The sequence below is a fragment of the Agrobacterium leguminum genome, from assembly GCF_005144435.2.
In the GTDB taxonomy this organism is placed as follows: domain Bacteria; phylum Pseudomonadota; class Alphaproteobacteria; order Rhizobiales; family Rhizobiaceae; genus Agrobacterium; species Agrobacterium leguminum.
Genome location: NZ_CP120211.1, coordinates 2,834,614 through 2,891,608, shown reverse-complemented (window position 1 = coordinate 2,891,608; position 56,995 = coordinate 2,834,614). Strand labels below are relative to the sequence as shown.

53 protein-coding genes and 1 tRNA gene (2 of these 54 running past the window's edge) are annotated in these 56,995 nt (G+C 59.8%); 24 read left to right on the top strand and 30 right to left on the bottom strand.

Features of this window, described 5'->3' with window-relative positions; translation table 11 throughout:
- The 5 genes from CFBP4996_RS13790 to CFBP4996_RS13770 all read left to right on the top strand — a co-directional run.
- Positions 1-468, top strand: partial view of a DUF1045 domain-containing protein gene (locus CFBP4996_RS13790; protein WP_170988555.1) — the 3' portion only. The gene continues 231 nt to the left of window position 1, outside the view; only the last 468 of its 699 coding nucleotides appear in the window; its start codon lies beyond the left edge, outside the window; it ends in the stop codon at positions 466-468.
- A complete protein-coding gene (locus CFBP4996_RS13785) occupies positions 465-1,601 on the top strand; it encodes an alpha-D-ribose 1-methylphosphonate 5-triphosphate diphosphatase (protein WP_020809169.1) in 1,137 nt (378 codons plus the stop codon). The genes CFBP4996_RS13790 and CFBP4996_RS13785 overlap by 4 nt, the downstream gene beginning before the upstream one ends.
- Entirely contained in the window at positions 1,598-2,197 is a 600-nt protein-coding gene (phnN, locus tag CFBP4996_RS13780; RefSeq protein ID WP_162935948.1) for a phosphonate metabolism protein/1,5-bisphosphokinase (PRPP-forming) PhnN, read from the top strand. Before CFBP4996_RS13785 ends, phnN begins: the two co-directional genes overlap by 4 nt.
- A gap of 87 nt (positions 2,198-2,284) precedes the next feature.
- Entirely contained in the window at positions 2,285-3,325 is a 1,041-nt protein-coding gene (locus tag CFBP4996_RS13775) for an AraC family transcriptional regulator (protein ID WP_080852850.1), read from the top strand.
- Between the two features lie 464 nt (positions 3,326-3,789).
- On the top strand, positions 3,790-4,035 hold the full coding sequence (locus CFBP4996_RS13770; RefSeq protein ID WP_059759034.1) for a helix-turn-helix domain-containing protein: 246 nt from the start codon (positions 3,790-3,792) through the stop codon (positions 4,033-4,035).
- A 219-nt stretch (positions 4,036-4,254) separates the two neighbouring features.
- Here the strand turns inward: CFBP4996_RS13770 and CFBP4996_RS13765 are convergent, their stop codons facing one another.
- From CFBP4996_RS13765 to CFBP4996_RS13730, 8 genes are all read right to left on the bottom strand, one after another.
- Positions 4,255-5,244 (bottom strand): Ldh family oxidoreductase, encoded by a 990-nt coding sequence (locus CFBP4996_RS13765; protein WP_080852851.1) that lies wholly within the window; start codon positions 5,242-5,244, stop codon positions 4,255-4,257.
- A 150-nt stretch (positions 5,245-5,394) separates the two neighbouring features.
- On the bottom strand, positions 5,395-6,318 hold the full coding sequence (locus tag CFBP4996_RS13760; RefSeq protein WP_080852852.1) for an energy transducer TonB family protein: 924 nt from the start codon (positions 6,316-6,318) through the stop codon (positions 5,395-5,397).
- Positions 6,315-6,791: a TonB system transport protein ExbD gene (gene exbD, locus CFBP4996_RS13755; protein WP_059759025.1), complete on the bottom strand. Its 477-nt coding sequence runs from the start codon at positions 6,789-6,791 to the stop codon at positions 6,315-6,317. Before exbD ends, CFBP4996_RS13760 begins: the two co-directional genes overlap by 4 nt.
- Positions 6,792-6,797: 6 nt before the next feature.
- The gene (exbB, locus tag CFBP4996_RS13750) at positions 6,798-8,003 is read right to left on the bottom strand and encodes a tonB-system energizer ExbB (RefSeq protein WP_162935949.1); all 1,206 of its coding nucleotides are present in this window, start codon (positions 8,001-8,003) and stop codon (positions 6,798-6,800) included.
- Between the two features lie 193 nt (positions 8,004-8,196).
- A complete protein-coding gene (gene hutC, locus CFBP4996_RS13745) occupies positions 8,197-8,934 on the bottom strand; it encodes a histidine utilization transcriptional repressor HutC (protein WP_080852853.1) in 738 nt (245 codons plus the stop codon).
- Between the two features lie 34 nt (positions 8,935-8,968).
- Positions 8,969-9,754: an ABC transporter ATP-binding protein gene (locus CFBP4996_RS13740; protein ID WP_080852854.1), complete on the bottom strand. Its 786-nt coding sequence runs from the start codon at positions 9,752-9,754 to the stop codon at positions 8,969-8,971.
- The gene (locus tag CFBP4996_RS13735; protein ID WP_020809179.1) at positions 9,754-10,527 is read right to left on the bottom strand and encodes an ABC transporter permease; all 774 of its coding nucleotides are present in this window, start codon (positions 10,525-10,527) and stop codon (positions 9,754-9,756) included. The genes CFBP4996_RS13740 and CFBP4996_RS13735 overlap by 1 nt, the downstream gene beginning before the upstream one ends.
- A gap of 138 nt (positions 10,528-10,665) precedes the next feature.
- On the bottom strand, positions 10,666-11,607 hold the full coding sequence (locus CFBP4996_RS13730; protein WP_080852855.1) for an ABC transporter substrate-binding protein: 942 nt from the start codon (positions 11,605-11,607) through the stop codon (positions 10,666-10,668).
- 206 nt (positions 11,608-11,813) lie between these two features.
- Between CFBP4996_RS13730 and CFBP4996_RS13725 the strand changes: the two genes are divergently transcribed.
- A complete protein-coding gene (locus CFBP4996_RS13725) occupies positions 11,814-12,524 on the top strand; it encodes a YoaK family protein (protein ID WP_080852856.1) in 711 nt (236 codons plus the stop codon).
- Between the two features lie 12 nt (positions 12,525-12,536).
- Here the strand turns inward: CFBP4996_RS13725 and CFBP4996_RS13720 are convergent, their stop codons facing one another.
- Positions 12,537-13,055 (bottom strand): hypothetical protein, encoded by a 519-nt coding sequence (locus CFBP4996_RS13720; protein ID WP_080852857.1) that lies wholly within the window; start codon positions 13,053-13,055, stop codon positions 12,537-12,539.
- A gap of 82 nt (positions 13,056-13,137) precedes the next feature.
- Here CFBP4996_RS13720 and CFBP4996_RS13715 point away from each other — a divergent pair, with 82 nt between their 5' ends.
- Positions 13,138-13,776: a trimeric intracellular cation channel family protein gene (locus CFBP4996_RS13715; RefSeq protein WP_080852858.1), complete on the top strand. Its 639-nt coding sequence runs from the start codon at positions 13,138-13,140 to the stop codon at positions 13,774-13,776.
- A gap of 75 nt (positions 13,777-13,851) precedes the next feature.
- On the opposite strand, the gene irrA is transcribed toward CFBP4996_RS13715, so the two are convergent.
- Positions 13,852-14,271 carry an iron response transcriptional regulator IrrA gene (irrA, locus tag CFBP4996_RS13710; RefSeq protein ID WP_003507276.1) on the bottom strand — a complete coding sequence of 140 codons (420 nt, stop codon included), beginning with the start codon at positions 14,269-14,271 and terminating at the stop codon, positions 13,852-13,854.
- A gap of 317 nt (positions 14,272-14,588) precedes the next feature.
- Between irrA and fabA the strand changes: the two genes are divergently transcribed.
- The 5 genes from fabA to CFBP4996_RS13685 all read left to right on the top strand — a co-directional run bounded on the left by fabA (position 14,589) and on the right by CFBP4996_RS13685 (position 18,593).
- The gene (gene fabA, locus CFBP4996_RS13705) at positions 14,589-15,104 is read left to right on the top strand and encodes a 3-hydroxyacyl-[acyl-carrier-protein] dehydratase FabA (protein WP_003507274.1); all 516 of its coding nucleotides are present in this window, start codon (positions 14,589-14,591) and stop codon (positions 15,102-15,104) included.
- Positions 15,105-15,179: 75 nt separating this feature from the next.
- Entirely contained in the window at positions 15,180-16,403 is a 1,224-nt protein-coding gene (gene fabB, locus CFBP4996_RS13700) for a beta-ketoacyl-ACP synthase I (protein WP_080852859.1), read from the top strand.
- Positions 16,404-16,409: 6 nt separating this feature from the next.
- Entirely contained in the window at positions 16,410-17,216 is an 807-nt protein-coding gene (gene fabI / locus CFBP4996_RS13695) for an enoyl-ACP reductase FabI (RefSeq protein ID WP_080852860.1), read from the top strand.
- A gap of 190 nt (positions 17,217-17,406) precedes the next feature.
- Positions 17,407-18,003, top strand: a complete 597-nt coding sequence (locus CFBP4996_RS13690) for a TadE/TadG family type IV pilus assembly protein (protein WP_003524373.1) — start codon at positions 17,407-17,409, stop codon at positions 18,001-18,003.
- Positions 18,000-18,593, top strand: coding sequence for a TadE/TadG family type IV pilus assembly protein (locus CFBP4996_RS13685; protein ID WP_121490284.1), 594 nt, complete (start codon positions 18,000-18,002; stop codon positions 18,591-18,593). Before CFBP4996_RS13690 ends, CFBP4996_RS13685 begins: the two co-directional genes overlap by 4 nt.
- A gap of 39 nt (positions 18,594-18,632) precedes the next feature.
- On the opposite strand, the gene CFBP4996_RS13680 is transcribed toward CFBP4996_RS13685, so the two are convergent.
- From CFBP4996_RS13680 to CFBP4996_RS13670, 3 genes are all read right to left on the bottom strand, one after another.
- The gene (locus CFBP4996_RS13680; protein WP_080852861.1) at positions 18,633-20,402 is read right to left on the bottom strand and encodes a sulfite reductase subunit alpha; all 1,770 of its coding nucleotides are present in this window, start codon (positions 20,400-20,402) and stop codon (positions 18,633-18,635) included.
- Complete coding sequence (locus CFBP4996_RS13675; RefSeq protein ID WP_080852862.1) at positions 20,399-25,900, bottom strand: glutamate synthase-related protein; 5,502 nt, start codon at positions 25,898-25,900, stop codon at positions 20,399-20,401. Before CFBP4996_RS13675 ends, CFBP4996_RS13680 begins: the two co-directional genes overlap by 4 nt.
- Before the next feature lie 406 nt (positions 25,901-26,306).
- Entirely contained in the window at positions 26,307-27,635 is a 1,329-nt protein-coding gene (locus CFBP4996_RS13670) for an MFS transporter (RefSeq protein WP_080852863.1), read from the bottom strand.
- Between the two features lie 249 nt (positions 27,636-27,884).
- Here CFBP4996_RS13670 and cyoA point away from each other — a divergent pair, with 249 nt between their 5' ends.
- The 9 genes from cyoA (at position 27,885) to CFBP4996_RS13625 (ending at position 36,853) form a co-directional block, all read left to right on the top strand.
- On the top strand, positions 27,885-29,015 hold the full coding sequence (gene cyoA, locus CFBP4996_RS13665) for a ubiquinol oxidase subunit II (RefSeq protein WP_080852864.1): 1,131 nt from the start codon (positions 27,885-27,887) through the stop codon (positions 29,013-29,015).
- A gap of 76 nt (positions 29,016-29,091) precedes the next feature.
- Positions 29,092-31,095 (top strand): cytochrome o ubiquinol oxidase subunit I, encoded by a 2,004-nt coding sequence (gene cyoB / locus CFBP4996_RS13660; protein ID WP_080852865.1) that lies wholly within the window; start codon positions 29,092-29,094, stop codon positions 31,093-31,095.
- A gap of 6 nt (positions 31,096-31,101) precedes the next feature.
- Positions 31,102-31,728, top strand: coding sequence for a cytochrome o ubiquinol oxidase subunit III (cyoC, locus tag CFBP4996_RS13655; RefSeq protein ID WP_003524364.1), 627 nt, complete (start codon positions 31,102-31,104; stop codon positions 31,726-31,728).
- Positions 31,728-32,123 (top strand): cytochrome o ubiquinol oxidase subunit IV, encoded by a 396-nt coding sequence (gene cyoD / locus CFBP4996_RS13650; RefSeq protein WP_003514416.1) that lies wholly within the window; start codon positions 31,728-31,730, stop codon positions 32,121-32,123. The genes cyoC and cyoD overlap by 1 nt, the downstream gene beginning before the upstream one ends.
- A gap of 278 nt (positions 32,124-32,401) precedes the next feature.
- Entirely contained in the window at positions 32,402-33,163 is a 762-nt protein-coding gene (locus CFBP4996_RS13645; protein WP_162935950.1) for an SURF1 family protein, read from the top strand.
- 113 nt (positions 33,164-33,276) lie between these two features.
- The gene (locus CFBP4996_RS13640; RefSeq protein WP_080852866.1) at positions 33,277-34,497 is read left to right on the top strand and encodes a phosphopentomutase; all 1,221 of its coding nucleotides are present in this window, start codon (positions 33,277-33,279) and stop codon (positions 34,495-34,497) included.
- Positions 34,494-35,471, top strand: coding sequence for an adenosine deaminase (locus CFBP4996_RS13635; protein ID WP_080852867.1), 978 nt, complete (start codon positions 34,494-34,496; stop codon positions 35,469-35,471). Before CFBP4996_RS13640 ends, CFBP4996_RS13635 begins: the two co-directional genes overlap by 4 nt.
- 96 nt (positions 35,472-35,567) lie before the next feature.
- Complete coding sequence (upp, locus tag CFBP4996_RS13630; protein WP_003524359.1) at positions 35,568-36,197, top strand: uracil phosphoribosyltransferase; 630 nt, start codon at positions 35,568-35,570, stop codon at positions 36,195-36,197.
- A 134-nt stretch (positions 36,198-36,331) separates the two neighbouring features.
- Complete coding sequence (locus tag CFBP4996_RS13625) at positions 36,332-36,853, top strand: TIGR02281 family clan AA aspartic protease (protein WP_080852868.1); 522 nt, start codon at positions 36,332-36,334, stop codon at positions 36,851-36,853.
- On the opposite strand, the gene deoA is transcribed toward CFBP4996_RS13625, so the two are convergent.
- The 10 genes from deoA to CFBP4996_RS13575 form a co-directional block, all read right to left on the bottom strand.
- A complete protein-coding gene (deoA, locus tag CFBP4996_RS13620) occupies positions 36,846-38,162 on the bottom strand; it encodes a thymidine phosphorylase (protein ID WP_080852869.1) in 1,317 nt (438 codons plus the stop codon). The genes CFBP4996_RS13625 and deoA overlap by 8 nt on opposite strands.
- Entirely contained in the window at positions 38,159-38,932 is a 774-nt protein-coding gene (deoC, locus tag CFBP4996_RS13615; protein ID WP_080852870.1) for a deoxyribose-phosphate aldolase, read from the bottom strand. The genes deoA and deoC overlap by 4 nt, the downstream gene beginning before the upstream one ends.
- A gap of 2 nt (positions 38,933-38,934) precedes the next feature.
- Positions 38,935-39,735, bottom strand: a complete 801-nt coding sequence (locus tag CFBP4996_RS13610) for a purine-nucleoside phosphorylase (RefSeq protein ID WP_080852871.1) — start codon at positions 39,733-39,735, stop codon at positions 38,935-38,937.
- Positions 39,735-40,124: a cytidine deaminase gene (locus CFBP4996_RS13605; RefSeq protein ID WP_162936001.1), complete on the bottom strand. Its 390-nt coding sequence runs from the start codon at positions 40,122-40,124 to the stop codon at positions 39,735-39,737. Before CFBP4996_RS13605 ends, CFBP4996_RS13610 begins: the two co-directional genes overlap by 1 nt.
- 19 nt (positions 40,125-40,143) lie before the next feature.
- On the bottom strand, positions 40,144-41,115 hold the full coding sequence (locus CFBP4996_RS13600) for an ABC transporter permease (protein WP_003493080.1): 972 nt from the start codon (positions 41,113-41,115) through the stop codon (positions 40,144-40,146).
- A gap of 6 nt (positions 41,116-41,121) precedes the next feature.
- Positions 41,122-42,225, bottom strand: coding sequence for an ABC transporter permease (locus tag CFBP4996_RS13595; RefSeq protein WP_080852873.1), 1,104 nt, complete (start codon positions 42,223-42,225; stop codon positions 41,122-41,124).
- Between the two features lie 7 nt (positions 42,226-42,232).
- Positions 42,233-43,738 (bottom strand): ABC transporter ATP-binding protein, encoded by a 1,506-nt coding sequence (locus CFBP4996_RS13590; protein ID WP_080818397.1) that lies wholly within the window; start codon positions 43,736-43,738, stop codon positions 42,233-42,235.
- 82 nt (positions 43,739-43,820) lie between these two features.
- Entirely contained in the window at positions 43,821-44,813 is a 993-nt protein-coding gene (locus CFBP4996_RS13585; RefSeq protein ID WP_003524348.1) for a BMP family lipoprotein, read from the bottom strand.
- 214 nt (positions 44,814-45,027) lie between these two features.
- A complete protein-coding gene (msrA, locus tag CFBP4996_RS13580; RefSeq protein WP_020812546.1) occupies positions 45,028-45,678 on the bottom strand; it encodes a peptide-methionine (S)-S-oxide reductase MsrA in 651 nt (216 codons plus the stop codon).
- 74 nt (positions 45,679-45,752) lie between these two features.
- Positions 45,753-46,070, bottom strand: a complete 318-nt coding sequence (locus CFBP4996_RS13575; RefSeq protein ID WP_059758969.1) for a hypothetical protein — start codon at positions 46,068-46,070, stop codon at positions 45,753-45,755.
- Between the two features lie 220 nt (positions 46,071-46,290).
- On the opposite strand from CFBP4996_RS13575, the gene CFBP4996_RS13570 reads away from it, so the two are divergent.
- The 3 genes from CFBP4996_RS13570 to dnaJ all read left to right on the top strand — a co-directional run bounded on the left by CFBP4996_RS13570 (position 46,291) and on the right by dnaJ (position 49,818).
- Positions 46,291-46,380 (top strand) — tRNA-Ser (locus CFBP4996_RS13570).
- 309 nt (positions 46,381-46,689) lie between these two features.
- Positions 46,690-48,591 (top strand): molecular chaperone DnaK, encoded by a 1,902-nt coding sequence (gene dnaK, locus CFBP4996_RS13565; protein WP_003524342.1) that lies wholly within the window; start codon positions 46,690-46,692, stop codon positions 48,589-48,591.
- Between the two features lie 90 nt (positions 48,592-48,681).
- Positions 48,682-49,818 (top strand): molecular chaperone DnaJ, encoded by a 1,137-nt coding sequence (dnaJ, locus tag CFBP4996_RS13560; RefSeq protein ID WP_004439156.1) that lies wholly within the window; start codon positions 48,682-48,684, stop codon positions 49,816-49,818.
- Positions 49,819-49,885: 67 nt separating this feature from the next.
- On the opposite strand, the gene CFBP4996_RS13555 is transcribed toward dnaJ, so the two are convergent.
- The 7 genes from CFBP4996_RS13555 to CFBP4996_RS13525 form a co-directional block, all read right to left on the bottom strand.
- On the bottom strand, positions 49,886-50,437 hold the full coding sequence (locus tag CFBP4996_RS13555; protein ID WP_080852874.1) for a DUF924 family protein: 552 nt from the start codon (positions 50,435-50,437) through the stop codon (positions 49,886-49,888).
- Between the two features lie 13 nt (positions 50,438-50,450).
- Positions 50,451-50,663 (bottom strand): SlyX family protein, encoded by a 213-nt coding sequence (locus tag CFBP4996_RS13550; RefSeq protein ID WP_080852875.1) that lies wholly within the window; start codon positions 50,661-50,663, stop codon positions 50,451-50,453.
- A 148-nt stretch (positions 50,664-50,811) separates the two neighbouring features.
- On the bottom strand, positions 50,812-52,317 hold the full coding sequence (locus tag CFBP4996_RS13545) for a tripartite tricarboxylate transporter permease (protein ID WP_003524335.1): 1,506 nt from the start codon (positions 52,315-52,317) through the stop codon (positions 50,812-50,814).
- Positions 52,318-52,326: 9 nt separating this feature from the next.
- Entirely contained in the window at positions 52,327-52,788 is a 462-nt protein-coding gene (locus CFBP4996_RS13540) for a tripartite tricarboxylate transporter TctB family protein (protein ID WP_035240376.1), read from the bottom strand.
- Positions 52,789-52,887: 99 nt separating this feature from the next.
- A complete protein-coding gene (locus CFBP4996_RS13535; RefSeq protein WP_003524332.1) occupies positions 52,888-53,871 on the bottom strand; it encodes a tripartite tricarboxylate transporter substrate-binding protein in 984 nt (327 codons plus the stop codon).
- Positions 53,872-54,069: 198 nt separating this feature from the next.
- Positions 54,070-55,416, bottom strand: coding sequence for a sigma-54-dependent transcriptional regulator (locus tag CFBP4996_RS13530; RefSeq protein ID WP_080852876.1), 1,347 nt, complete (start codon positions 55,414-55,416; stop codon positions 54,070-54,072).
- A protein-coding gene (locus CFBP4996_RS13525; protein WP_065654778.1) for a sensor histidine kinase crosses the window boundary here: on the bottom strand, positions 55,413-56,995 show its 3' portion. The gene runs 220 nt beyond the window's last position; only the last 1,583 of its 1,803 coding nucleotides appear in the window; its start codon lies beyond the right edge, outside the window — the gene reads right to left on this strand; the stop codon is at positions 55,413-55,415. Before CFBP4996_RS13525 ends, CFBP4996_RS13530 begins: the two co-directional genes overlap by 4 nt.

The following is a 56,995-nucleotide window of genomic DNA, read 5'->3' as shown; positions in this document are numbered from 1 at the left end:
GAAGATTTCGCGGCCAGCCAGTCCACCTTCGAAATTCCGCGCGTCGTCGTCGGTGCACTCGGGCCGTTTTTTGCACTGGTCCCGGACCGCACCTATCAACCGCTGCAGGATTTTGCCGCCGAGATCGTCGATCATTTCGACCGGTTTCGCGCGCCCCTGTCAGAGACCGATATTGCCCGTCGGCGGCCACAGATGCTGACGGAGAGCCAGCGGCAAAATCTGTCGCTCTGGGGTTACCCGCATGTCATGGATGATTTCCGTTTTCACATGACGCTGACCGGCCGCATCGACGAGAGCGAGCAGCCCGCCATGCACGAGGTGCTTTCGGTGCGGTTTTCCGAATTCACCGATCGGCCTCTCAGCATTTCCGGCCTCGCCTTGTTCATTGAAGAAACGCGCGGCGCGCCCTTTACCGTTCATAGCTGGCACCCCCTTGGCCAGCCACCAAAGAAAGATGCGAACCCATGACCGAGCACGCCCTTTCCAATGCCCGTATCGTTCTGGAAGACGATATTATTCTGGGCTCCGTCCTTATCCGTGACGGCAAGATCGCCGATATCAGCGAAGGTGCTTCCAAAACCGGCGAAGATCTCGAAGGTGATTATTTGATCCCGGGTCTGGTGGAACTGCATACCGACCATCTTGAGCAGCATTATTCGCCGCGCCCCGGCGTGATCTGGGACAAGATCGCCGCCATTCAGGCCCATGACGCCCAGGTGGCCGCCTCCGGCATCACCACCGTATTCGACTGCCTCCGGCTCGGTTCGGATGAAGACGGCGGCTTCAAGAAGGGTGAAATGCGCGAAATGGCTGACGCCATCGAGGCCGCGGCGGATCAGAACCGCCTTCGTTCGGATCACCTGCTGCATCTGCGCTGTGAAGTCGCCTCCTCGGATGTGCTGGAACATTTCGAAGACTTCGAAACCGATCCGCGCGTGCGGCTGATTTCCCTGATGGACCACTCCCCGGGGCAGCGCCAGTTCCAGTCGATGGATCAATATATCTTCTACTACCAGAAGAAGCGTGGGCTGAGCGACGAGGCTTTCGCCGAGTTCGTGCGGCGTCGGCAGGCGGCGTCGGCGGAATATTCCGCCAAGCACCGCGATTATCTGGCCGCCCGCTGCGCCGAGCGCGGCATTACGGTCGCAAGCCATGACGACGCCACCGAAGCGCATGTCGGCGAGGCTATCGGCCACGGCGTGAAGCTGGCGGAATTCCCCACCAGCGTCGAGGCCGCAAAAGCCTCGCACAGCGCCGGCATGAGCGTGCTGATGGGCGCGCCGAACATCGTTCGCGGCAAGTCCCATTCCGGCAACATCGCCGCCCGCGATCTTGCCGAGATCGGCGTGCTGGATGTTCTTTCTTCCGACTACGTGCCCTTCAGCCTGCTCTTCGCGCCATTCCTGCTCGCCGATCAGGTAGAAGCCATCAGCCTGCCGGAGGCGCTGCGCATGGTCACCGCCACGCCGGCGCGCACCGTCGGCCTTCTCGATCGCGGTCGTATCGCGACGGGATTGCGGGCCGACCTGGTCCGGGTTCACCGCGAGGATGGTGTGCCGGTCGCCCGTTCCGTCTGGCGTCAGGGCAAGCGCGTGGCATGACCGACGATGGGCAGGATAGCCGGCGCGCGGCATCGCCCGGCACGATGATCGTAATTGTCGGCCCGAGCGGGGCCGGCAAGGACACGCTGATGGACTATGCCGCAGCGCGACTGTGTGGGCGGCCGGGCTTTCACTTCACCCGCCGCGTCATTACCCGCAGCGGCGATGCGGGGGGTGAAAACCACGATGCCGTTTCGATGCACGAGTTCAACCGGCTGGAAGATGAGGGCGCCTTCGCGGTGTCCTGGCAGGCGCATGGGCTGAAATATGGCATCCCGGCCGCTGTCTATCATCATCTCAATGCGGGAGACGTGGTCATCGCCAACGGTTCGCGTTCCGCCCTGCCGCATTTCGGCACCGCCTTTTCCCGTCTTAAGGTCGTGAACATCGTTGCGCGGCCGGATGTGCTGGCAAGGCGGCTGGAGCAGCGCGGGCGGGAGAGCCGGGACGATATTCTCCGGCGGCTGGAACGCAGCTCGTTGACGGTCGCTGGAGATTTCGACGTTACGACCGTCGATAATAGCGGCGCTATCGAAGATGCCGGCCAAGCCATCATGCAGGTGCTGGAGCAAAGCGCAGACACCGACCGCACTTAAAATCCCGGAGCCGGGCTGCTCGACAAACGCTCTCTCAAGGCTTACCATCAGGCGACAATTTCCAAACATGGTACGCCAAGGCGAGGGATGCCCGAGAAAAGGGTCAGCGACGAGATAAGTGTGGTGGCCGGTCTGGCTGCCGGCGTCAGCAATTATGCCCGGTCCCGGGGCATCGATATCGCGCCGATCTGCAAGGCTCTGGACATTGATCCAGCCATATTCAGCAGCCTGACGGAACGTATCAGCCTCGATAGATTTTCCCGCCTGCTCGAAACCTGCGCACTGATTTCCGGCGACGACGCCTTCGGTCTACAATGCGCCTCCACCTTTCCAGCGGGTGCATCCGGCGCGTTCGGATATGGGCTGATCAGCGCACCGACGGTACGGGCGTTCCTGCGTTTTCTTCAGGACCATGTCTATTACGCGACCAACAACAGCAATTTCACCATGGTAACGGATGCCACGCAGGTAACCCTGTCATGGTCCTTCGCGCCGGTTATCGCCAAACGCGATCAGTATGTGGATTTGTCGCTCGCCGTCCTGGTACAACGTCTCCGTGATATTCTCGGAGATCGTATCAACCAGATCGAGATCGGTCTGGAGCGGCCGAAACCGAATAATATTCAGCTATTTAAAGAAAGAATGACCAGGCGCGTCAGTTTTTCCCAGCCGATCCATACCATGCGTCTTCCGGTATCGCTTCTCGATGTGGTCAATCCGAATGCGGATGAGCGGCTGTTCGAGCTGATGAACCTGCAATGCCGCATGTTGCGACCGGAAACATCGGCGGACGCGACCCATTTCATTGACCAGGTGAAGCGGTACATGCAGATGCGGCTCTCGGATGCCGAGCTTTCGCTCGGCGAGATCGCTCCCTATTTCAACCTGTCGGAACGGAGTTTTCAACGGCGGCTCGCAGAGCTCGGCACCAATCTCAACGAGATAAAGGATGCCATTCGCAAAAATGCCGGTTTCAAACTCCTCGTGGAAAGCGATCTTCCGGTATCCGACATCAGTTACAGGCTTGGCTATTCGACACCCGGTGCGTTTTCGCGTTCCGTCTCCCGCTGGTTCGGCGCAACACCGACCGATATTCGCAAGAAACACGCGCATCATTCCGCCGGATGATACATGTTGACGGCATCAATATTTCGAAATGACGCATTAAATTTGAGAAATATGTCAGCGCTCATCGCAATATGTGCCGAAACATAACAATAAAACGAAAAACTTGGCGCGAGATGTTATTCTATCGGTGAGGCACATCGCCTATTAGAGCGCCGCATATCCTTCGGGTGTGACGAAAACATTCCAGAGCCTTGAAGCTGCATTTCACGCCAGACCAATTGTGGTCTCTGGCGATATCGATGTCGCAGTTCCTTTCAATGCACAGAATAGAGCGTCCGCGCCGGGATCGGCTGGCTGCGAAAGCGGCCCTTTATTGCGTAATTACCGATGCCCGATGAAACCTATTGGCGAAATTAGCGTTTCTGTTCGCGTATAGACAGAGCGGTAAACGAGCTGGTTTCGGGGAATGAATCATTGACTGATCGTGCCCCGGGAAGGCCAATCTCTTTTAAGGCTGAAAGAAAATGTCTTCAAATACGCCGCATGAACATCGCCAGACGCGTGAAATCATCCTTTCGGAGCGTGAGCGGCATTATCTGGGGCTGGTCGCGCGGGGCAAGCATCCGTCCCACATCGCCTTGATAACCGGCGCGGACGAAGCGGACGTGAAGGACACTCTGGAAAGGGTGCGCCACAGACTGGGTGCGGCCAATCTGCTGAATGCCGTCAGCATCGCCCTGCTGCGCGGCCTGATCGAGCAGGACGCATAATCGCCAACCTGATCATCCAAGCTTACGCGAAACGTCCCCTCCCGTAAGCTGAAAACCGAATGAGCGGCTTTCTGCGTCAAAATCCTTCCATATCAATGGCAGGATGGCGGACCAAAGCGGGCTGGACATGATGTCCGGCCCTATTGACGCAAATGCAAAGCAGCCATTTACGGTTTGCCCGGCGGGTCATATTCGACCCGCCGGGTTTTTATTATCAGGTCAGAGCGATTGAATTTCGGCCAGAATATCGCTTTCAATCACGATGCCGCTTTCCAGCGCCTGTTTGCGAATCCCCTGGCTGCGGCGGCCGGGCAGACGCACATTTTCCTGCTTTTCTATCTCGCCGGCGATGAGCGCCAGCCGCTCGGTAAAGGCCGTACCGCCTGAGGATACCGGGTCTATGGCGATGATCGTATGGCCGAGAGAGGGTGGCGCTCCCTTGTCGTCGAGAAGGGAAGAAGCCTCGAATGCGAAGTTTCCGCCGGTAATCGCAGCGGCCATGATCTCCACCATCAACGCCAGCGCGGCACCCTTGGCCTCGCCTGCGGGCACCATGGTTCCCTCTATGGCCTCTTCGGGATCGGTCGTCGGCCGACCATTTCGGTCGAGCGCCCAGTCGCCGGGGATTGTTTCACCCTTCTGGCGGGCCGCCATGATCTTTCCGCGCGCGACCTTGGAGAGCGCGAGATCGATGACCAGCGGATCGGCGCCGCCGACGGGAGTGGCGAAAGCGATCGGATTGGTTCCATAGAGCGGTTTGCTGCCGCCCCAGGGCGCCATGGATGCCGGGGCGTTGGCGAACATGAGCGCGACAAAACCCATTTCGGCGAGGCGTTCGACGGTCAGGGCCATGACACCCGCATGATGAGAGCGGTGGATCGCGGCAAGCGCAATGCCCTGCTGCCGGACCATGTCCGGCAATTCCTCAAGGACGCAATCGATCGCCGGATAGGCATAGCCGTGATTGGCGTCGACCGAGAGCACGCCCGGCTTCACGCGGGTCGCCACCGGACGCGCCTTGCCATCGACCTTTCCAACCCGCGCCTGCCGGACATAAACGGGGATGCGGCGAAAACCGTGACCGCCTTGGCCGGCCGCCTCGGAGGCGACGAGCGCCTTTGCCACCGAACGGGCGTTTTGCGGCAGAACGCCATTGCGCTCAAAGATAGAGGATACGAGATCCTCTGCCTCTGCGATTGAGAATTTCATGATTTTCGTGATTCCTGTTGGCTTGCATGCGATGGGACGGATTGGTCCTACTTTGCGGTATACGGTCGCTGCAAATCAACATGGAAAATAAACCGGGCATCCCATCCTCTCCAGAGTCGGGATGCCCTTATGCGGTCGGGCTGTTTCACCCTACTTGAAAAGAATCGGCAGGGTAAAACTCGTATTTGCGCCTGGCGGCGGCGGCGAGACGGACGCTCTTTGTATGACGGCCAGAAGCTTCTGATCCATCGCCGAGTCACCGGTGGATGAAATAATCCTCGCACCGCCGACGGAACCACCGCTGTCTATCTTGAATGAAACCGTAATGGTCATCCCCGATTTTCCAGCCGAGCGGACCAGTCGCCGCTGCATCGCCGAGCGCACTTTCGCACCCCAATCGGCATTTGACATGGACGAGGACGAGAAGGAGCCGGCATTGCTGCGCGATGCCGCTGTCCGGTCGGACTGCTGGGCTTCAGCCTTCGCCGTTTCGCGCAATTCCGATGCCTGCTGCGGTTTGGGACGCTGGCGCTCGACCTTCTTTTTCTCTTCCGGCTCTTTCTTTTCCACCTTCTTTTCGACGGGCGGCGGCGGAGGACGCATGACGGGCAGAGGAACCTCGACATTTTCGAGTTCCGCCATCATCTGCTCCTGAACCGGATCGATCGGCTCCACGGGTTCGGGAATTTCCTGCGGTTCGACGATCTCCTCGACCGGCGGTTCGGGCGGCTGCACCGGCTCTGGCGGCGGCGTTTCCGCAACCGGCTCCGGTGGCGGCGGCTCTTCCGGGGCGGCTTCCTCCACCGGTTCGCTGCTGTCGCTCTTCACCTCTTCGGCGTCCTCGACATCCTGCGCAGGCGTCGTTTCTTCAGTCTTGACGGCCTCCGGTATCGCCGCCATTTCGATCATGATTGCAGCAGGCGGCGGCCCGCCGGCATCCAGTTCCTCGGGCTCCTGCATCAGATAATAGGCAAAACCGGCGTGAACGCCCAGCATGAGCAGCGCCGCGGCCGACCACAGCGTCACTTCCCCGATACGGGAATGCCGGGCCTGCGGGTAGCCGTTTTCAGTCATGGCGCGGTTCCCGGCGCTGCAGGTTGGCCAGCGGCAGCGGGCTGCGCTACGGCAGCCGCGTTTTCCAGCCCTACGAGGGCGATCTTCAGATAACCGGCATCTCTCAGCAGGTTCATGATTTCCATGAAGTGGCCGTAGTCGACGGCCTTGTCGGCGCGCAGGAAAATGCGCGTATCCTTCTTGCCGCCCGTCTGCCGGTCGATGGCGGCCGCCAGTGCTTCGCGGGCAACCGCATCATTACCGAGATTGAGCGAGAGGTCGTCCTTGACCGTCAGATAAAGCGGCTCCTCCGGGCGTTCCGCCGGCTTTGCGGTGGATGCGGGCAGATCGACATTCACATCGACGGTGGCGAGCGGTGCCGCCACCATGAAGATGATGAGCAGAACCAGCATCACGTCGATGAAGGGCGTGACATTGATCTCGTGGTTTTCGGAGAGGTCGTCTCCGCTATTTTCGCGAATACCGCCAGCCATGGCCGATCACCGTCCAACCAGCGATACTGCGGGCTTGCTGGTGCTGCCCGGGGGAATACGGCGGAAATCGAGATCGCGGCTGACGAGGCGTTCCACGCCGGCTGCGGCATCCGCCAGCAGATGGCGGTAACCGGTGATGGAGCGGGCGAAGACGTTGTAGATCACCACGGCCGGAATAGCGGCGACAAGGCCGATGGCGGTGGCGAGCAGCGCTTCGGCAATGCCCGGCGCGACGACGGCAAGATTGGTCGTCTGCGATTCCGAAATGCTGATGAAGGAGTTCATGATGCCCCAGACGGTGCCGAACAGGCCGACGAAGGGAGCGGTGGAACCGATGGTCGCCAGAACACCCGTTCCGCGCGACATGCGGCGACCGGCATGGGTTTCGATACGCGACAGCGCCGAAGAGACACGCTCCTTGATACCGCCGCCATCCGTGTGTTCGACCACCGCATCGGAAAGCTGCATTTCGTGGGTTGCCATGCGCAGCATCAGTGCTGCCGGCCCGCCCTTCTTTTCGACGGCCTCGGTGGCCTCCGTCAGGGTTTTTGCCCTGCGAATGACCTTGAGCGTCGAGCCGGCGCGCACCCGCGCACCTGCAAGCTCGATAGACTTCGCGACCCAGACCGTCCACGTGACCAGAGATGCGAAGGCAAGGCCGATCATGACACCCTTCACGACCCAGTCGGCCGCCATGAACATGCCCCAGGGAGAAAGGTTGTGCGGGATATCCGCACGATGTTCGGCGCTCGCGGGCTCGGAGCTGACAGGCTCTATCGGGGTCGCGGCTTCATTCGGCGCGGTCGTCTGGCCCGTCTGTGCGGGTTGCTCGGTCTGCGTCGGCTGCGGCGCCAGGCCTTCGGCTCCCGGTGCGGTATTCGTCGCGGGCTGAGCGGGTGCAGGCTGGGCCGGTGCGGGCTGAGTTGACTGAGGCTGCGAGGGTGCGGTGGCGGCCGGCTGTTCCGGTGCAGTCGCGGAAGGCTGGACGGGCGCGGCGGCCGGAGCGCTCGGCGTTGCAGGAGCCGCCGGCTGTGCTGGCTGAACCGCTTCCGTTTGCGGTGCGGGCTGTATCTGGGTTTCCGATGCCGTCTGAGCGAAAACCGCGCCGGCACTCAAGCCGGCCAGCAAGGTGACAGTCATGGCAAGGGAGAAATGCCTTGTCGTGTTTGCCTTGTTGAAGGATGCGGAAGAAGTTGAGGTCTCAGCTGACATAATTTTTATCCCGGATTTCCGTCGATGAACTCATCCGCAGATTGACCGGTTCCTGAAAACCGGGGTCATGAACGGATACCGTCGTGAAAGCTTGACGTTCCGATAATAAACCTGAGTTCTTTTGACAACTATTATATTGTCAAAAGACCACCCGTAAACTCTTCTTTACAAAAAATTGACCGTGGGAGCGCCTTCAGGCGTTTTGAGAGGGCGAAAATTGCGCCACGAGGGCGTGGCGGTCACCGGGATAGGTCACCCGGACGCTGGTGACGTAGTCCGCCCCATGCCAGGTGCGACGATGGATGACCAGACATGCCGCACCGGAGGTTATGCCGAGCGCTGCCGCATTTTTACGGTCGGCGGAAACGGCGCTGATGCGATGTTCGGCAGCGCTCCATGGAACCATCTTCAGCAGCCAGGTTCCCGGACCGATCTGCGAAAAATCGGCAGATTCCGCTTCCGGAACGGCGGTGACATTGATGATGCGCTCTTCAAGGCAAAAGGGAACGCCGCCGGCGAAGTGCGTGCAGGTGAGTTCCAGGACCGGGGCGTCGGCGGCAAGCGCCATGGCCGCGCCGTCTTCTTCCCCCGCAGGGCGCAGCCGTCGTTTGTCGAGACGGTAACCGTAGACCAGACCCAGCGCCTGCACCTCCCGCTCGATATCGTGGATTTCCAGAACGGCGGATTGCGCATGGGGCTGACGAACGAAGGTGCCGAGACGGCGGCGTCTTTCGATGAGTCCGCGCTGCACCAGCTCGCTGAGAGCCTTGTTCACCGTCATGCGCGAACAGGCATATTGCCGGGTCATCTCGTGTTCGAAGGGAATACGATAACCCGGCGGCCATTCGCCCGACATGATGTGGCGCTCGACATCATTGCGGATGCGCTCGTGCAGCGATTTTTCCTGAAGATCGGCGCCTGTGCTCCTCATCCCGATGCTTTTATCCTCCCCTTTGCCTGATCAACTATCCATGGGCAGCGGCGGCAATCGCCTCGCTGCGGATTTCCTCCGTAAGCTTGGCGCGCAGCTCAGAAAATTCCGGGCTGGCCTTGACGGTGTAGTGACGCGGATGCGGCAGGTCGACCGGCGTGATCGACTTGATGCGACCCGGCCTTGCAGACATGGTCACCACACGCGACGCCATGAAGACCGCCTCCTCGATATCGTGGGTCACAAAAATGACCGTCTTCTGCTCCCGCTCCCAAATGCCGAGCAGCAATTCCTGCATCAGCCCGCGCGTCTGGTTATCGAGAGCGCCGAAAGGCTCGTCTAGCAGCAGGATTTTCGGGCCGTTCGCCAGGGCACGGGCAATGGCCGTTCTCTGCTGCATACCGCCGGAGAGCTGTTTCGGCCAATGGTTCTCGAAGCCGCGCAGGCCAACCTTGTCGATATAGCTGTCGACGATCTCCCATTTTTCCTTCTCGGCAACGCCGCGTTCGCGCAGGCCGAAGGCGACGTTTTCGCGGATCGTCAGCCAGGGAAACAGGGTGTAGGACTGGAACACCATGCCGCGATCCGCCCCCGGGCCCGTCACCGCTTTGCCGGACAGCAGCACTTCGCCCGTCGTTGGGCGGTCGAGACCGGCGATGATGCGCAGCAAGGTCGATTTTCCGCATCCTGACGGGCCGAGGATGGTGACGAAATCATTGCGGGGAATTTCCAGATCGGTGGGCTGGAGGGCCAGCGTCGGCTGCCCGCCCTGCACACCCGGAAAAGTGCGGCTGACGCCCTTGATAACGAGTTCGTTCATCAGGCAAGCCTCCAGGCGAAAAGCTTCCGGTTCAGCGATTTGAACGCGAAGTCCGAAATAAGACCGATAATGCCGATGACGATGATGCCGAAGATGATCTGCCCGGTCGCCATCAGCGCCTGGCTGTTGATGATCATATAGCCGATGCCCGAGGAGGCACCGATCAGTTCCGCGACAATGACATAGGTCCAGGCCCAGCCGAGAACGAGACGGAGGATTTCCGCAATATCGGGCGCATTGGCAGGAATGAGAACACGGCGAACAACGCCCCGGTCCTTCGCACCAAGCGTGTAGGCGGCCTCCACCAGATCACGCCGCGTGCCGGCGACAGCCACGGCAACCATCAGGATGATCTGGAACACCGCGCCGATGAAGATCACCAGCAGCTTCTGCATCTCGCCGATGCCGGCCCAGAGAATAAGGAGCGGCACGAAGGCGGAAGCCGGCAGATAGCGCGCGAAGGAGACGAAGGGCTCCAGCAGCGCCTCGATGGGCTTATAGGCCCCCATGGCGATGCCGACCGGCACGGCAACGAGCGATGCCAGCACGAAACCGCCGACCACGCGCCAGATCGTCATGCCGATATCGCTGGCAAAACCCTGATCGGTCAGCAGATAGATGCCGTCCTTCAGCATGGTGATGGGGTCGGCCAGAAAGGTTGGCGATACGAAACCGCCCAGCGTGGCAAAGCCCCAGGCGGAAAAAAACAGCACGAAGAACAGGATGCCGAGAGCAATTCTCGTGCTGTTCCGTATGGGTTGAAGAGGTTGCATCTGTCGCCTGTCCGGAAAACCGGCGCGGCACCTTCGCCGCGCCATCAGAACGCCGTGCGCGTTTCGTGACGCACAATCGACGCACTCACCTGTCTTTGGCTGCAATATTCCCCGCAGGGAACGCGGCCGCCTTTTCTGTTACTTGATGAAAGACGTGTCCGCGAGGGTCGAAAGATCGGGTTTCGACTTTATCACACCGATTTCCAGCAGCAGGTCCGCCGATTTTTCCGAGAATGTCTTGAATTCACCCTCGAAAAACTTCTGGTTGGCGGCCTTGTCCTGCCATTCGAGGAACTTTGCCGAAGCGGCAAAGGCCTCGCCGGTCTGCTTCACATCCGCCCCCATCGTCGCATAGGACTTTTCGGGATCGGCCTTGATGAGTTCAAGGGCCTGGAAATAGCTGTCCGCCAAGGCTTTCGCCGCCTGCGGATTGGCCTTCAAGAAATCCGGGGTACAACCGAACGTATCCATGACGGCGGGATAATCCAGCGTCGTGGCGAGGATTTTGCCCTTGTCGGGGGCGGCGCGGACAGTGGACAGATAGGGCTCATAGGTCATGGCCGCATCATTTTGACCGGCAACGAATGCCTGCGCGGCCGGTCCCGGCTCGAGGTTGACGACCTTGACATCTTTAAGAGTGAGGCCGTTTTCCTTGAGTATCCAGGCAAGGAAGAAATAAGGGGAAGTGCCCGGCGCGGAAGCGGCAACCGCCTTGCCTTTCAGGTCTGCGACCTTGGCAACATCACTGCGCACCGCAATGCCATCGGCGCCATGCGACTTGTCCATCTGGAAAATCTGGGTGGATTTCACGCCATTGGCATTCCACGCGATCCATGTTTCCACCGTGGTGGCGGCGCACTGGATGTCACCGGAAGCAAGGGCCAGATGGCGGCTCGCCTGCGGGATTTTCTTGATATCGACTTTCAGGCCGTTCTTTTCGAAAATGCCGGCCTGTTTGGCGAGCGTCAGCGGCGCAAAACCGGTCCAGCCGGACATGCCAATCGTCACCGACGTCTCGGCATAGGCGGAAGCGGATGACAACAGCGCGGCGACTGTGGCGAGAACCCATGTTTTCTTCATGATCTGAACCCCTTTTGATTTATTTTTGTGCGATGTTGTTTATCGCTTTATTTGAGGCATGGTAGGCAGGGATTTTATATTTGTCTAGACAAAATAGAAGCTTCCGAAGGCCTCCAGAAAGATTGCAAATACACCATCCGGCATTCTAGACATAGGATAACACGGCCCCGCGCACAGGCCCGCCGTTTTTCCATATCGAGCTTTCCATGACCAGACAAAGACGTCGCAGTATCATCAGGGCAAGGCGAACAGGAACCGGAATTGCGCTGGTTGCCGCCATTTCCTTCATCGCGGGCATGACGGATGCGGTGGGCCTGCATATTTCAGGCGACTTCGTATCCTTCATGACCGGCAACACCACGCGCGCCGCAGTCTCGATGGAGGCTGGCCTCTATTCCCACGCCGCGAAACTGCTTTTCGCGATCGTTGCCTTCGTGGCGGGCAATGCAGGCGGCATCGTGGTGGCGCATAAGTTCGACCGGCGCATCTTCGCCGTTCTGATGGCGGTGGGATTGCTGGTAACAATTGCCGCGCTGCTCGGCGGCGAGACTTCCGCTCTTGCGCGATTTTATCTCGTCGTTTTCGCCATGGGCATGGTCAACGCCGCCGTTGAGCACATTGAGGGACTGCCAATCGGGCTTACCTATGTGACCGGCGCGCTTTCCCGCTTCGGCCGCGGCATCGGCCGTTTTCTTCTCGGCGAACGAAGCCTCGACTGGGGCATTCAGATCGTGCCATGGCTTGGCATGATATGCGGCGCGATCTGCGGCGCCGTTCTCGCCGCCACCTTGCAATCGAATGCCCTTTGGGTGGTTGCGGCCACGGTTTTCGCCGTCGCCATCGCCACCTTCATCATTCCGCGCTCGCTTCGCCAGCGCTACAATCAAAGGGTCAAAATCCGGCGGATTACGCCCTGAAAATCGTCGCCGTCACTTTCGCGAGATGGTGACGAATTTCGTGCCGCGCACCCGCACCGTCATCCGGCAGGGTTCCTTGTCGGTACGCTCGCAATAACGCGGATGCATCTTCAGCACGAAAACCATGTTGCCGAAGCGCTTGATGAAATCATAATCGTAAATCCGGGCCGTCGCGATCATCAGATAACCGCCCTCTTTCACCTGGACATAAAAATTATAGGGGCATCCCTCGTCGTCGCAGCTGCGGCCCTTTTCGCCATCACAATCGAGAACGCCGTGATTGACGACGGCGTCCATCAGCCCGTCATTGTTGATATCCAGCCGCGTGACGAAATCGTCGCCGAAGGCCGCCACCTTGCACTCGTTGCGGAAATGGTCCTTCTCGTAGATCTCGGGGTCGTTCACCAGCTGCTGCTGCGCCGAGAGCGCTACCGGAAACATCAAGAGAACCAGCGCCTGAAGAGCGGCAACGAGAGCGATTCGCACGGCATTTTCCTTTGCATCCGTTTCGGTTATGGATGTTGCGATCATCCGGGCGGCCAGCCTAGAGTTTAGTGCTTGCGCGACACTGACGTGTTCGCAGCCCGTGTTTCGGGGGGGGGGGAACCTTTTCATGACGCTTCTGGGTTTTCTCGACTATGCCGGCGTCGCCATCTTTGCCGCCACCGGCGCGCTCACCGCCTCGCGCAAGCAGCTCGACCTGATCGGCTTCCTGTTTTTCGCCGCCGCAACCGGCATCGGCGGCGGCACGGTGCGCGATCTGGTGCTTGGCAGGACGCCGGTATTCTGGGTGGTGAACCCGACCTATATCCTCGTCTGCGTCTCGGTCGCGGTGCTGCTGTTTTTCACCGCGCATCTGTTCGAATCCCGTTACCGCGTACTGATCTGGCTCGATGCACTCGGCCTTTCCGCTTATTGCGTCATGGGAGCAGCCAAGGGGCTTGCCGCCAGCGGCTCCGCAACCGTCGCCATTGTCACCGGCGTTCTGACGGCGACGTTCGGTGGTGTGCTGCGTGATATTCTCGCCGGCGAACCGTCCGTGCTGCTGCGGCCGGAAATCTACATCACCTGTGCGCTCCTGGGCTCCTCCACCTTCATTGTCGTCTATTTCCTCGGCGCACCGCTTTATGCCGCATCAGCCGCAGGCGTCCTGACGGCCTTCGCCGTCCGGTCGGGTGCGCTGATCTTCGGCTGGACTTTTCCGCCCTATAAGGCAAAGCCCGGCAGACGGCCGGAAGATGTCATGAAGTGACATATAGAAATGACCGCCGAAAACAGAAATGGCGCCCATGGGCGCCATTTTCATGTCTGTTGTCGGACTGAAGCCTCATCCGCGCTTGCGACGAAGGCGGATGACCACGTCCACATGGGCGATTTCCATGCCCTCGGGCGCTTCCGGCAAATTGTCGATCTGGAGGTTATTGACGGGAATATCCAGAACCTCGTTCTCGCCCTCCACGAAGAAGTGGTGGTGATCCGAGACGTTGGTGTCGAAATAGGTGCGGGCGCCTTCCACGGCGAGAACACGGATAAGGCCGGCTTCGGTGAACTGGTGCAGCGTATTGTAGACCGTGGCGAGAGAAACGGGCACGCCGGCGGTAACCGCCTCATCGTGCAGTTCCTCGACCGTCAGATGGCGATCGCCCTTTGCGAAAAGCAGATCGCCCAAAGCCACACGCTGTCGCGTGGGGCGCAGCCCCGAGCGCCGCAACCTCGTTCCGATATCCAATGTGGCGTCAAATGCCATGCAATCCCATTCCAAACAGAGGTATGAAACTTACCAATTGCATTAGCATATATCTTTTGCGGCGAGTGCTTTCAATAGTTTCGGCGTGGCTTAGGCGCGGCAAATGGCGGCAAACCGGCCATTCCTGCAAATTTCCTCTGGTTCCAGCCGTACGGTTCCTGTATGCGGACGGCATATTGAGGTAATGACTTCTGCGAAGAAGGTTCGAAGACAAAGAATGTGGGCAGAGCGGCCTCTGCCCTTGCAGCGCTTCATTTTGAACCTAACTTGCTCTAGTGAAGTCGATCAACACCAGTAACTGGGGAAGTGAAAGCGGTATGGCAACGAGGCAATCAAGTTACAATTACGAGGAGATCCTGTCCTGCGGTCGCGGCGAATTGTTCGGCCCGGGAAATGCACAGCTCCCATTGCCCCCTATGCTCATGGTCCATCGCATTACCGAAATTTCCGAAACCGGCGGCGCCTTCGACAAGGGTTTCATCCGCGCCGAATACGATGTCAGCCCCGACGACTGGTATTTCCCCTGCCATTTCCAGGGCAACCCGATCATGCCGGGGTGCCTCGGCCTTGACGGCATGTGGCAGCTGACCGGCTTCTTCCTCGGCTGGCTGGGCGAAGAAGGCCGCGGCATGGCGCTTTCAACCGGCGAAGTGAAGTTCAAGGGCATGGTTCGCCCTCACACCAAGCTCCTTCAATATGGTATTGATTTCAAGCGCGTGATGCGCGGCCGTCTGGTGCTCGGAACCGCCGACGGCTGGCTGAAGGCGGATGGCGAAACCATTTATCAGGCGACGGACCTGCGCGTAGGCCTGTCGAAGGAAAAGGCTGCCTGAGGCAGACGGAATAGTCCTGACAAACGCCGGGCGGCTTCGGTCGTCCAGCCGAAATCTTAAGAAAAGGTCCCTTTCATGAGACGAGTTGTTGTCACCGGCCTCGGTATTGTTTCTTCCATCGGCGGTGATGCCGCTGAAGTCACCGCATCGCTGCGCAATGCCAAATCCGGCATTTCATTTTCGCCGGATTTTGCCGAACACGGTTTCAAATGCCAGGTCTGGGGCAAGCCGTCTCTCGACCCGACCGATCTGGTCGACCGCCGCGCCATGCGCTTCCTGTCGCAGGGCGGCGCGTGGAACCATGTCGCGATGAAGCAGGCGATCGCCGATTCCGGTCTCGAAGAGAGCGACATCAGCGGCAATGAGCGCACCGGCATCATCATGGGTTCGGGCGGTCCTTCCACCCGCACCATCGTCGAGGCAGCCGATATCACGCTGAAGAACAACAGCCCGAAGCGCATCGGCCCCTTTGCCGTGCCGAAGGCCATGTCCTCCACCGCCTCCGCGACGCTCGCCACCTGGTTCAAGATCCATGGCGTCAACTACTCCATCTCGTCGGCCTGCTCCACCTCGGCGCATTGTATCGGCAACGCCGCCGAAATGATCCAGTGGGGCAAGCAGGACGTGATGTTTGCGGGCGGCCATGAGGATCTCGACTGGTCCATGTCCAACCTCTTCGACGCCATGGGTGCCATGTCGTCCAAATATAACGAGACGCCGAGCGTCGCGTCGCGCGCCTATGACGTCAACCGCGACGGTTTCGTGATTGCCGGCGGTGCGGGCGTGCTGGTTCTCGAAGAGCTGGAACATGCAAAGGCGCGCGGCGCCAAGATTTACGCCGAGATCGTCGGTTACGGCGCGACCTCGGACGGTTACGACATGGTGGCTCCCTCCGGTGAGGGCGCAATCCGCTGCATGCGTCAGGCCCTTTCCACGGTCAAGGGCGACATCGACTACATCAATACCCACGGCACCTCGACGCCGGTTGGCGACAGCAAGGAAATCGGCGCGATCCGGGAAGTCTTCAGCGACAAGATCCCGCATATCCAGTCGACCAAGTCGCTCACCGGCCATTCGCTGGGTGCGGCCGGTGTGCAGGAATCGATCTATGGCCTGCTGATGATGCAGGAACGCTTCATCGGCGAAAGCGCGCATATTTCCGAGCTCGATCCCGAATTTGCAGGCGTTCCGATCGTTCGCAGCCGCATCGACAACGCCAAGATCGACACCATCCTTTCCAACTCCTTCGGCTTCGGCGGCACCAACGCCACGCTCGTCTTCCAGCGTCATAACGGATAATTGCCCATGAACGGCATCATGCAGGGTAAACGCGGCCTCATCATGGGCGTCGCAAACAATCATTCCATCGCCTGGGGTATCTCCAAGGCGCTTGCGGCACAGGGCGCAGAACTGGCCTTCACCTATCAGGGTGAAGCGCTCGGCAAACGTGTGAAACCGCTTGCCGCCGAGCTCGGATCCGATTTCATCGTACCATGCGATGTCGAGGATATCGCCTCGGTCGACGCCCTGTTCGCGACGATCCGCGAAAAATGGGGCTCGCTGGATTTCATCGTCCACGCCATCGGCTTTTCCGACAAGAACGAGCTGAAGGGCCTCTACGCGGATACGACGCGCGAGAATTTCAGCCGTACCATGGTCATTTCCTGTTTCTCCTTCACGGAAATCGCCAAGCGCGCCGCCGAACTGATGACCAATGGCGGCTCCATGCTGACGCTGACCTATAATGGTTCGCAGCGCGTCATTCCGAACTACAACGTCATGGGCGTCGCCAAGGCGGCCCTCGAGGCGTCCGTGCGCTATCTCGCCGCCGACTACGGCCCGCGCGATATTCGCGTCAACGCCATCTCGGCCGGTCCGGTCCGCACGCTGGCGGGCGCCGGCATCTCGGATGCGCGGGCGATCTACGCATGGAACCAGAAAAACGCACCGCTTCGGCGGACGGCGGATATCGACGATATCGGCGGATCGGCGCTTTACCTGCTGTCCAATATGTCGCGCGGTGTTACCGGCGAATGCCATTATGTGGACTGTGGTTATAACATCACCTCCACACCCACGCTGGAGGTTCTCTCCAAAGCGGATGCGGAATAAGCGCCCCGTTTTCAACTTCGACAAAAGCCCGGCCATGTGCCGGGCTTTTTATATTGTGGGTCGTATCAATTTCGGAAATCACTAAAGTATAATTTATTGGAGTAACTGAATTTAAACATCGGGTGGTTATGGTCCGCAACAAATTCAACGGTTGCGCTTGCCGCATATTCTTAGAGATCGATATCGCCTCATGCGACTGGCCAGACTGAAGCCATTGCTGGAAAAATTCGGAGTCTCGCGCGACGGGACAGCGGCTATAGAATTCGCGATACTCGCGATCCCCTATTTCCTCGTCGTCTTTGCGATCATCGAGACCTTCATCGCCCTGATGGCGGAACAGGTCGTCGCCAATGCCACTGAGAACATGGCGCGGCGTCTGCGCACCGGGCAGATCAGCAGCTCGATTTCGAAAGAGGATTTCCGCAAGAGCTTCTGCAATGAAGTTTCGGTGATGATCACCTGCTCAGCGGATGAAATCCAGAAAGAACAGAAGCTCTATATCGACCTTCGCTCCTTTACCGCCTTCAAGGATATTCCGACCACGATACCGCTGAAGGCCTACGGCGAATATTACGATCTCGATACGGCTCAATTCGGCTTCAAGCCGGGCGGGCCGGAAACCATCAACATGTTGCGTGTCTATTATCGCTGGCGTGTGGTTGCCGATATCATCCGGCCATACCTGACTAAAATACGTCCGGCCGATGGATCGATGCCGTCACATTTCCTCATCGTCGCGACAAATGCGTTCATGAACGAGAAATACATCACAGGCGGGGGCTCATGATGGCAGGGCTGGTGTCCGTTGCGGCAAACGGCAAACGACGCCTGATGGTGCTCGTTTCACGCTTTGCCAAAGATCGCCGTGGCGTGGGCGCGGTGGAGTTCGCGATCCTCTTTCCGATATTGCTTGCGCTTTATCTGACCTCTTTCGAATTGACGATCGGATACAACACCTACAAGCGGGCAAGCACCGCCGCAGCCTCCATCAACGATCTGATATCGAAAACAGGGTCCGTCGATAAAACCTATCTCGCGGGCATGCAGGACGTCGCAGCCGCCGTGTTTGCGCCCTACAGCACCAAGGGTCTGCAGCTGAAGATCAGCGGCATCAAGATCGATGCGCAAAAACGGGCGAAAATCACCTGGTCCTGGGATGAGAAAAATCTGAGACCCTATGCGGTGGGGTCACCCGTCGCCGTTCCGACGCGCCTGCTCGTGGAAAACAGCTTTCTCATCCACGTCGAACTTTCCATCCCGCATGAATTGCTGATGTTCATGCCTGACGTTGCCTCGTCTGGGGTGAAGTCGATCACGATCGGCCGCGAGTATTTCTTCAAACAGCGCGACGCCGAGACCGTCTGCACCAATTGCTGAACCAATCGGTGCGTCAGGACGGTCTCGTCATGGCAATCGTTAGTAGACGTCGCGCAGATAGCGTTTTTCGCGCTTCAGCCGGTTCACGTACTCGCTTGCCGCCTCGGCGGAGATGCCGGCCTCATCGCTGACGATGTTGTGCAGAGCATCATCGACATCCTTCGCCATGCGGGTCGCGTCGCCGCAGACGTAAAAGTAACCGCCATCTTCAAGCCATTGATAGAGCGCCTTGCCGTTTTGCCGCATGCGGGTCTGGACATAGATCTTCTCCGCCTGATCCCGCGAGAAAGCGAGATCGAGGCGGGTGAGCACACCATCGCGGCTCATGTCGCCAAGCTCGTTTTCATAGATGAAATCCGACTGCCGGTGCTGGTCGCCGAAAAACAGCCAGTTTTTGCCCTTTGCGCCTCGGGCTTGCCGTTCCTGCAAAAAAGCCCGGAAGGGCGCGATGCCCGTGCCCGGTCCCACCATGATAACAGGCGCATCATTGTCCTGCGGCACACGAAACGCCTTGTTCGGCGAGACGAAAATCCCGGCACTCTGCCCGGCCTCAACGCGGTCGGCGAGATAGGTGGAGCACACGCCGCCACGCTCACGGCCCTCGGCGCGATAACGCACGCTGGCGATGGTAAGATGCACGCTGTTTTTTGCAACCAGAGGGCTGGAGGAGATGGAATAGGCGCGGTGTTGCAGCGGCTTCAGGAATGTCACGAATTCAGCAACATCGAATAACGGCTTTCCGCCGAGATTGATGAGGTCGAGAATATCCTTGCTCCAGAGAAAGGCGGCCAGCTGCTCCCTGTCTCCGTTTGCGAGAATGTGGCTGAGTTCGTCATGCCCCGCCCGCTTGCCGATTTCGGCGACGAGGTCGCGCGAGGGCGTCGATATCTCGACCATGTTGAGAAGCGCATCGCCGACCGGCCGGTCCAACCCGGCGATTTGGCTGTCCGCAGCCGCTCCGAAGTGTTCCAGCAGCGCGCCGGCCAGTTTCGGATCGTTCAGGGGCACGACGCCAAGAGCGTCACCCGCCTCATAGTCCAGGCCGCTTTCGCCGAGATCGAATTCGTAGTGACGAATTTCCTTGGACGAGCCGGGGCCGGACAGGCGACGATTGACGCTTACCTCAGCGGAATAGGGATTTTTGCGGCTCCAGCCCTGCTTTGCCCGTACGGGCGGCTCAGCGATGTCGGGCATGGTGACAGATGCCGCGCTGCCGCCATCGACAGCAAGCGCGAGCGGCAGGGTCTCACCGATCCATGCGGCGGCAGCGTCCTCAAAGTCGATATCGCAGTCGATACGCGTCTTCATACGCTTGCCGCCGAGTTGTTCGAACCGCGTATCGATAAGCTTGCCCGCCTGGCAGAAGCCGTCATAGCCGGTATCGCCGAGCGCGAGGACGGCAAAATTCATCTCGTCCAGACGCGGCGCGCTGTCGGCGGCGAGCGCTTCCCAGAAAAGCTGGGCATTATCAGGCATTTCACCCTCGCCATAGGTCGAGGTGACGACGATGACCCGTTTCATCGCGCCGAGACTGTCCATCGAGACATCATCGAGTGCCGTCACCACCGGCTGCATGCCCTGCGCGCGGGCGGCGGCGGCAATATCCATCGCCAGCGCCTCGGCATTGCCGGTCTGGGTGCCGAAGAGAATATTCAGCACACTAGCCGCCGCCCTGGGAGCAGCGGCGGCAACCGATGTCTCCAGGCCGATGGCGGCGCGGGAATGGAGCCCCGCCAGAAAACCGGAAAGCCATGCGCGCTGATCACCGTTGAAGGGCGCGTCTTCGGGAATATAAGGTATCTTCATCATGCTGCCCTGTGGCTGGATGCGGTGGCGAGGTCGGGGATGGCGCGGGCTGCGAAAAGCTCCTCGAAGCCCGGCAGGCGGCCGATCTTCTCGATGTTTTTCCGGTTCTGCTGAATGATCCAGCCATAAGTGCCGGGGCTGTCCACCGACCAGATGTTCCTGCGCGCCAGCGCCTGCTTGTAATCGTCGAGACGCTTGGCGGCGATCATCACCGCAAGCTGTTCATCGCTATGGTCCGAAAGCGCCTCGCGGGCATATCTCAGCAGCCGCTGCATCAGCGCATAGTCTTCCGTGAGGATGAGATTGCGCACGGCTTTTTCAATGGCCGGGTCGGAAGGACCTGACGCCATCGGCACCCGCTGCAAGGCGATGGCCTGCGCCATGCTCAACACGGTATAATTGTTGAGCAGCGCATACATTTCCTCGGTATCCGTCTCGCCATAACCCGGCACCGTTCCGTTCAGGACGGCCTTGCGGTCACGATAGGCGAGCTTGAACTTGCGCAGTTGATGAGCGGCAAGCGCGGATGCCAGTTCCTCCAGCAGTTCCTTGCGGGGCTTCGCCTTCAGAATCTCATCGCTATCCTGATAAAGCAGCAGGGCGCGTGGCATGCCATAGACGAAATTATGCTGTTCGCTTTCCCAGTTTTCCAGAAGCCATGCCGCCTTGGCCGAGCCGGTCTCTGCGACATGCCAGGTCAGAAGCTGGTGGATGGCCTGATTATGAACTGCAGCTTGTTCATCCTCACCGGTGACTGAACCGAGCAGGATGGAATCGTGGCTGACTTTCTTCGGCAGATCGCCATAGGGATCATACTGGTAGACGAAACCGCCGCTCATGCCATTGCCGAAACCCTTGCCGAAGCTGCCAAGGTTCAGCACCGCGCCGTTGGTCATGTATTCGCAGGCAAAATCACCCACGCCTTCGACCACGGCGGTGGCGCCGGAGTTACGCACCGCAAAACGGTCTCCCGCCTGCCCCTCCACGAAGGTGCGGCCGCCGGTGGCGCCGAACAGCGCGAAATTGCCGACAAGCACATTGCCGCCCGCCTCTTCCGAGCCGCCGCCGGGCGAACGCACGACGATGGTGCCGCCGCAGGCGCTTTTGCCGACGCCGTCATTGCAGGTGCCGGTATGGACCATGACCATGCCGTCGTTGCAGAAGGCACCGAAGGACTGTCCGGCGGAACCGGACGTATCGATGCGCACCGAACCCGCCTCCAGGAACCGGCGACCGCGGCTGTCCCGCTTGACGGCCGGTAACGCATCCGCCTCTTCGTCGGAAAGTTCATGGTTCAGCATGCGTTCGATATCGACGGCAAGCTGACCGCCGACGCTCTTGTTGCAATTGTTGAGGAAACGATTGCCGCCAAGCTCAATATTCTCGCGCCGGCTGTCGACCAGGGCCGAGCGCACGAGTTCGATGAAGGCATCATCAAGCGCAAAGTCCTTTTCCATATAGACCGGGCTGTCGATCCTCACCTCTTCGACCACGGCGAGCATTGCCCGGAGGTCAAGCTGGCCGACGCTGGCCGGATGATCGAGGAGGTGAAGAAGATCGGAACGGCCGCGTGCTTCCCGCAGTGAGGCAACCCCAAGCCCGGCCAAAATCTCGCGCGTTTCATGGGCGATGTTCATGAGATATTGCGCCAGAGCGCGCGGATCGCCGTTGAAGGCCTCCTGATTGGTGGTGAGACCGGCCGGGCACTTGATGTTGCAGTTCTTGGCCATGACGCATTTCAGCATCATCAGCGCCGTCGTGCCGAATTCGAAACTGTCGCCGCCGAGGAGTGCTGACTTCACCACGTCGCTCGCCGTCTGGTGCGCGCCGGAGCAACGCAGCAGCACCTTGGCGCGCAGGCCGGTGGCGCAAAGCGCCTGATGCACCTCGGCAATGCCGATTTCCGCCGCACGGCCGGTATATTTGAGACTGGTAACGGCCGCCGCGCCCGTGCCGCCGGTATTGCCGGCGACATTGATGACATCCGCACCCGCCTTGGCGACGCCGACCGCAATCGTGCCGATGCCTTCCGACGAGACCAGCTTGACGATGACGCGCACGCGCGCCGCCTTGGCGTCATGGATGAGCTGGGCCAGATCCTCGATGGAATAGGTGTCGTGATGCGGCGGCGGCGAGACAAGCTCGACGCCCGGCGTGCCGCCACGCGCGGCGGCGATTTCCACCGTCACCTTGGGAGACGGCAACTGCCCGCCCTCGCCCGGCTTTGCGCCCTGACCAATCTTGATCTCGATCTCTTCCAGCATCGGATCTGCAAGATAACCGGCCCAGACGCCGAAGCGGCCGGAGGCAAACTGCTTGATGCGCGAGGCACGGATGGTGCCATAACGGGAAATATGCTCGCCACCCTCGCCTGAATTCGACATGCCGCCGACCATGTTGGTGCCATGGGCAACTGCCTCATGGGCAGCGGCAACCAGCGCGCCATGGCTCATGGCACCCGATGCAAGGGTTTTGGTGATCTCGCTCGCCTTCTGAACGGCATCGAGCGGAATGCTTTCCGGCGCGGTGCGGATAAGCGAGAGATAGGCGGAGGCTTCACCCTTTGCCTGAACCATGAGCGCGCCGCCTTCCAGCCAATGGCCTGGAATATCCGCACCGAAACGGTCGAGCAACGACTGGCCGAGCGCGGCAAGCCGGGCAAGCTCATGACCGTGCGGGCCGGTCAATTGCAGCCGGAATGCGCCGTCTCCCACCTCGTCGCAGCGCAATCCGCGTACCATGAAGCTGTTATTGCCCTGACGGGAAAAACGGCCCATTTCCCGGCGGAATTCTTCTGCGGAACCGGCGAATGTCACGTCGGCCGGCAATTCCAGAACATCGCGCAAGGCGGCGGGGCGGCGCGCCCTTTCCTCCGCCATCATGCGGGCGAAGGCGCGATAGCCGGGCGTTACCTCGAATCTGTCGATTGCGTCAGGCGTCAGCCGGTCGAAGCTGTTGTGATAATAGGCCGCATCGTTGAGACCGAAGGCATCCTCCAGCCGGTTGAGCGGCAGGAGACGCAAAGCCTCCTCGTTTTCGGTTCCGTTGTCGAAACCGATCTTCTCTTCCGTCATATCCACGAAACCGCGTACCGCCGTCGTGCCATAGGAATGGCCAGCACCTTCCGCGCGCTCCTTGAAGAGACCGAGCAGGGGTATGTCGTTTTCGCCCTTCACGGACAACGCCTTGCGGTGCCAGTCCGCCACGGCCTGCGCGATGACGGCGAAGTTGACGCCGCCGACCGGGGTCTTCACATTCGGGAAATAGCGCTTCAGCACCGCATCATTGGTATCGAGGAAGTTCGGTTCAAAGAACTCGCCGCCGATATAGCTTTCCGCCGTGCACAGGCCGACCTTGCCCATGGTCTTCATCAGCGACTTTTCCGCCGCCTTGGCGAAACGCTTGAAGGCCTTGTCGGCATCGGCACCGAATTTCTCCTCGGCGCGAAACTGCACGCCGAGCGGATAGGCGGCCGAAGCGCCGAAACCGAGGCTCGCTGCAATGTGATGCGAAGAGGAAAATTGCCCGCTTTCAACGATCAGCGACACGCGCAGCCGCAAACCTTCCTCGATCAGCCGCTGATTGATGGCGGAGACGACCATGATCATCGGCAAGGCCGCGCGGTTTGCCGAAACGTGCCGGTCGGTGATGATGGCGATGCCGCCTTCCTCAGCCGCAAAAGCCACAACCTCATCGCAGAGGCCATCGATTGCCTGCCGCAGGGCGACTTCGTTGGCCCCCGCAACATCGAAGACCGGCGAATAAAGCATTTCGAAACGGCGAAGGGGCGTCTCCGACTGCTCGCGAATACGCAGCATATCGAGATGGGTCAGGATCGGAGAGCGCACGACGATCTGGCGGGCCTTCTTCGCGCCGCTGTTCGGCTTCGCACCAAGGGCCACACGCAACGTCATGCCATCGGCCTCACGAATACTGTCGAGCGGCGGATTGGTGACCTGCGCGAAGCGCTGCGAGAAATACTTCGCAACGCCGCCTTCCTGATCGGACAGCGCGTTGATGGCATTGCCGTAACCCATCGCCGAGATCTTTTCCGCGCCGGAGGCCAGCATCGGGTCCATCAGGAACTTGAAGCTTTCCTGATTATGCGAATAGGCGACATAACGCTGGTGCCGTTCCAGATCGCCGTTGTAACGCAGCGGCGAACCCTGCTTTTCCGCCGGCACTTCCGGCAGATCCTCCAGCATGACACGGGCTTCGCGCAGCAGGGATGAATAGTCGCGGCGTGAGGCGAGAAGTTCCAGCGCCTCGACGGTGGAAAAGGCGCGGCGTTCTGCATGGTCGTAATAAAGCATGCCGCCCGCCTCGATGCGGCCGCGACGGATGACGCTTTCCGCCGGAAAGGCGATCTGCCCGGCTTCCGACATGACGCAGAGATAATCTTGCGTCTCGACGGTGCGCAACGGGCGCAGGCCAAGGCGATCGAGCCGCGCGCCGATGATGGTGCCGTCGCCGAAGATCAGCGCGGCAGGGCCGTCATTCTTCTCCTCATAGAGCGAGAAATATTCCAGCATCGCCTTGACGTCGGGTGACAGGGTATCGTCGTTTTCCCAGGCCGGCGGCATCATCGAGACCACGGCGGTGACGAGGTCGAGTCCGTCTTCCATCACCCGCGCCTGCAGGGTCTGGTCCAGGCGGCAGCTATCCGACTGGCCCTTCGGGCGGATGATGCTGGCATTCTTCGCCAGCGCCACGGCCGCTTCCGACAGCCGGTTCTTCTTGTCGGTATTGAGTTCGCCATTATGCGCCATCAGGCGGAAGGGCTGCGCCATGGAAGGGTGCGGATCGGTATTGGTGGAGAACCGCGTGTGGAAATACATCGTATGCACTTCATGACGCGGGTCGGTGAGGTCACAGAAATAGGGCATGACCTCATGCGAGTTGAGGCGGCCTTTCAGAACCTGCGTGCGGGCGCTGAGCGACAGTGGATAAAAGCCGGCAAGTTCCGGCACGGTATAGGCAAGCGCCTCGATGGCGAGCAGCGCCTTGTGGATGCGCCAATCGAATTCGGCAAGGCTGCCGCATTCGGCCGGAGCCGAAAAGACCCATTGGCGGATCGGCAACTGGTAAGGGATGGCGGCGGGACGGATGGCCGCATCATTCACCGGCACATCGCGAACGAGCAGGATTAAAAAGCCCTGCTCTTTGAGGGCGTTTGCGATGATACCGACAGCCTCGCCGTGGAAAGCCGGATTTTGCGGCAGAAAAAAATTGCCGACGCCGAAACGGCCGGCCCGCAAACCGTCCTCACCCGTCAATTCCCGAAAGAAGGAGAGAGACAAATCCAGCGACACGCCGGCACCATCGCCGACACCTTCCGCCGACATGCCGCCGCGATGCGGCACGGCACAGAGCGCTTCGTGGCCGCGCTTCAGCACATCATGCGTCTGCACGCTGTCCTTGCGGGTGATGAAACCGACACCACAGCTACTTTTTTCAAAAGCCGCATCGTAAAGGCCGAATTTTTGCTCCGTCACACTCAAGGCACTCTCCTCTCGTTGCGCATTTCGCGCGGCATCGCCCTCTTCCCCGAAACCCGGCGCGTCAGCCGGCACTCTGCGGGCGGAGCCGCAGGCGACCTGGCTGCTCCTCATTCTTCTGTTTATCGGCGTTTAATGGCGCGAACGGTCGTTTTGCGGCCGTCAAACGGCTTGGCGGCGATGGCCGCTTTTTCGCAAATAATGATCGTCGTCGTTCGCATCGCGTTCCCTGATGGCCGGCTGTCCGGCGGTGAGATACACTGAATTATGTCAGTATTCCTTACATAATATTTCATGATCGACCGAGTCAAGATTAAAATCGACCCGGCGCAATAAAAAAACAAAAACGCCGCGAAATCCGACAGGATTCCGCGGCGCGATGGCTGCAGAGATTTTTAAATTGCCCGGATCACTCCGAAGGCATGTCCAGCGTGCGGCTGAACCAGAGGGCAATCAGCGTGCAGAGCGCACCCGACATCAGGTAAATGCCGACGGCGAAAAGGCCGAATTTGGACGAAAATCCGAGCGCGACGAGCGGCGCGAAACCGGCGCCGATCAGCCAGGAAATATCCGAGGTGATCGATGCGCCGGTATAGCGGTACTCACGGCTGAAGCGGGAAGCAAGCGCGCCGCCCGCCTGGCCGAAGGACAGGCCAAGCAGCGAAAAGCCAATCAGCACAAAGAGATAGCGGCCAATATCGCCGGAACCAAGAAGAACCGGCGCAACCAGACTGAAAAGGCCGATCAGCACCGCCGCGATGGCCAGAAGCTTCCGTCGACCGATCCGGTCGGCCAGAATACCGGAGACCACGATCATTCCGCCGGCGATGATGGCGCTGACGAATTGCACGAACAGGAAGTCCGAGACACGCTGGCTGGTGTTGAGCGAAACCCAGCTCAGCGGGAAGACCGTGACAAGATGAAAGAGCGCAAAGCTTGCCAGCGGCACGAATGCACCTGTGACCACCACCGGAAACTGCGAACGCAGCATCTTGAACATGGGGCGCGGTTCCAGCTCGTGCTGTTCCAGCATGGCCTGGAATTCCGGCGTCACGATCATACGCAGGCGGGCGAAAAGCGCGAGAACATTCAACGCCAGCGCCACGAAGAATGGGAAACGCCAGCCCCAGGCGAGGAATTCCGCATTGGAAAGCTGCGTCACGAAGACGATGAAAAAGGCGCTGGCGAGACCGAAGCCCATGGCCGCACCGATCTGCGGCATCATGGCGTACCAGCCGCGCTGTTTCTGCGGCGCATTCATGGCGAGCAGCGAAACCAGACCGTCCCATGCACCGCCAAGCCCAAGGCCCTGGCCGATGCGGAATACCGCCAGAAGACAGGGGGCAAGTATGCCCGCTTCCGCATAGGACGGAAGAAAGCTGATCGCCATGGTGGAACCACAGAGCGTAAAGAGCGCGGCCATCAGCTTCACGGCGCGCCCGAATTTGCGGTCGATCTGGAGGAAGATCAGCGAGCCGATCGGCCTTGCGATAAAGGCCAATGAGAAAACCGCGAAGGAATAGAGCGTCGCCGTCAGCGGATCGACGAAAGAAAAGAAGACGTGGGGGAAAACGAGCGCGGAGGCGATGGCATAGATGAAAAAGTCGAAGAATTCCGTCATTCTCGCAAGAATGACCGCAATCGTGATGCGATCCGGATCGACCTTAACGGGACCGGCCCCATTTCCGTTCGCCTCCGGCGCCTGCCCAAAGGATGGAGCAGCATTCGTATAACTCATAATATCCCTCCTGCGTCATGGACGAACCATTTCCTGTAACGCGCCGGCTCCTCTTCCGTTGCGTTACGATGCGACGGATTGTCACACGCACCCTACGTAACGTCAATTGAAGTTTGGCAATAAAGGGTTGCCCAGTCAGCCGACCATGCGATAATGCACGCGCTCCGTCCTTAAACGCAGCTCTGCCCGAGACATGGTGCATCGCGAAGGTTTCGCTGCACCGCGACAATATACCTCATTTGAAAAATGATGTTCGGCAATTATTCGCGGCATAATCCAAACTGTACGAGTTCAAAGAACGTGCGCACGATCAAAAAAATCCTATCCGCCCTTCTGGCAATCCCGGCTCTGCTGCTGCTCAGCGGCTGTAACCTCGTGGTGATGAACCCTTCGGGCGACGTCGCCATCCAGCAGCGCGATCTTATCATCACGTCCACGGTCTTGATGCTGCTGATCATCGTCCCCGTCATCGTCCTGACGCTTTTCTTCGCATGGAAGTATAGGGAATCGGCAAAGGCTGAGGATTACGATCCCGAGTGGCACCACTCCACGCGCCTTGAAATGGTGATCTGGTCGGCTCCGGTCGCCATCATCCTGATGCTCGGCACGGTGACCTGGATTTCCACTCACCGTCTCGACCCCTATCGCCCGCTGGAGCGTATCGACGAGAACCGCCAGGTGACCGCCGATGTCAAACCGATCACGGTGGAAGTGGTGGCCATGGACTGGAAGTGGCTGTTCTTCTATCCCGAACTCGGCATTGGCAGCGTCAATGAATTCGCCGCTCCGGTCGATGTTCCGATCAATTTCAAGATCACCGGCACGACGGCGATGAACTCCTTCTTCGTGCCCGCGCTCGCCGGCCAGATCTACGCCATGGGCGGCATGCAGACCAAGCTGCACGCGGTCATCAACAAGGAAGGCGTTTATGACGGCTTCTCGGCCAACTTCTCCGGCCCCGGCTTCTCCCACATGCGCTTCAAGTTCCACGGCCTCAGCCAGCAGGGCTTCGACCAGTGGGTTGCCAAGGCGAAAGAAGGCGGCAAGGGCTTTGGCCGTCAGGAATATCTGGAATTCGCCAAGCCTTCCGAGCGCGAACCGGTACAATATTTCGCTTCGGTCGATCCCGAACTCTACAGCGCCATCCTCAACCGCTGCGTCGAGCCCAACAAGCTCTGCATGCGTGACATGATGCATATCGACGCCAATGGCGGCGGCGGCAAGGAAGGCATCGATATCGCCAAGGCGCTGAATTCCGTCGTCTGCACGCCGCTTGCGCCCTTTGGCGTCGCCAGCGGTCCCCAATCCACTCCGGCTGCGCTCGAAGGACAGACTTTCGAACCTGCGGCGCTGCCGGAAACGAAACAAGTCGCTGGCTGACGGATACGTCCCGGCATTATGCGGCGCGGCCAATGGCTGCGCCGATCTTATGTCTTAGAATCGCAAGAGGCTAAAAATGATCGTCAATTCCGATCAAACGTCGTTCCTGTTCGGGAAGCTGACATGGGAGTCCATCCCGCTTCACGAGCCCATTCTTGTCGCAACCTTCGCGGCCGTGGCTCTGGGCGGTATCGCCGTCGTCGGCGCCCTCACCTATTTCCGCCTCTGGGGCTATCTCTGGAATGAATGGTTCACGAGCATCGATCACAAGAAGATCGGTATCATGTACATCATCCTGGCGCTGGTCATGCTGCTGCGCGGTTTCGCCGATGCCATCATGATGCGCGTCCAGCAGGCGATCGCCTCGGGCGGATCGGAAGGTTACCTTCCGCCGCACCATTACGACCAGATCTTCACGGCCCACGGCGTCATCATGATCTTCTTCATGGCCATGCCCATGATCACGGGTCTGATGAACTTCGTCGTGCCGCTGCAGATCGGCGCCCGCGACGTTTCGTTCCCCTTCCTCAACAACTTCTCCTTCTGGATGACCACGGCCGGCGCCGTCATCACCATGATCTCGCTGTTCGTGGGTGAATATGCGCAGACCGGTTGGCTCGCCTATCCGCCGCTTTCGGGTATCGATGGAAGCCCGGGCGTCGGGGTCGATTATTACATCTGGGGTCTGCAGATCGCCGGTGTGGGAACGACACTCTCAGGCATCAACCTGATCGTGACGATCATCAAGATGCGCGCGCCTGGCATGACCATGATGCGCCTGCCGATCTTCGTCTGGACATCGCTGTGTTCGAACATCCTGATCGTGGCCTCGTTCCCGATCCTGACCGGCACGCTCGCCCTTCTCACCCTCGACCGTTATGTTGGCACCAACTTCTTCACCAACGATCTCGGCGGCAATCCGATGATGTATGTCAACCTCATCTGGATCTGGGGCCATCCCGAAGTCTACATCCTGGTGCTGCCGGCCTTCGGCGTCTTCTCGGAAATCGTCTCGACCTTCTCCAACAAGCGCCTTTTCGGTTATGCCTCGATGGTCTACGCCACCGGCGTCATCACCATCCTCGCCTATATCGTGTGGCTGCACCACTTCTTCACCATGGGTTCCGGCGCAAGCGTGAATGCCTTCTTCGGCATCACCACGATGATCATCTCGATCCCGACGGGCGCGAAGATCTTCAACTGGCTCTTCACCATGTATAAGGGCCGCATCAAGTTCGACGTTCCGATGCTCTGGACCATCGGCTTCATGATCACCTTCGTCATCGGCGGCATGACCGGCGTTCTTCTCGCCGTTCCGCCGGCGGACTTCGTGCTGCACAACTCGCTGTTCCTCATCGCCCACTTCCACAACACCATCATCGGTGGCGTCGTGTTCGGTGTGCTTGCGGGTATCGTCTACTGGTTCCCGAAGGCCTTCGGATACCGGCTCGATCCGTTCTGGGGTAAGCTGTCCTTCTGGTTCTGGTTCATCGGCTTCTATTTCGCCTTTATGCCGCTTTATATTCTCGGCCTGATGGGCATCACCCGCCGGATCAGCCAGTTCGAGGATAATTCCCTGCAGATCTGGTTCGTGATCGCCGCATTCGGCGCCTTCCTGATCGCGCTCGGCATAGCCTCCTTCGTCATCCAGCTCATCGTCAGCTTCCTGAAGCGCGACAAGCTGCGTGACGTGACCGGCGACCCCTATAACGGCCGTACGCTGGAATGGTCGACGTCTTCGCCGCCGCCCGCCTACAACTTCGCCTTCACGCCCGTCATCCACGATGTCGACGCCTGGGCGGATATGAAGAAGCGCGGTTACAACCGTCCCAAGGAAGGCTTCATTCCGATCCATATGCCGAAGAACACCGGCGCCGGCGTGATCATCAGCGCCATCAGCGTGGTTCTCGGCTTCGCCCTGGTATGGCACATCTGGTGGCTTGCGGCTCTGTCGATGCTCGCCATCATCGCGGTCTCCATCGCCCATACCTTCAACTACAATCGCGATTATTACATTCCGGCTTCCGACGTTTCCACGGTCGAAGCGGAACGTACCAAGCTGCTCGCGGAACAGGCGTAACGGAACATGTCTCATACACCTGCACAAAGCGTCGACGGCGCTGAACCACCGGTCTTCTACCTGAAGGAAGACCATCACCCGGAGAACGGCACCTCGCTGGGCTTCTGGCTCTACCTGATGAGCGACTGCCTTATCTTCGCGACGCTGTTTGCCACCTATGCCGTTGTCGGCCGCAACTATGCGGCCGGCCCTTCCGGCGCCGACCTGTTCGACCTGAAGCTGGTGGCGATCAATACCGGCTTCCTGCTTTTCTCCTCCATCACCTATGGCTTCGCCATGCTGGAAATGGAAAAGCAGAAGGTAAAGGCCACGCTGGTCTGGCTGGGTGTGACCGGCCTTTTCGGCCTCGCCTTCCTCGCCGTGGAACTTTACGAGTTCCATCACCTGATCGCGGAAGGCGCGGGTCCGCAGCGTTCGGCGTTCCTGTCGGCCTTCTTCGCGCTGGTCGGCACGCACGGTCTGCACGTCACCTTCGGCATCATCTGGCTCGTCACGCTGATGTTCCAGGTCGCCAAGCACGGCCTGATCGCGGCAAACAAGCGCCGCCTGATGTGCCTGTCGATGTTCTGGCACTTCCTTGACGTCATCTGGATCGGCGTCTTCTCCTTCGTTTACCTCATGGGAGTTCTTTGATGAGTTCCGAAGCACACGCACATCACGACGCGCATGGCGACGACCATCATCACCATGATGGTGCGAGCCACGGCACGTTCAAGAGCTACATGATCGGCTTCGTCCTGTCGGTCATCCTGACGGCGATCCCCTTCTGGCTGGTCATGGGCGACGTTCTTGAAAACAAGACCCTGCTGGTCATCGCCATCATGGGTCTCGGCGTCATCCAGATCTTCGTGCACATGATCTACTTCCTGCACATGGACACCAAGTCCGAAGGCGGCTGGACCTTCATGGCGCTGATCTTCACCGTCGTGGTGCTCCTGATCACGCTCTCCGGCTCGCTCTGGGTCATGTACAACATGAACAAGAACATGATGCCGCTGCACATCGAGGATGTGAAAAACCTGCCCTGAGCAGCATAAATCAACGGCCTGCCGGGTTTCCGGCGGGCCGCCTTCGCGCCAACACATACCCCCATGAATCCTGGTGCGATTTATGGGGTTATTTGCTGGAAGAAGCGCATGCGGGTGCTAGAGTTTTTTCGCTTTTCTTCGAATCGCGAAAACACTCTAACTCTTTGTTTTGGCGCATTTCCGGACGGAAAACCGGGTTCCACTTTTCCTGGAAATGCTCCAGGAAACCCGCCAAAGCAGACCGGTTTCTGCCGGGCGCGCTTCGCAAGGACCGTGACATGAGCCAAACCACACCCCATAACCGGCGCATCCGCCCTGCGGCCATCGTCGTCCTGTTCCTGACCGTTGTTCTGACGGGTCTGCTGCTCGCGCTCGGCACATGGCAGGTCAAGCGCCTTTCCTGGAAGCTCGATCTTATCGAGCGGGTCGAAGCCCGCGCCCATGCCGATCCCGTCGACGCCCCTGCCGCCAAAGAATGGCCGGCGCTCGGCGATCCGGCGGAATACGAATATCGCCGTGTGAAACTGTCCGGCACCTTCCTCAATGACAGGGAGGTTCAGGTCTATACGGTCACGGACCTCGGCCCCGGTTACTGGGTGATGACGCCGCTCAAACGCGACGATGGCTCCAGCATCATCGTCAATCGCGGCTTCGTGCCGTCCGACAGACGCGATCCGTCCTCCCGCCAGGAAGGCGAACCGGCCGGAAAGGTCGAGATCGTCGGGCTGATGCGCGCGCCCGAAACCGGCGGGCTTTTCCTGCGCACCAACGATCCGGCAAATGGCCGCTGGTATTCCCGCAACATTCCGCAAATCTCGCAGGCATCCGGCCTTTCCGATGTCGCGCCGTTTTATGTCGACGCCGATGCGACACCCAATCCGGGCGGCCTGCCGGTCGGCGGCAAGACCATGCTCACCTTTCCCAACAACCACCTCTCCTATGCCGTTACGTGGTATATTCTGGCGGCGATGGTGGTGGCTGCGGGCTGGTATGTCCTGCGCAACCTCAACGCCCCCAAACCGAAGCGGGACGAGGACTAAGCAGCCGGTTTTACCGGATGGTTCATAAAAGCACTTCCTTCTTCACGTTTTGCTGATCTATAACGACAGTTCGGCCTGACATTGCCCGTCGGCGCATTTTGTTTCGGTGAGTTATGGCAAGAGCATTTCTTCTCGTTCTGGATTCCTTCGGCGTCGGCGGCGCACCCGACGCGGAGCGCTATGGCGATCTTGGCGCAAACACGCTCGGCCATATCGCGGAATTCTGTGCAGCGGGCGCTGCCGACAAAGCGGGGCTTCGCTCCGGTCCGCTGAAACTGCCGAACATGTGTTCGCTCGGCCTGCTGGAGATCGCGCGGCAGGCAAGCGGCGACATTCCCGCCGGCATGGAACCGCCCGAGCGCATTTTCGGCCTGCACGGTTCCGCCAGCGAAATCTCAAAAGGCAAGGATACCCCGTCCGGCCACTGGGAGATCGCCGGTACGCCCGTCACCTTCGACTGGGGATATTTCCCGACGGAAGGCGATGCGTTTTCGCCGGAACTGGTGGAAGCGATCTGCAGGCAAGCCGATATTCCGGGCATTCTCGGCAATTGCCATGCTTCCGGCACCGAGATCATCGCTGCGCTCGGCGAGGAGCATATCAGGACCGGTAAACCGATCTGCTACACCTCATCCGATTCCGTTTTCCAGATCGCCGCGCATGAAACGCATTTCGGTCTGGAGCGGCTCATCGCGCTCTGCGAGACGGTACGCAAGCTGCTCGATCCGCTGAATATCGGCCGCGTCATCGCCCGCCCCTTCATCGGCGAGACGGTCGCGACTTTCGAGCGCACCGGCAACCGCCGCGATTTCTCCGTTCTGCCGCCGGAACCGACCCTGCTCGACAGGCTTGTGGAGGCCGGCCGAAAAGTGCACGCCATCGGCAAGATCGGCGATATCTACGCCCATCAAGGCGTCTCCCGCGTCATCAAGGCAAATGGCAACGGCGCCCTGATGGATGCGACGTTGCAGGCTATCGATGAGGCTGAAAACGGCGATCTCGTCTTCACCAATTTCGTCGATTTCGACATGCTTTATGGCCATCGCCGCGACGTTGCCGGTTACGCCGCCGCCCTTGAGGCCTTCGATGCGCGAATCCCCGAAATCCATCGCAAGATGGCGCCGGGTGACATCGCCCTTCTGACCGCCGATCACGGCTGCGACCCCACCTGGCGGGGCACGGACCATACACGGGAAAGGGTGCCGATCATGGCATTCGGGCCGGGCATTCGCTCACGCGATGTCGGCATCCGTTCAAGCTACGCCGATATCGGCGAAAGCATCGCCCACCATCTTGGCATCGAGGCCGGTTCTCACGGCAGGAGCTTCATTTGACATCGCATTTGCTGAAAGCGGAAATTCACTGCCACATCGAAGGTGCGGCCCCGCCCGCCCTTGTCGCTAAACAGGCGGAGAAATACGGCATCGACACCAGCGGTTTTCTGCGGAACGGCCAATATGTCTGGTCGGATTTCGCCGAATTCATCCGTTGTTACGATGCGGTGGCGCAGGTGTTCAAGACGGATGAGGACTATGCCATCCTGACTGAGGCCTACCTGACCGAACTCGCCGAAGCCAATACGATCTATAGCGAACTGATCATTTCGCCCGATCACGGCGACCGCATCGGGCTCGGTGCCGACGCCTATCTGGCTGGCATTGCCGAGGGCATCCGTATCGCAAGGGAAAAGACGGGGATCGAAACCCGCATCATCGTCACCGGTGAGCGCCACTTCGGCCCGGAGCGGGTGATCGCCGCGGCCGAATATGCGGCACGCGCCCAACATCCGCTGGTGACGGGCTTCAACATGGCCGGCGAAGAGCGCATGGGCCGCGTCGCCGATTATGCACGCGCCTTCGACATCGCCCGCGATGCCGGCCTTGGGCTGACCATTCATGCCGGCGAGGTTTGCGGACCGGAAAGCGTTACCGATGCGCTCGATCTCGTCAAACCGTCCCGCATCGGGCATGGCGTGCGCGCCATCGAAGATGCCGGTCTCATCGCCCGGCTGGCCGAGGCGGGAACGGTTCTGGAAGTCTGCCCCGGCTCGAATATCGCGCTCAACGTCTATCCCGATTTTGCCAGCCACCCGCTGAAAGCTCTCAGCGACGCCGGGGTGCGAGTGTGCATCAGTTCCGACGACCCGCCGTTCTTCTTCACCTCGCTTGCGCGGGAATATGCGCTGGCTGCGGACGAGTTCGGCTTCAGCGATGCCGAGATCGACCGTATGACACGGACCGCACTGGAATGCGCCTTCTTGGACGAGGCAACACGCGCACGACTGCTTGCGAAACTCGACGGCGCCTGACGCTGAGGTTCGCGGGGGTAAAACCGCGAAGAAGGCTTGCGAAAAGCACGCTTTCGGTGAATTACAGGGGCATAAGATAAAAGGAAGGCCAGTTTCATGGACGGCGTCACAGTCATCGAACATCCGCTGGTGCGGCACAAACTTACCATCATGCGCAAGAAGGAAACCTCGACGGCCGGCTTCCGCCGCCTGCTCAGGGAAATTTCGACGCTGCTCTGCTATGAAGTGACGCGCGACCTTGAGATGACGATGGAAACCATCGATACGCCGCTTGAAACCATCGAGGCCCCCGTGCTCGAAGGCAAGAAACTGGTTTTCGCCTCCATCCTGCGCGCCGGCAACGGCCTGCTGGAAGGCATGCTCGAACTCGTTCCTTCGGCGCGTGTTTCCCATATCGGCGTTTATCGCGATCATGACACGCTGGAAGCTGTCGAATATTACTTCAAGGCTCCCGAAAGTCTCGATGCGCGCCTTATCATCGTTGTCGATCCGATGCTGGCAACCGGCAACTCCTCCATCGCCGCCGTTGAAAAGCTGAAGGAACGTGGTGCGAAGAACATCCGCTTCCTGTGTCTGCTGGCGGCGCCCGAAGGCATCAAGAACTTCCGTGAAGCGCATCCCGATGTGCATATCTACACCGCCGCCATCGACAGCCATCTGAACGAGAAGGGCTATATCGTTCCCGGCCTCGGCGATGCCGGCGACCGCATGTACGGCACCAAATAACGCCGTTCATCATCGCTTAACCGTTTGAGCCATTCGCCGCCTCCACCAGCGGCGAATGGCTTTTTATTTTAAGGTTTCAGCATGTTTTGCGTCTATTCTGGGCAAGAATAACCTGCCCCTGGAGGAGCAAAGACTTGCTGACGCGCGCGATTTTTCTGCTTGTTGGTCTTTCGGTCGGTGCCACGCAAATTCCGGCGCTGGTGGAAAAGTTTCAGCCGCGCCCGGAAGCAAGCATCGAGAAAGCGGAAGCCAGACCCGAAGCGGCCAAACCGGAGTCCGTTTCGCTGGGCGGCGTCAATCTGAAAGCCGATGCCCGCGGCCACTTCAACGCCACTTTCCGCATCAACGGCAAATCCTTCGACGGGCTTGTCGACACCGGTGCTTCCATGGTCGCCATCAACGAGACGATTGCGCGCCGTCTCGGTTACGGCGTCAACAGCCTCGATTATAAATATGCGATTTCAACGGCCAATGGCCAGACCATGGCAGCCTATGTGAAACTGGACCGGGTGGAGATCGGCGCTATCCGGGTTCAGAATGTCGACGCCATGGTGCTGAAGGACAATGCGCTTAGCAACATGCTGATCGGCATGAGCTTCCTGAAGCAACTATCGTCCTTCAAGGTATCGGGCGGCGAGATGCGGCTGGTCAGGTGACCCGCTCAAGAACGGGCGCACCAATCTCCGGCGCGCTGTCAGCAATTCCGTAGCAGGCCGCTATCCTTTTCACGGCGCGTTCCGCTTCGTCCCTGGAAGCAGCATGAACGGTGGCGATCCGCTCGCCCTTTTCCACTTTGATACCGAGCGGCAGAATATCCGAAATACCGACGGAAGGATCGATCGTGTCCGATGGCTTTCTTCTGCCGCCGCCGAGTTCGACGACAACCATGCCAAGATCGCGCGTGGCGCAGGAGGCGAGCAAACCGCTGCGCTCCGCTAGAACCGGAAGAATGACCGGCGCTGATGGCAAATAGCGCGACGGGCGCTCGACGAAATCCGATGGACCGCCCAGTGCCGAAGCCATCCGTGCAAAGATTTCCAGCGCCCGGCCGGAGGAGAGCGCAGCCGACGCCAGCGTCTCTCCTTCCTCCAGCGTGACCGCCTTTTGCGCCTGCACCAGCATTTCCGCCGCAAAGGACAGGACCACCTTTTCAAGACGGGTGCCGGCCTTGCGACCGGTCAGAAAATCCAGACAGTTGACGATTTCGACCGCATTGCCGGCGGCATCGCCAAGCGGCTGGTTCATGTCGGTTATCAGCGCCGTTGTCGGCAGGCCTGCGCCATTCGCCACATCGACCAGAGCGCGGGCCAGATTGCGGGCATCCTCAACGCTCTGCATGAAAGCACCGCTGCCGACCTTCACATCCAGAACCAGCGTCTGCAGCCCGGCTGCAAGCTTCTTCGACAGGATGGAGGCCGTGATCAGCGGTATGGAATCGACCGTCGCGGTCACATCGCGAATGGCATAAAGCCGTTTGTCGGCGGGAGCGAGATCGCCTGTCTGGCCGATGATGGCGCAGCCGACCGTCTTTACCGTCCGGCGAAACAACGCCTCGTCCGGCATGAGTTTGTAACCGGGGATCGCTTCCAGCTTGTCCAGCGTGCCGCCGGTATGGCCAAGGCCCCTGCCGGAAATCATCGGCACGGCGAGACCGCAGGCGGCAACGATGGGGGCGAGCATCAGGGAGACATTATCGCCGACGCCGCCGGTGGAATGCTTGTCCGCCACTGGTCTTCCGAGATCGCTCCAGGACAGGATCTCACCGCTGTCGCGCATCGCAAGCGTCAGCGCCACCATCTCATCCCGGTTCATGCCGCGAAAGAACACCGCCATGGCAAAGGCAGCCGCCTGCCCTTCCGAGATGCCGTCTTTCGAAAGCGCCTCTATGAAAGCGGCAATCTCCTGCGGCTCAAGAGACAGGCCATCGCGTTTGCGCCGGATGATCTCCTGGGGGATCAAGCTCAATACCCGCTGGCGGCCTTGGCGGGCTCGCCGCCGGCCAGCACGTTCAGCACATCATCGAGTACACCGGAAGCGCCGAAACGGAAGGTGGACGGCATGGCCCAGTTGGGCGCCATTATGGTTTCCGCAAGCCTGAGGTAAAGCGTGGCGTCCTCCACCGTGCCGATGCCGCCGGCGGGCTTGAAACCCACCTTCTGCCGGCTGTCGCGGATCGCCTGCAACATGATGTCGGCTGCTTCCAGCGTGGCATTGATGGCGACCTTGCCGGTTGAGGTCTTGATGAAATCGGCCCCTTCGGCAATGGCGAGTTCGGATGCGCGACGGATCAGCGCCTTGTCCTTCAACTCGCCGGTTTCAAGAATGACCTTGAGCAGCACGGGTGCAACGCAGGCCTTGCGAACGGCGGACACCATGGCGGACACCGCCGTTTCATCGCCTGCTATGAATTTGCGATAGGGAATGACGAGATCGATTTCGTCAGCGCCGTCGCGGATTGCCGCCTCGGTTTCGGCAACCACGGTCGCGATGTCGAGATCGCCCGAAGGAAAATTGACGACCGTGGCGATGCGGATAGCATGGTCTTTTCCGAAAGCAGCACGGGCCTGCGCCACGAAGCGCGGCCAGATGCAGATTGCAGCCGTATTGCCATACTCCGTATGCGCCCGCTGGCACAGAGCGGCGATCTGCTCGGGCGTGCAGTCTTCCTTGAGATTGGTCAGGTCCAGCAAGGACAGGGTGAGGGCAGCCGCTTCGCGCGGACGCTGGAGTTCCATGGTCACGCTCCTCCTGCGATCATTTCCTTCAAGACAGCGGCAAGCCTCTTGCCACCCACGGGAGCCATATCCTTGGTTTCTTCATGGCTCAGTTCCGCGCCGGTCATGCCGGCACCGTAATTGGTAATAACCGATGCGGCGGCGACGCGCATCCCGAAAAAGCGCGCAAGGATGACTTCCGGCACGGTGGACATGCCAACGGCATCCGCCCCCAGCAGCCGCGCCATGCGGATTTCCGCCGGCGTTTCGAAGCTCGGGCCGGAAAACCACATATAGACGCCGCCGAACAAAGGCACCGTCGCACGGATGGCGGCGTTGCGCATGGCAAGCATCAGATCAGGATCGTAAGCGGTGGTCATGCCGACGAAGCGGCGGTCGCTTTCCTCGCCAATCAGCGGGTTCATGCCGGAATAGTTGATGTGATCGGTGATCTGCATGACCGAGCCGGGCGGCATATCCTGCCTGACCGAACCTGCCGAATTGGTGAGGATGAGCGACTGCACGCCGAGACCGGCCAGCGCCCCGATGATCGCGCGCATGGCGGACGGATCGCCCTTTTCGTAATAATGCACCCGGCCGGAGAGCATCATGACCGGCTCCCCACCAAGATAGCCCGCCACCAACTCGCCCGCATGGCCGGAAACGCCGCTCGCAGGAAAACCGGGAAGTTCGGCATAGGGCACCCGGATCGGGTCGCTGACGTCTTCCACCAGCGAACCGAGGCCCGAGCCGAGGACGATGGCGACGCGCGGCATCAGGCCGTTCAGGCGCTCCACCAGAATATCGATCAGCATATCCGGCATCAGGGCAGCTCTGTCTTGAAGCTGAAGGGCAAAAGCTCTTCCATGGTCATGACCTTCTGCACGCCGGTTGCGTCGCAGAGATAGACTTTCGTATCCGGCGTGGCGAATTCGGCGATCTTCTGCCGGCAGCCGCCGCAGGGTGGGCAGAGAGCAAGTTTTTCGGCGATAACGGCGATTTCACTGATCTTCTTCGCCCCACCCATGATCATGGCGCTGATGGCGGAAGGTTCAGCGCACCAGCCCTGCGGGAAGGAGAGGTTCTCGATATTGGCGCCCTTGTAAATCTTGCCGTCTTCAGCGCGGATCGCCGCACCGACCGGAAATTTCGAATAGGGCGCATGAGCAAAGGTCATGGCCTCCACCGCTGCCTCGAACAAGGCATGGGACATCGGGTCTCGGGACATGGATTTAACGCTCCTTCGCATAGGCAACGCCACCGGCCTTGGGGGGCTTGGCGACGCCGATGAAACCGGCAAGCAGGATGCAGGTCAGAATATAGGGCATGGCCTGGAAAATCTGCACCGGCACCTCGCCGATACCCGGCACGGATTTACCCTGCATGAAGTTGGCGAAGGCATCCAGAAAACCGAAGAGCAGGCAGGCGAACATGACCGGCACCGGCTTCCATTTCGCGAAGATCAGCGCCGCAAGCGCGATATAGCCCTTGCCGGCCGACATGTTGGCGATGAAGGCCGCCGACTGCGCAACGGCGAGATAGGCCCCCGAAAAACCGCAGAGGAAACCGGCAACGATGACGGCGCGGAAGCGCATCCATGTCACCGAAATGCCTGCCGTATCCACCGCGCCCGGGTTTTCACCCACAGCGCGCAGACGCAGGCCGAAACGGGTGCGGTAAAGCACCCACCACGACAGCGGTACCGCCAGAAAGGCGAGATAGGTGAGGATATTGTTGCCGGAAATGACATTGGCATAGAGCGGGCCGATGAAGGGCACCTCGCGCATCGCATCCGCACCCGGCAGGATGATCGGCGCAAAGCGGCCCTCGGACGGCAATTGCGGCGTGCGGCCGCCTTGCCCGAACCAGGCCTGCCCCAGAACCACCGTCAGGCCGGCGGCGATGAAGTTCAGCGCCACGCCCGACACAATCTGATTGCCGCGATTGGTGATGACGGCGAAACCATGGATCAACGAGAAGAGGATGGAAACAGTGATGCCCGCCAGTAGACCGGCCCATGGGTCCGCTGTGAGATAGGCGACGCAGGCGGAGGCGAAGGCCGCCGCCAGCATCTTGCCTTCAAGCCCGATATCGAACACGCCGGCGCGTTCGGAAAAGAGCCCGGCAAGTGCGGTGAAGAGCAGCGGGATGGTGAGACGGACGGTCGAGCCGAGGATGCTGACCAGCATATCGAAAAAATCCATATCAGCTCACCCCTTTGCCAAACGCTGGTAGATGCGGACGACCGCCGGCCGGTACATATATTCCAGCGCGCCGGCAAAAAGGATCACCAGACCCTGAATGACCACGATCATCTCGCGGGTAATATTCGGCATCTCGAAGGAAAGGTCAGCACCGCCCTGATAGAGAATGCCGAACAGCAATGCCGCGAAGATGATGCCGAGCGGATGGCTTCGCCCCATCAGCGATACGGCGATGCCGACGAAACCCGCACCGCCGACGAATTCCACCTGCAGGCGGGCGGAAGCGCCCATGACCGGATTCAGCGCCATCATGCCCGCCAGACCGCCGGAAATGAGCATGGCGATGATGACCGTTCGCGCATAGGGAATGCCGGCATAGATGGCGGCCGACGGGCTGATGCCGAGCGTGCGCATCTCATAACCGAGCTTGGTGCGCCAGATCAGCACCCAGACGAGGAAACACATGACCAGCGCGATGATGAAGGAGACGTTGAACGGCGCCGGCCCGAGTTTGAGGCCGAACAGCGCCATCAGCCAGTCCAATTTCGGCAATTGCCCGCCCGGCAGGAAGGTGCGCGTTTCAGGCGCCATCTTGCCCGGCACGATCAGCACATTCACCAGCAGATAGACCATCAGCGCAGCCGCGATGAAGTTGAACATGATGGTGGTGATGACGACGTGGCTGCCGCGTTTTGCCTGCAGCCAGGCCGGAATGAAGGCCCAGGCCGCGCCGAAAAGTGCCGCACCGATGACGGCGAAAGGCATCGTCACATACCATGGCACGTAACGATCAAGCGCCAGCGCAACCAGCGCCGCACCCAGACCGCCAATATAGGCCTGACCTTCGGAACCGATATTGAAGAGGCCGGCATGGAAGGCCACGGCGACGGAAAGGCCGGTGAAGATGAAGCTCGTCGTGTAGAACAGCGTGAAGCCGATGGCGTCGCCACGGCCGAGCGCACCTTCGATCAGCAGGCGCAGCGCCGCCAGCGGGCTTTCCCCGATCGACCAGACAACGAGGCCGGAAATCAGAAAGGCGGTGACGACGTTCAAAAACGGCAACAGGCCGTAGCTGATCCAGTTTGGTAAGGGTACGGAAGCGGTGCTCATTCATGCCTCATGCGGCGATGCCGGCCATCATCAGGCCCAGCGTCTGTTCTTCGGCTTCCGCCGTTTTTTCTCCAACGACACGGCCGGCGAACATGACCATGATCCGGTCCGAAAGGGAACGGATTTCATCGAGTTCGACCGAAACCAGCAGAATAGCCTTTCCGGCATCGCGCATTTCGATGATGCGGCGATGGATGAATTCGATGGCGCCGATATCCACGCCGCGTGTCGGCTGGCCGATGATCAGCATCTTGGGGTCGCGTTCGATTTCGCGGGCGACGACGATCTTCTGCTGATTGCCGCCGGAAAAATTGGCGGTCTTCAGCTGCGGGTTCGGCGGGCGGATATCGTATTTCTCGATCTTTTCGACCGCATCCCTGCGGATGGCCTCGGGGTTGAGGAAGGGCCCTTTGCCGTAACGCTCATCATGGTGATAACCGAGGATGGAGTTTTCATATTCCTCGAATTTCAGCACCAGCCCCATATGGTGGCGGTCTTCCGGGATATGCGCGAGGCCGAGCCTGCGCAGAATGGCCGGATCGGGGCGGTCCACCTTCTGGCCATCCACCCATATCTCGCCCGAATAGGGCTTGCGGATGCCAGCGATGGCTTCGAGCAGCTCCGACTGGCCATTGCCCGCCACGCCGGCAATGCCGACGATTTCACCTGCACGGACATCGAGCGAGACATCATCCACCATGGTGACGCCGCGACTGTCCTTGACGGTCAGATTGCGGATGGAGAGCAGAACATCGCCGGGCGTCGTCTCGCCCTTTTCCACCCTGAGCAGCACGCGGCGGCCAACCATCAGCTCGGCCAGTTCCTCGACGCTGGTTTCGGAGGTCTTGCGGGTCGCGACCATTTCACCGCGGCGCATGACGGAGACGGAATCCGTAATCGCCATGATTTCGCGCAGCTTGTGAGTGATGAGGATGACGGTCTTGCCCTGCTCGCGCAGGACACCGAGAATCTTGAAAAGGTGATCGGCCTCGGCCGGCGTCAGAACGCCGGTCGGCTCATCGAGGATCAGGATTTCGGCGCCACGATACATGGCTTTGAGGATTTCGACGCGCTGTTGCAGACCGACCGGCAGTTCCTCGATCACCGCATCGGGATCGACTTCCAGACCGTAATCGTCCTCGAGGCGCTGCAATTCCTTGCGGGCCGCCGCCCGGCCCTTGGCGAGCGATGCACCGCCTTCCGCGCCGAGCATGACGTTTTCCAGCACGGTGAAATTTTCCACCAGCATGAAGTGCTGATGCACCATGCCGATGCCGGCGTTGATGGCCGTCTGGCTGTCGCGGATCGCGACGGGCGTGCCATTCACCCGGATTTCACCGGCGTCCGCCTGGTAAAAGCCGTAGAGGATCGACATCAGGGTCGATTTCCCGGCACCGTTTTCCCCGATGATGCCGTGGATCGTGCCCCTGGCGACAGTCAGATTGATATTCTTGTTGGCGTGAACGGCACCGAATTTCTTGTCGATGCCCACCAGTTCGATTGCAGGGTCCATACTCAAACCGAAACCTCTCCGAAGGCTGGATATGAAAAGGGCGCAAGATGAAAAACATCATGCGCCCCTGTTACATATCATATCATTTCGGGCAGGAATTATCCGCCATATAGTCATGAACCTTGACGGCGCCGGAGATGATATCGGCCTTCGCCTTGTCCACGGCGGCGGTCATTTCCGGTGTGATCAGGGCCTTGTTGTTGTCGTCGACCGCGTAGGCGACGCCATCTTCCTTGACGCCGAGCGCAACGATGCCGGGGGTGAACTTGTCGTCCTTGGCATCCTTGTAGGCATTGTAGACGGCCAGATCGACGCGCTTGACCATGGAGGTCAGAACCGAGCCCGGATGCAGGTGGTTCTGGTTGGAATCGACGCCGATCGAGAACTTCTTGTTGTCGGCGGCAGTCTGCAGCACGCCGATACCGGTCGCACCGGCTGCCGCGTAAATCACGTCCGCACCCTGGTCGATCTGGTTCTTGGTGAGTTCGCCGCCGCGCACCGGATCGTTCCAGGCAGCACCCGTGGTGCCGGTCATGTTCTGGAAGACTTCGATCTTGTCGTTGGCAGCCTTGGCGCCCTGTGCATAACCACAGGCGAACTTACGGATCAGCGGAATATCCATGCCGCCGATGAAGCCGACCTTGCCGGTCTTGGAGGCCATGCCCGCCAGAAGACCGACGAGATAGGAGCCTTCATGCTCCTTGTAGACGACGGAGCGGACATTCGGCAGTTCGACGACGGAATCGACGATGACGAACTTGGTGTCAGGGAATTCGGCTGCGACCTTTTCCATGGCCGAGGTCCAGGCGAAGGAAACGGCAACGACCGGGTTGAAGCCCTTGCTGGCGAAGTTGCGGATGGCCTGTTCGCCCTGCGTGTCGCTGGTCGGCTCGAAATCGCGGAACTCGATGCCCGTTTCTGCCTTGAACTTTTCAGCGCCGGCCGCAGCGGCTTCGTTGAACGATTTGTCGAACTTGCCGCCCGTGCCATAGACCAGCGCCGGCTTGATATCGGCGGCGAGCGCGGAAGCCGACATTGCGGCGAGCGCAAAAAGCGTCAGAAGGGATTTTTTCATTGTGCAGCCCTGTTGTTGCAATTGATATTTTAAGGGTCCTCCCGCAATCCCGTTGACCGGGAATGTCTGCGGAACCGCCAGCCGTTTTCCCGGCTGTGCTTGCCTCATATCCTTGCATGGCTCAATGAAAAATTCACCCGGTTTTTTTGACCCGGTGGAAAAACTTTATTCTGGCGCTTTTTTGGTCTTTCCACCGGGGCGACCTGCAAAAAATCTAGTCGATATTGCAGCTTACGCCGGTTCCCCTCAGGCCGCAGTAGCCGCCCGGGTTCTTGGCAAGATATTGCTGATGGTAGTCTTCAGCGTAATAAAACTTTTCAAGCGGCCCGATCTCGGTGGTGATGGCGCTGCCATGGCCGGCCTCGTCCAAAGCCTGTTGAAAAGCATCGCTCGCCTTCTGCGCCTGTTGCAACTGCCCTTCCGTCGTCGCGTAAATGGCGGAACGGTAGGTCGTGCCGACATCGTTGCCCTGCCGCATTCCTTGTGTCGGATCATGCTCCTCGAAGAATATCTTCAGCAGACCCGAGAGCGAGATCACGGCCGGATCGTAGACAACCTTGACAACTTCGGCGTGGCCCGTCTGGCCCGTCGTCGTCTCCTGATAGGTGGGGTTGCGGGTGAAGCCGCCGGCATAACCCACCGCCGTCACCCACACGCCCGGCGTTTTCCAGAACAACCGTTCCGCACCCCAGAAGCAGCCCATACCGAGATAGATAGTTTCAAGTCCGTCAGGATAAGGCCCCTTCAAGGGCCGGCCATTGACGAAATGGGCTTCCGGCACCGCAAGCGCCTCTTCACGGCCGGGCAAGGCGGTTTCTTCGGTCGGCATCGTCGTTTTTTTTGAAAGCGTATCGAACAGGAACATTCGGTCCTCCATGCGGCCAGTTCCGCCGCTTCTCATGGTTCACGTCTGCGGGCGCCCAATTCGACAGATACAAGTCAGGCCGACAAACGCCTCATCGCCTTGTGTTTCCTGTAACCCGCCATCCAGCAGAGCAGGGAAAGCGCCAGGGAAACGGCAAATGCGGGCACCGCCGACAGGGCATTTTCAATGAAGCGCCACGCTTCAGGGTGAATATAGTGAGCCATGGCCGCTTCCACCATGGTGCGGGAAGCAGGAAGAAGATAGTTCCAGACAGACAGGATGCCGGTGATGTTGACCGAGGATGTGGAAACCGAGCGGATCGAATCGAGCACACCCAGAAAAACCGCCGCAACGAGGAAAAGAAAGCTCAAAAACCGCAAAAAAGCTTTCATCAGGGACACCTCGCTTACGATCTGCCGGTCAGACAGCCATATTTTGAAATCTATAATGCATCGATAAAGGCGGGAAAACCGGTTTGCAATCGCATCGGAACACAGGAAATTGCCGACATTTCAAAAAACTGTCAGATTCGTGTTGATCCCTGCGAATTCATCGGTATATATCGCGCCGTTCCAGTGATTTGCATTCTTCAAAACATGCAGATTTGAAAAAGGACAGGTGGCCGAGTGGTTTAAGGCGCACGCCTGGAACGCGTGTGTGCGTGAAAGCGTACCGTGGGTTCGAATCCCACCCTGTCCGCCATTTCACCCCACCCCGATGCCGTTAAAAGCAAACCTCACCGGTTCGCCCACCGCGATGCCGACCGACGGCGCCGTGCAGCACACAAGTCGCGTTTTCCCTCTTCCGCAAGCCGTGATGGCTATGCTTCTGCACAGACAGGGGTTTCTTGCGCTTTTTTGCTGCGCTTCCCCCTCTCTTGCGCCTTGCAGCAGGAAAAATCGCTCCTTATATACGCCGCAGAACTGCAGCAAATACTGCAAATCCAAGTCAAGGAGCTGCCACAAGAATGCCTCACGGGGTTCCGACAGCTCGCTTCAAGGAGAGAAGAGCATGGCAAAAGTAATCGGTATCGACCTTGGCACGACCAATTCCTGCGTTGCAGTGATGGACGGCAAGGACACGAAAGTAATTGAAAACGCGGAAGGCGCGCGCACCACGCCGTCCATGGTGGCATTTTCCGACGATGGCGAACGCCTTGTCGGCCAGCCGGCCAAGCGCCAGGCGGTCACCAACCCGACCAACACCCTGTTTGCGGTCAAGCGCCTTATCGGCCGCCGTTATGAAGACCCGACCGTCGAAAAGGACAAGGCTCTGGTCCCCTTTGAAATCGTCAAGGGCGACAATGGCGACGCATGGGTGAAGGCGCAGGACAAGCCCTATTCCCCTTCGCAGATTTCCGCGATGATCCTTCAGAAGATGAAGGAAACGGCTGAATCCTATCTCGGCGAAAAGGTCGAGAAGGCCGTTATCACGGTTCCTGCCTACTTCAACGACGCCCAGCGTCAGGCAACCAAGGATGCCGGCCGCATCGCCGGTCTGGACGTCCTGCGCATCATCAACGAGCCGACTGCGGCAGCGCTTGCTTACGGTCTCGACAAGAAGGACGGCAAGACGATTGCCGTTTACGACCTTGGCGGCGGCACCTTCGATATTTCCGTTCTGGAAATCGGCGACGGCGTCTTCGAAGTGAAGTCTACCAATGGCGATACCTTCCTTGGTGGTGAAGACTTCGACATGCGTCTGGTCGAGTATCTGGCCGGCGAGTTCAAGAAGGATCAGGGCATCGACCTGAAGAACGACAAGCTCGCTCTGCAGCGCCTCAAGGAAGCTGCCGAAAAGGCGAAGATCGAACTTTCGTCTTCGCAGCAGACCGAAATCAACCTGCCCTTCATCACGGCCGATGCTTCCGGTCCGAAGCACCTGACGCTGAAGCTGACCCGTGCGAAGTTCGAAAGCCTGGTGGACGATCTGGTGCAGCGCACCGTCGCACCGTGCAAGGCGGCACTCAAGGATGCCGGCGTTTCCGCTTCCGAGATCGATGAAGTCGTTCTCGTCGGCGGCATGAGCCGCATGCCGAAGGTGCAGGAAGTCGTCAAGCAGCTGTTCGGCAAGGAGCCGCACAAGGGCGTGAACCCGGATGAAGTGGTCGCCATGGGCGCCGCTATTCAGGCCGGCGTTCTGCAGGGCGACGTCAAGGACGTTCTGCTGCTCGACGTGACCCCGCTGTCGCTCGGCATCGAAACGCTCGGTGGTGTCTTCACCCGTCTGATCGATCGCAACACGACGATCCCGACCAAGAAGAGCCAGACCTTCTCGACCGCCGAAGACAACCAGTCGGCCGTGACCATCCGTGTCTCGCAGGGTGAGCGCGAAATGGCGCAGGACAACAAGCTGCTCGGCCAGTTCGACCTCGTCGGCCTGCCGCCGGCACCGCGTGGCGTTCCGCAGATCGAAGTGACCTTCGATATCGACGCCAACGGCATCGTGCAGGTTTCGGCGAAAGACAAGGGCACCGGCAAGGAACAGCAGATCCGCATCCAGGCTTCCGGCGGTCTCTCCGACGCCGATATCGAGAAGATGGTGAAGGACGCTGAAGCCAATGCCGAGGCCGACAAGAAGCGCCGTGCGGGTGTGGAAGCCAAGAACCAGGCCGAGAGCCTCATCCACTCCACCGAGAAGTCGGTGAAGGAATATGGCGACAAGGTTTCCGAGACCGACCGCAAGGCTATCGAAGACGCCATTGCCAGCCTGAAGACCGCCGTCGAAGCCGCTGAGCCGGATGCCGACGATATTCAGGCCAAGACCCAGACCCTCATGGAAGTTTCCATGAAGCTCGGTCAGGCCATCTACGAAGCGCAGCAGGCCGAGGCCGGCGATGCTTCCGCAGAAGGCAAGGACGACGTCGTCGACGCCGACTATGAGGAAATCAAGGACGACAAGAAGTCCGCCTAATCGCGTGACCTCCCGTCTCCTGAAAACATATGCAAGACATCCGGCTGCCGACGTGCAGCCGGAAATCCATTTGCGGGGCTTGTTAACTTAATGGCGAAAGCAGACTTTTACGAAACACTTGGCGTCAGCAAGACCGCGGACGAAAAAGAGCTGAAAAGCGCCTTCCGCAAACTCGCGATGAAATACCATCCGGACAAGAACCCGGACGATGCCGATTCCGAACGGAAATTCAAGGAAATCAACGAAGCCTATGAAACGCTGAAGGACCCGCAGAAGCGCGCGGCCTATGACCGTTTCGGCCACGCCGCATTTGAAAATGGCGGCATGGGCGGCGGTGGCGGCTTTGGCGGCGGCGGTTTCGCCAATGGCGGCTTCTCGGATATTTTCGAAGACATCTTCGGCGAGATGATGGGCGGCGGCCGTGCGCGCCGTTCTTCCGGCGGACGCGAGCGCGGCGCCGACCTTCGCTACAATATGGAAATCACGCTGGAAGAGGCATTCACCGGCAAGACGGCGCAGATCAGGGTTCCGACCTCGATCACCTGCGATGTCTGTTCCGGCTCGGGTGCAAAGCCCGGCACGCAGCCGAAGACCTGCGCCACCTGTCAGGGTTCCGGCCGCGTGCGTGCAGCACAGGGCTTCTTCTCGGTGGAACGCACCTGCCCGACCTGCCATGGTCGCGGGCAGACGATCTCCGATCCCTGCGGCAAGTGCCACGGTCAGGGCCGTGTAACCGAAGAGCGTTCGCTTTCCGTCAACATTCCCTCGGGCATCGAGGACGGTACTCGCATTCGCCTGCAGGGCGAAGGCGAGGCCGGCATGCGTGGCGGTCCGGCGGGCGATCTCTACATCTTCCTGTCCGTGCGTCCGCATGAATTCTTCCAGCGCGACGGCGCCGACCTTTATTGCACCGTGCCGATCTCCATGACGACGGCGGCACTTGGCGGCACTTTCGATGTCACGACGCTCGATGGCACCAAGTCGCGCGTTACGGTTCCGGAAGGAACCCAGCCAGGCAAGCAGTTCCGTCTGAAGGGTAAGGGCATGCCGGTGCTGCGTTCGGCGCAGACGGGCGACCTCTATATCCAGATCCAGATCGAAACGCCGCAGAAACTCAGCAAGCGTCAGCGCGAGCTGTTGCAGGAGTTCGAGCAGCTCTCCTCCAAGGAGAACAATCCGGAATCAACGGGCTTCTTCGCCCGGATGAAGGAATTCTTCGACGGCTGACTGTCGCCGCTCCCATGCCTTTAGAACGCCGCCACCCTTCGGGACTGGCGGCGTTTTCGTTTCCGGCTCAGCCGGAAAAGCCGCCTTCATCCAGATATTGCCGTTCCGCCGGCGTCGTTTCCCGCAGCAATATGCCGTTGCGATGCGGAAAGCGGCCGAAACGCTCGATGATATCGCGATGTTCTTCGGCATGGTGAAGATAAAGTCCGCCAAGCGGTTGGTTCAGGTCGCAGGCGCGCTGCTGGGCCTTGATATCTTCGGCATGGGAAAAGGGCAGATAGAAGAAAACGCGCAAATCCCCGCCCATCGCCTGATCGTGGCCACGGCGGATGGCCGCATCGGCAAAGAGCCGCGCCAGCGGGTCGGTTGCATACATGTGAGCGGTGCCGCGAAAGCAGTTGCGCGGAAACTGGTCCAGCAGAAGCATCAGCGCGAGGCTGCTTTCCGCACTCTCTAGCCAGTTGTCCAGCTCACGCCGTGCTGCTGCAAAATGGGCATCGCGGAAACGGTCGTGAAAGTGGTTGTCGAAGGCGGCGTCCTTGTCGAACCACTTGTCCGGTCCGGCCTTCTTCCAGAAATCGACGATATCGGCGGCCAGCGCGGCGGTGTCGTTTTTCATTGGCTCTTCCCTGTCAATAATGCGGCGGTCGAGTAATCGCGGGCGCGTCCAGCGATTGCTCCTCCAGGCTCAGGAACCTCTCCGTCAGGCGGTCGAGCTTGGCGCGGGTCTGTTCCACCACCTTCCACTGTTCCGCCAGCTGATCGGACAGCTCCTCTATCACCTTCGCCTGATGCGCGGCCGTCTCCTCGAGCGCGATGATCCGTTTTTCGGTTTCCAACGTCATATCGACCTCTCTTTCCAGCCCTTCCTTGGGCCTAGAAGCGCCTAAGTCAACCATATGTCGCTTTGGTGAAGCGAATTCGTCATGGCGATCCGGAAACGGAAAAAGCCGGCGATGTTTCCATCGCCGGCATCCGAGTCTTTGGCATTCCTCAGTCTTCTTCTACGAAAACCTCTTCGCGCTTCTTCTTCACACTGGGCAGGAAGACGACGATCAGCACGGCCAGAGCAATGAAAAGCAGGGTGGCGCTGATCGGCCGGGTGACGAAGGTGGTCGGATCGCCGCGCGACAGGATCATGGCACGGCGCAGGTTCTCCTCCAGCAGCGGCCCAAGCACGAAGCCCAGGAGCAGCGGCGCCGGCTCGCAACGCAGTTTCACCAGCACGTAACCGATGAAACCGAAGAAGGCGACGGCATAGAGATCGAAAACGTTGGAATTGACGCTGTAGACCCCGATGGCGCAGAAGGCCATGATGATGGGGAACAGCACATAATAGGGCACCGTTAGAAGCTTCACCCACAGCCCGATCAGCGGCAGGTTCAGGATGACGAGCATCAGGTTGCCGATCCACATGGAGGCAATGATGCCCCAGAACAGCGCCGGCTGTTCGATCGCAACGTTAGGACCCGGCACGATACCCTGAATGATCATCGCGCCGATCATCAGCGCCATCACCGGATTGGCGGGAATGCCGAGCGTGAGCAGCGGGATGAAGGAGGTCTGGGCACCGGCATTGTTGGCGGATTCCGGACCGGCCACGCCGGCAACCGCACCATGCCCGAATTCTTCCGGGTTCTTGGAGACGCGTTTTTCCACCGTGTAGGAAGCGAAGGCCGCGAGGATCGCGCCGCCGCCCGGAAGAATGCCGAGAGCGGAACCAATGACCGTGCCGCGCAGCACCGGCGCGATCATTTTCCTGAAATCCTCCCGTGTCGGCATCAGCCCGCTGACCTTGGCGATCAGCACCGAACGGGTGCGCTCATTTTCGAGATTGCGCAGGATTTCGGCGATACCGAAGACGCCGACGGCCACGGCCACGAAGTTCAGACCGTCGGCATATTCGCGGATGCCGAGGGTGAAGCGCGGTGTGCCGCTATAGATATCGGTGCCGACCAAGCCCAGCAGCAGACCGAGCACCACCATGGCCAGCGCCTTGACGATGGAGCCATGGGCGAGCGCAATGGACGACACAAGGCCGACGACCATCAGCGAGAAATATTCCGCCGCACCGAATTCCAGCGCAATCGCCGTCAGAGGCGGGGCGAAGATTGCCACGAGAAAGGTGGACACCGTGCCGGCAAAGAACGAACCGATGGCAGCAATGGCGAGTGCGGCGCCCGCCTTGCCCTTGCGCGCCATCTGGTAACCATCGATGGCGGTGACGGCAGATGACGATTCGCCGGGCATGTTGATCAGGATGGCCGTGGTCGAGCCGCCATATTGCGCGCCGTAATAAATGCCGGCGAGCATGATCAGAGACGAGACAGGCTCGAGCTGGAAGGTAATCGGCAGCAGCATGGCGATGGTCGCCGTCGCGCCGATGCCGGGCAGCACACCGATCAGGGTGCCGAGCAGCACGCCGATCAGGCAGAAGAACAGGTTTGCCAGCGAAGATGCCGTGACGAAACCGAGAGCGAGATTATCGAGCAAATCCATCACGGCACCTCAAAATTTAAGCCAGGGGCCGAAGCGCTGGAACGGCAGGCCGAGACCGTAGTTGAAAACAGCGACGGAAAAGACCGTGATGGCAGCGGAAAGAATGACCGCCATGAGCGGGCTCATCTTGTGCGAGGCGAAGGCTGCGATAAGGGCGCTGAAAAAAAGCGCCGGCACGAAACCAAGACCCCGGACAGTGAAACCGAAGAAGATCGGTGCGGGTAGGATGAAGAATATGCCCCGCCAGGCGATTGCTCCGATACCTTCTCCGGCCGGGCGGGCTGAGCGCAGAAATATGACGCCACCGAGCAGGATCAGGATGATTGCCAACACGAGCGGGAAGTAGCCCGGCCCCATGCGAAAAGCAGTTCCGATCTCCAGCCCGTAAGACTGCAAGGCGAAAAAGACGCCAAGTCCCATGAAAATTGCCCCGCAGACTGCCTCGGCAGGGTCATTAAATAACGACTTCATGAAAGATGCCCCTCCACCGCGGCCGGCATCACACCGGTCCGTCTGTTAAAATGATCACGGTCGACCGGCGGCGAGACACCGCCGGTCATTCCGCGTTCATCAGTCGGCATATTGGCCGGCAGCTTCGATCACCGGCTTCCAGCGCGCGATTTCGCTTTCAAGCTTGGCCTTCAGCGCCGCAGGCGTCGCATCGCTTTCCGAGGAGGGCGTGGTGCCGAGTTCGGCAAAACGAGCCGCGACATTCTTGTCCTTCAGCGCGACCTGCAGCGACTTGGAGAGCTTTTCGTTGATTTCCGCAGGCGTGCCCTTCGGCGTATAGATGCCGTGCCAGATACCCACTTCGAGCTTCGGCAGGCCCGCTTCGACAACCGTCGGCACATCCGGCAGCACGTCCAGCCGCTTGGCCGTGGTCACGGCATAGGCTTTCACGGTACCGCCCTGAATCTGCTTGGTGGTGTTGGTGGTCTGGTCGCACATGATGTCAACCTGGCCACCGAGCAGATCGGTCATGGCCGGACCGGTGCCCTTATAGGGAACGGTGACGAGCGGTGTCTCGATGGCGCTCATGAACAGCATGCCGCACAGATGCGAGGCAGCGCCGATGCCGGCATTGGCAACGGTGACCTTGTCCTTGTTCGCCTTGGCGTATTCGATCAGACCTTTCAGATCCGTCGTCTCGAGGTTCTTGCGCGACAGGATGGTCATCGGCACTTCGGTGACCAGGCCGACATATTCGAAGGCGTTCAGCGTGTCATAGGCAAGCTTGCGGTAGAGCGTGGCGCTTGTCGCCATGCCGATATGGTGGAGAAGAACGGTGTAACCGTCCGGATCGGACGATGCCACACGACCAGCACCCAGCGTGCCGCCTGCGCCGCCGACATTTTCGACGATGATCTGCTGGCCGAGATCCTTCGACATGGATTCAGCGACAAGACGCGCGACCGTATCCGTCGGGCCGCCGGCGGCAAAGGGCACGACCATAGTGATGTTGCGCTCCGGATAGTTCTGAGCGGATGCGGACAGCGCAAAAAGGGAAACGGCAGCGGCGGCAGCAAGGCCGGTGACTGTCTTCAGTATTTTCATCGATTCCTCCCGGATGAAAATGTTTCGCCACTTCAGCCGCGCATGCTCCTCCATGGCGACCGGGGTAAGATATTTGCGATCCGGGATCACCGTTCAGCAATGGCGGTCTTGTCGTGAGGTGCGCTTTTATTGCTATCCTTAACGGCAATGGGTGGATTTCTACCCATAGGGGCTCATCCATGGGTGGAAATCCACCCATCAGACCTCGGTCATGTGCCGGTGCAGCCCGTATTTCTGCATTTTTTCGTAGAGCGTTTTGCGCGAAATGCCGAGATTCTCATAAACGGATTTCAGATTTCCGCCGTGTGCGGCGATTGCATGTGCGATCAGGCTTTTTTCATAAGCCGCGACCCGCGCGGCAAGGGCCGCTTTTCCGTCATCCTGAAACGGCAGCGAGGTTTCGGAAACATCGCTTTCCAGACCGAGAACGAAGCGGTCTGCGGCATTGCGCAATTCACGCACATTGCCCGGCCACTCACGCAGGGAGACGGCCGAAAGCAGACTTTGCGGCACCTCCATGTCTTCCCGCCCGTAACGGGCAGCGGCTTCCCGCACGAGATGCAGGAAAAGTAGCGGTATATCTGCGCTGCGCTGTGAGAGCGATGGCACGAGAAGTGTCGCCACGTTGAGCCGATAAAGAAGATCGGCGCGGAACCGGCCAGCCGCGACTTCCTGTTCCAGATCGACCTTGCTGGTGGCGATGAAACGGACATCGAGTTCGACCGTTTCATTCGAGCCGAGACGGGTAATCACCCGTTCCTGCAAGACACGCAGGAAGCGGCCCTGCAATTCGAAGGGCATGGATCCGATCTCATCCAGCAATATGGTGCCGCCGCGAGCATGTTCGAACTTGCCGTAGCGTGGGCGCAGCGCTCCCGGAAACGCACCGGCCTCATGGCCGAATAGTTCACTTTCAATCAGTGTCTGCGGAAGGGCGGCGCAATTGATCGCCACGAAGGGCCGGTTGGCTCTGGCGCTGATGTCGTGAAGCGCCCGCGCCACGACCTCCTTGCCGGCGCCCGTGTCACCGACGATCAGCGTATCGGCGTCCGTCGCGCCAATGGCGCGGATACGATACCGCAGATCGACCATGATCTGGGTTCTGCCGGGCAGACGCGTTTCGAGATCGTCATGCTTGCCCGCCACCGCCTTGAGGCGGCGGTTTTCCAGTACCAGCGCCCGCCGATCATTCGCCCTTTTGATGATGCCGGCGAGATATTGCGGCGTGAACGGCTTTTCGATGAAATCATACGCGCCGTTGCGCATGGCGTTGACCGCGAGCTGCACATCGCCGTGGCCCGTCATCAGGATGACAGGTATTTCAGGATCGAGCTCCCGCACCTTCTGCAGCAGCGTCATGCCATCCATGCCGGGCATCCTGATATCGCTGACCACGACGCCATCGAAGCTGTAGCCGATGAGTTCGAGCGCATGTTCCGCGCTTGCGAGCATGGTGACGGCAAAACCGGAAAGCTCCAGCGCCTGCGCGGTGGAAAAGCGCAGCTCCTCCTCGTCATCGATCAACAAAACCCGCGACATGGTCATTCCGCAGCCGCCTCCACGCGCCAGGCGGCGGCCGGCAATTCGATCTCGAACTCTGCCCCGCCCTCGTCATGGTTTCTGACACGGAGCTGGCCGCCAAAGTCCTTGATGATGTTATAGGAGATGGACAGGCCAAGACCGAGGCCGCGTCCCACGCCCTTGGTGGTGAAGAAAGGATCGAAAATGCGTTCTGAAATTGCCGCCGGCACGCCCGGACCGCGATCACGAATGAAAATCGACACCGACTGGCCATGCTGCACGGCACGCAGCGCAATGCGGCGATCCTCCCGCCCCTCCACCGCATCGGCAGCATTGGAGATGATGTTGACGAGCACCTGCTGCAGCCGCACCGGGCCGGCCTTCACGGCAAGCGGCACCCGGCCGAGATCCACATCCAGAACAGCATCGGCGGCCTTCAGCCGCGCACCGACGATTTCGAGCGTATCGCGAAGGACAGCTTCCAGACTTACCGCGGCCATTTTTTCATTGGGCTTGCGGGCGAAATTCCTGAGATGCTTGCTGATGGAGGCCATGCGATCAATAAGGCCCGAAATGCGCCTGAGGTTTTCCGTCACCTCCTCCAGCCGCCCCCGCTCCACGAGAAGCGAGGCATTTTCGGCGTAGTTCTTGGCGGCTGCGAGCGGCTGGTTGAACTCATGCGACAACGCCGCCGACATCTGCCCGAGCGCCGCGAGCTTGCCCGCCTGCACCAGATCGTTCTGCATCTTGCGCAATTGTTTTTCCGTCTGGCGGCGTTCGGCGATTTCGTGCTCGATCTCCTGATTGACCCGCGCCAGATCGGCCGTGCGCTCCTCCACCCGGCGTTCCAGTTCCGCCTGCGCCTCCGCCTGATGGGTCAGGCGCTCCCGCAGACGACGACGCCTTTGCAGCATGGCGGCGATCAGGGCGGCGGCAAGACACAGGCAGAGGATGATGGCTATCATCGCCGTCTTCACCTGCGTTCGGAGCGAACCCGTGTCCATCAGCACGCTGACTGTCCAGCCCGCGTCCGGCATCGGCTGCGACAGGACCATATATTCCCTTTCACCGTCATCCTGGCTGATCGTCATCAGTTGATGCGAACCGAAATTGCCGTTTTTCAGGGGCAATTCCTTAAGGGTGGCATTGGCGTAGCGGCGGGAAGCCTCCGTTCGCGCCAGCCTTTCGGGCGTCAGCGGCATGAGGCCGGAATAAAGCCATTGCGGCGTTCCGGTCATGAAGATGATGCCTTCCGGGTCCGATACCAGAATTCGGTTCTCGCCATCGCCGAATGACGCTTCTATGCCTTCAATATCGACCTTGAAGACGATGACGCCCTTGATCTCCTCGTTGAAGAGAATGGGCGCTGAAAAATAATAGCCACGCTTGTGGGACGTGGTGCCAAGCGCGAAGAAGCGTGACTGGAAGCCTTTGGCGGCATCCTGAAAATAGGGACGGTAGCTGAAATTCTCACCGACGAAACTCGTTGGACCATCATAGTTGCTGGCGGCGATCGTCTCCCCATCCAGCGTGATGATGTAGATATCGGAGGATTCCAGCAGGGTATTGATGGATTTGAGGTAGATATTGGCGCGCTGGCGCA

Coding starts and splice junctions, on each gene's coding strand:
- CFBP4996_RS13720 (WP_080852857.1), bottom strand. CDS start 13,055: ATGATCGCAACATCCATAACCGAAACGGATGCAAAGGAAAATGCCGTG.
- fabA (WP_003507274.1), top strand. CDS start 14,589: ATGGCAACGAGGCAATCAAGTTACAATTACGAGGAGATCCTGTCCTGC.
- CFBP4996_RS13550 (WP_080852875.1), bottom strand. CDS start 50,663: ATGACGTTGGAAACCGAAAAACGGATCATCGCGCTCGAGGAGACGGCC.
- phnN (WP_162935948.1), top strand. CDS start 1,598: ATGACCGACGATGGGCAGGATAGCCGGCGCGCGGCATCGCCCGGCACG.
- CFBP4996_RS13555 (WP_080852874.1), bottom strand. CDS start 50,437: ATGAAAAACGACACCGCCGCGCTGGCCGCCGATATCGTCGATTTCTGG.
- hutC (WP_080852853.1), bottom strand. CDS start 8,934: ATGAGGAGCACAGGCGCCGATCTTCAGGAAAAATCGCTGCACGAGCGC.
- CFBP4996_RS13690 (WP_003524373.1), top strand. CDS start 17,407: ATGCGACTGGCCAGACTGAAGCCATTGCTGGAAAAATTCGGAGTCTCG.
- CFBP4996_RS13785 (WP_020809169.1), top strand. CDS start 465: ATGACCGAGCACGCCCTTTCCAATGCCCGTATCGTTCTGGAAGACGAT.
- CFBP4996_RS13575 (WP_059758969.1), bottom strand. CDS start 46,070: ATGAAAGCTTTTTTGCGGTTTTTGAGCTTTCTTTTCCTCGTTGCGGCG.
- CFBP4996_RS13545 (WP_003524335.1), bottom strand. CDS start 52,317: ATGGATTTGCTCGATAATCTCGCTCTCGGTTTCGTCACGGCATCTTCG.
- CFBP4996_RS13740 (WP_080852854.1), bottom strand. CDS start 9,754: ATGAACGAACTCGTTATCAAGGGCGTCAGCCGCACTTTTCCGGGTGTG.
- CFBP4996_RS13770 (WP_059759034.1), top strand. CDS start 3,790: ATGTCTTCAAATACGCCGCATGAACATCGCCAGACGCGTGAAATCATC.
- cyoD (WP_003514416.1), top strand. CDS start 31,728: ATGAGTTCCGAAGCACACGCACATCACGACGCGCATGGCGACGACCAT.
- CFBP4996_RS13590 (WP_080818397.1), bottom strand. CDS start 43,738: ATGGACCCTGCAATCGAACTGGTGGGCATCGACAAGAAATTCGGTGCC.
- CFBP4996_RS13595 (WP_080852873.1), bottom strand. CDS start 42,225: ATGAGCACCGCTTCCGTACCCTTACCAAACTGGATCAGCTACGGCCTG.
- cyoC (WP_003524364.1), top strand. CDS start 31,102: ATGTCTCATACACCTGCACAAAGCGTCGACGGCGCTGAACCACCGGTC.
- CFBP4996_RS13765 (WP_080852851.1), bottom strand. CDS start 5,244: ATGAAATTCTCAATCGCAGAGGCAGAGGATCTCGTATCCTCTATCTTT.
- CFBP4996_RS13685 (WP_121490284.1), top strand. CDS start 18,000: ATGATGGCAGGGCTGGTGTCCGTTGCGGCAAACGGCAAACGACGCCTG.
- upp (WP_003524359.1), top strand. CDS start 35,568: ATGGACGGCGTCACAGTCATCGAACATCCGCTGGTGCGGCACAAACTT.
- fabI (WP_080852860.1), top strand. CDS start 16,410: ATGAACGGCATCATGCAGGGTAAACGCGGCCTCATCATGGGCGTCGCA.
- dnaK (WP_003524342.1), top strand. CDS start 46,690: ATGGCAAAAGTAATCGGTATCGACCTTGGCACGACCAATTCCTGCGTT.
- CFBP4996_RS13670 (WP_080852863.1), bottom strand. CDS start 27,635: ATGAGTTATACGAATGCTGCTCCATCCTTTGGGCAGGCGCCGGAGGCG.
- irrA (WP_003507276.1), bottom strand. CDS start 14,271: ATGGCATTTGACGCCACATTGGATATCGGAACGAGGTTGCGGCGCTCG.
- CFBP4996_RS13600 (WP_003493080.1), bottom strand. CDS start 41,115: ATGGATTTTTTCGATATGCTGGTCAGCATCCTCGGCTCGACCGTCCGT.
- CFBP4996_RS13605 (WP_162936001.1), bottom strand. CDS start 40,124: ATGTCCCATGCCTTGTTCGAGGCAGCGGTGGAGGCCATGACCTTTGCT.
- msrA (WP_020812546.1), bottom strand. CDS start 45,678: ATGTTCCTGTTCGATACGCTTTCAAAAAAAACGACGATGCCGACCGAA.
- deoC (WP_080852870.1), bottom strand. CDS start 38,932: ATGGAACTCCAGCGTCCGCGCGAAGCGGCTGCCCTCACCCTGTCCTTG.
- CFBP4996_RS13715 (WP_080852858.1), top strand. CDS start 13,138: ATGACGCTTCTGGGTTTTCTCGACTATGCCGGCGTCGCCATCTTTGCC.
- CFBP4996_RS13540 (WP_035240376.1), bottom strand. CDS start 52,788: ATGAAGTCGTTATTTAATGACCCTGCCGAGGCAGTCTGCGGGGCAATT.
- exbB (WP_162935949.1), bottom strand. CDS start 8,003: ATGTCAGCTGAGACCTCAACTTCTTCCGCATCCTTCAACAAGGCAAAC.
- exbD (WP_059759025.1), bottom strand. CDS start 6,791: ATGGCTGGCGGTATTCGCGAAAATAGCGGAGACGACCTCTCCGAAAAC.
- CFBP4996_RS13725 (WP_080852856.1), top strand. CDS start 11,814: ATGACCAGACAAAGACGTCGCAGTATCATCAGGGCAAGGCGAACAGGA.
- CFBP4996_RS13760 (WP_080852852.1), bottom strand. CDS start 6,318: ATGACTGAAAACGGCTACCCGCAGGCCCGGCATTCCCGTATCGGGGAA.
- CFBP4996_RS13535 (WP_003524332.1), bottom strand. CDS start 53,871: ATGAAAATACTGAAGACAGTCACCGGCCTTGCTGCCGCCGCTGCCGTT.
- CFBP4996_RS13585 (WP_003524348.1), bottom strand. CDS start 44,813: ATGAAAAAATCCCTTCTGACGCTTTTTGCGCTCGCCGCAATGTCGGCT.
- CFBP4996_RS13610 (WP_080852871.1), bottom strand. CDS start 39,735: ATGCCGGATATGCTGATCGATATTCTGGTGGAGCGCCTGAACGGCCTG.
- CFBP4996_RS13530 (WP_080852876.1), bottom strand. CDS start 55,416: ATGACCATGTCGCGGGTTTTGTTGATCGATGACGAGGAGGAGCTGCGC.
- CFBP4996_RS13730 (WP_080852855.1), bottom strand. CDS start 11,607: ATGAAGAAAACATGGGTTCTCGCCACAGTCGCCGCGCTGTTGTCATCC.
- CFBP4996_RS13775 (WP_080852850.1), top strand. CDS start 2,285: ATGCCCGAGAAAAGGGTCAGCGACGAGATAAGTGTGGTGGCCGGTCTG.
- cyoB (WP_080852865.1), top strand. CDS start 29,092: ATGATCGTCAATTCCGATCAAACGTCGTTCCTGTTCGGGAAGCTGACA.
- CFBP4996_RS13645 (WP_162935950.1), top strand. CDS start 32,402: ATGAGCCAAACCACACCCCATAACCGGCGCATCCGCCCTGCGGCCATC.
- CFBP4996_RS13735 (WP_020809179.1), bottom strand. CDS start 10,527: ATGCAACCTCTTCAACCCATACGGAACAGCACGAGAATTGCTCTCGGC.
- CFBP4996_RS13680 (WP_080852861.1), bottom strand. CDS start 20,402: ATGATGAAGATACCTTATATTCCCGAAGACGCGCCCTTCAACGGTGAT.
- CFBP4996_RS13640 (WP_080852866.1), top strand. CDS start 33,277: ATGGCAAGAGCATTTCTTCTCGTTCTGGATTCCTTCGGCGTCGGCGGC.
- dnaJ (WP_004439156.1), top strand. CDS start 48,682: ATGGCGAAAGCAGACTTTTACGAAACACTTGGCGTCAGCAAGACCGCG.
- cyoA (WP_080852864.1), top strand. CDS start 27,885: ATGTTCGGCAATTATTCGCGGCATAATCCAAACTGTACGAGTTCAAAG.
- fabB (WP_080852859.1), top strand. CDS start 15,180: ATGAGACGAGTTGTTGTCACCGGCCTCGGTATTGTTTCTTCCATCGGC.